Genomic DNA, 57,111 nt, shown 5'->3' on the forward strand with positions numbered 1-57,111 from the left:
GTCTCCCGCGTGCCGCTGGCCGGCCCGGTCAGGCCGTTGCCGCCGATGGCCTCCGCCGGGGCGTCGCCCTCGCTTGCCGTGGCCACCTCCACCCGCAGCTCGCGACCGGCGATCTCGGAAGCCATGGCCTCGATGGTGCCGAGGTAGTTCTTGCGTAACCAGCCGCTGGCAAAGCTGTTGGGGGCCTCCAGCAGCAGCTGGTCGCCGCGCATGCCGCTGCAGCGGGCCGGCCGGATCCAGGTCTCGAAGGTGGGCTTGCTGAGGTTGGCCTGGAGCGCCTCCTGAACCTGGTGCCACAGCTCCTGACCCTGCTGCACCGTTGCGTCACCTCGCGGGTGCTGAATATACGCAGCTCCTGGGGGGCGGTCGGTCTTAAATGAATCGTTCAGGCCGCGCGTGATGCTCCCTCGCCGTACCCCCTTCGCCTTGCGGCACCTGCCGCTCCTGGCCCTGCCCGCCAGCCTTTTGGTGGTCCTGGGGGGCTGCCAGGGCAATTTCCTGCCCAACATCCGGATGCCCGGCGCCAAACCCGCGCCGCCGGAGCCAAGGATCAGTGATGCCGCACCGGCGACCTCGCTGCAGCCCGGCCGCAACGTCATTGTCGACGCGGTGGACAAGGTGGGTCCATCGGTGGTGCGGATCGACACCACCAAGCAGGTGATCAATCCCCTGGGCGGGCTGTTCGGACGGGGTCCCTCGATCCAGCAGCAGCAGGGGCAGGGCTCGGGGTTCATCACCCGCTCCGATGGGGTGCTGCTCACCAATGCCCATGTGGTCGAGGGGGCCGCCGAGGTGAGCGTCACCCTGCCGGATGGCCGCAGCTTCAATGGCAAGGTGCTGGGCAGTGATCCGCTCACCGACGTGGCGGTGGTGAAGGTGGTGGCCTCCAAGCTGCCGGTGGCCCCCCTGGGGGATTCCGCCAAGGTGCGGCCAGGGGAGTGGGCCATCGCCATCGGCAACCCCCTCGGCCTCGACAACACCGTGACCGCCGGGATCATCAGCGCCATCCAGCGCACCAACGCCGTGGGGGAGGGTCAGCGGGTGCCCTACATCCAGACCGATGCGGCGGTGAATCCGGGCAACAGCGGTGGACCGCTGATCAACGACCGCGGTCAGGTGATCGGGATCAACACCGCCATCCGGCAGGCGCCGGGGGCGGGCCTGAGTTTCGCGATCCCGATCAATGTGGCGCGCCAGATCGCCGCCCAGATCCTGGAACGGGGCTACGCCAGCCATCCCTACATCGGGGTACGTCTGCAGGCGCTCACGCCCCAGCTGGCGCGGGAGATCAATGCCACCACGAACCAGTGCCGCCTGCCTGAAGTGAACGCCGTGGTGGTGGTGGACGTGATTGACGGCAGTCCCGCCGCCGCCGCTGGCCTCAAGCCCTGCGATCTGATCGAACGGGTGGGTGAGAAGGCCATGAAGAACCCCTCGGATGTGCAGCTGGCGGTGGATCAGGGCCGTGTCGGCCAGCCCCTGGCTCTGCGGGTGCGGCGAGGGGATCGCTCCCTCGATCTCACCATCCGGCCGGCCGAACTGCCCCGCAAGAGCTGATCCGGGGCAACGTCTGGAGTCGCCTGGAGTCGCCTCAGCCCCGGATCAGGGGGAGTACCAGAAGGCACAGCGGCGGCTCAGGGGCTCCAGCTCCCAGCCCTGGCTCTGATAAAAGCCCACCACGCCGGGGTCAGCGAACAGGCTGACCCGCTCCACCCCCATGGCCTGGAGCTGATCGATCACGTAGACCATCAGCTGTTTGCCCAGGCCTGCTCCCTGGTAGAGCGGATGCACGGCCACGTCCCAGACCGTGGCCTCGATCACGCCGTCGCCGGTGCAGCGTGCGAAACCGACCAGGCGCGGAACGCGGGGATCATGGCGCCAGAGACTGACCCGCAGCAGGCTGTGCTGCAGGGCCTTGCGCACCCGCCGCAGGGGCCGACGGTTCCAGCCCACCGCATCACAGAGCTGCTCCAGTTCGATCAGATCGATCGGCCGCTCCTGACTCAGCACCAGGTGCACCTGTGGATTGGGGGTGGGGCAGAGACGATGGGTCGCGCCGTAGAGCTCTTCCAGCAGCACCCTGAGCTAAGCAATCGGACGATCCTGCCCCATCCCCGCGCCTGATGGGGGCTCCTGCGCGAGGGTGGGGCGAGTTGCGGCCGTTGGCACCCTGAGCCTCCCTCCTGTCGCCCGTACGGCCCCACCGCTGCTGGTGGCGGTTCATGGCTGGCTGCTCTCGGGCCGGCTCTGGCAGCCCCTGGTTGAGGAACTGGGACGGTCCTGGGAACTCTGGTGCCCCGATCTGCCGGGTTTCGGGCACGCCGTGCGGCCCCGCGGTCTACAGCCCAGCCTGGCCAGCTATGGCCGCTGGCTCGCGGATGCCGCCACGGAACGGGCCGCCGGCCGGCAGGTGGTGCTGATCGGCCACTCCCTGGGGGGCAGCGTCGCCCTCCATGCCGCCCCGTGGCTCGGGGCCAGGCTGGCTGGTCTGGTGCAGATTGCCGCAGGGGGTGGGGTCTATCAGCCGCGCCCCTTTGCCCTCGTGCGCCGCGCCGGCTGCGCGTTTGTGACCCTCCGCCCCCGTTGGCTGGGGCGGCTGCCCGGCACCGCCTCGATTGCGGCGCCACTGCTGGCGGATGCGCGGGCGGCCCGTGGCCTGCTGGCCTGCAGCACCAGCCGCGCGGCGGTGCGGCAACTGCCGGCGCTGACCGCCGAGCTGGTGGTTCCCAGCCTCTGGATCAGCGGCAGCAACGACGGCGTGATGGCACCGCGCTATGTGCGCCATTTAGCTGGATACACCCGCCATCACCGGTTTGAGGAGATGACGGGGGCGGGCCACCTGCCGATGCGGCAGCGGCCGGTTGAGCTGGCGGCTCTGATCCGCAGCTGGTTGGAGGAGGAAGGAATCGGCTTCGTAACCCCTGAGCTGGCCAGCGATCCGATCGCCCCAAGCCCCGAGCCTGTGGGGCGCCACTGAAGGCCGAAGCTCAGAGCCTGGCCAGCCCTTTCTCCTGGAGGTCGGCCAGCTGGGCGTAGAGGCCACCGGCTTCCCGAAGGTCGCGGTGGTTGCCCTGCTCGATCAGCCGGCCCTTGCGCAGCACCAGGATGCGATCGGCTGCCTCGACCGTGGCCAGGCGGTGGGCGATCACAATGGCCGTGCGCTCCTGCAACAGCGATTCCAGGTCCCGCTGCAGGGTGGCCTCGGTGGAGGGGTCGAGGAAGGCGGTGGCTTCATCCATCACCAGCACGGACGGATCGCGAATCGCCACCCGAGCCACCGCCAGCAGCTGGCGCTCGCCCGAGGAGAGATTGGCGCCCCGCTCGCGCAGCTCGGTCTGGAGACCATCCGGCAGGCGACGCAGCAACGGATCGAGACCCAGGTCGTGGCAGAGCTGTTTGAGTCGGGCGTTGTCGATGGCAGCATCGAGCCGGAGATTGTCGGCCACGTTGCCGCTGAACAGGAAGGTGTCCTGCAGCACGACCCCAAGCCGCTGGCGCAAGGTGGGGATGGGCAGCTGACGGATGTCGATGCCGTCGAGCAGGATGCGGCCTCTCTGGGGCTCATAGAGGCGGCAGAGCAGGCGAATCACGGTTGACTTGCCGGAGCCGGTGGGTCCCACAAGGGCCACATGCTCGCCGGGGGCGATCCGGAAGCTGAGATCCTCGAGGATCGGGTCGTCGCTGCGGTAGGCGAAGGAGACGTTCTCGAATACGACCTCGCCGGCACTGGCCCGCAGGGCGCCGCTCCGGATGGCGGCGGCACTGCGTTGCTCCTCCGGGAGGTCCCCGATCTCGATCGGTTGCTCCAGCAACTCACCGATCCGCTCAACGGCCGTGAGGCCACCCTGAATCTGGGTGAAGCGCTCGGCCAGCTGGCGCAGGGGATCGAACAGCCGCTGAGAGAACAGGATGAAGGTGGTGAGCACCCCCAGGCCCATGCTGCCGCTGGTCACCATCCAGCCCCCAAGCGCCAGCACCACCGCCACGGCGGAGAGGGCCACCCATTCGATGAAGGCGGAGATCGAGCTGTCGAACAGGATCGTGCCGGTCACGGCCTTGCGGTAGGCGTCGGTGGTGCGGGCGAAGCGGGCGCTGTTGTAGGCCTCGCGGCGGAACATCTGCACCACCTCCAGCCCCTGCATGTTTTCCTGCAGATCGGCGTTGAGCTGGCCCAGCTCCTCCCGCACCCGGTAGTTGGCCGTGCGGTAGCGGCCCTGCAGCCAGAGGATGCCCAGGGTTACGGGCACCTGGCTGAGCAGCAGCAGCAGGCCGAGGCGCCATTCGATCGAGATCATCGTGATCGCGATCACCAGAAGCGTCACCAGATCGGCCAGCACCCCGAAGGCACCGCTGCCGAACACCTCCGCCAGGGCATCGACGTCGCTGGTCAGCCGGGTCAGCAGCTTGCCCACCGGCGTTCTGTCGTGGAACCGCAGCGACAGGGCCAGGGCGTGACGGAAGAGATCGTCACGGATGCGGGCCGTGAGCCGCTGGCCGATCGCCTGCACGTTGTAGCTCTGGGCGCTCTGCAGGGAGAGCCGCACCGCCACCGCCGCCAGCAGCAGCAGCACGAGCCACCGCAGGGCAGCGGGGACCGGCTGGCCCTGCAGCCAGGCCATGGTGGGTTCGCCCCGCAGAACGGCGATCGCCTGGCCCACCAGCAGAGGTTGCACGGCGGCCGACAGGGCCAGGGGGATCAGCAGCAGCAGGGTGAGCAGCAGTCGGCGCCGATCCCGGCCCAGGTAGGGAATCAGACGAAGCAGACGCTGGCGATCGAGGCTGGCCATCAGCCGGCCTGCGCCAGGGCCGGCTGCGGCGACCGGCTGGCGGGTTGTCCCACGCTGGCGATCCGGTCGATCAGGGTCTGGAGCTCGCCGCCATCGAGCCGCAGGGCGAGGGGATGGCCGATCAGACGGGCGGTGCTATGGAACAGATCTTCGATCGCCACCAGACCGTTGTCCTGCAGGGTGCGGCCGGTGGCCACCAGATCGACGATCGCCTCGGAGATGCCGGTGATCGGCCCCAGCTCCACCGATCCGGTGAGGTGGATCACCTCCACCGGCAGATCCAGGGCTGCGAAGAAGTCTTCCGCGCACCGGGTGAACTTGCTGGCGATGCGGCAGTGGGCCGGCAGATCCGCCGCCCGGGTGTAGCCGCTCGCGGCTTTGACCGCCACTGCCATGCGGCAGCCGCCGAAGCCGAGATCCACCAGCTGGGCCACCGGCAGTTGGTGCTCGCGCAGCACGTCGTACCCCACCACACCCAGCTGGGCCTGGCCGTAGGCCACATACACCGGCACATCGCCATTGCGCACCAACAGGGCGCGGGCGCGGCCACAGCTGCTCGCCACCATCAGCTGGCGGTTGTCGGGATCGAGCAACGACGAAAAATCGAGACCGGCCGCTGCGAAGCGCCGCACCGAATGCTTGAGCAGAGCTCCTTTGGCCAGGGCGACGGTGATCATGGCGGGCTCGGCGGGGGGCGCGCAGCCAGCGCTGCGGCGTAGATCATGCAGCGGTGATCATGGGACCGAGCCGCAGCCGGACTTTAACGATGGGACTGACCACGCCGGGACTGGAGACCCCACCGCACCTTCCAGCGCCTGCTCTCGAGGTCTCGCTGCTGCCGGTGCTGCAGGACAACTACGTGTTTCTGCTGCGCCGTGGCAACGAGGCGGCGGTGGTGGATCCGGCCGTGGCCGAGCCGGTGATTGCCGCCCTGGAGGGCCAGGGGCTGGAGCTGGTGGCGGTGCTCCAGACCCACCATCACAGTGATCACATCGGTGGCACACCGGCGTTGCTGCGGCGCTGGCCGCAGGCGGCCGTGATTGCTTCCGCCGCCGATCGCTCCCGCATTCCCTTCCAGACCCGCGGCGTGCGCGGTGGCGACCGCTTCGAGCTGCTGGGAACAACGGTTCAGGTGCTGGAGGTTCCCGGTCATACCCGCTGCCATCTCGCCTTTCACCTGCCGAAGGAAGAGCAGGGCGATCCGGTCGGCGGCCACCTGTTCTGCGGTGACACCCTGTTTGCCGGCGGCTGCGGGCGACTGTTCGAGGGCACACCAGCCCAGATGTATGCCTCCCTCCAGAGCCTGGCGGCCCTGCCTGCCGCCACCCGGGTCTGGTGCGCCCACGAATACACCGAAGCCAACCTGCGCTGGGCCGCGGCCGAGCAGCCCGGCGATGCGGCGATCGCCGCCCGGCTCGCCCAGGTGCAGAACGACCGCCGCCACGGGATCCCCACCATTCCCAGCACGATCGCGCTGGAGCGGGCCACCAACCTGATGCTGCGGGCCACCACGGCCGAGCAGCTGGGCGAGCGCCGCGGCCGCAAGGATCACTGGCCCGGCTGAGGGGGCTGGCGGGCGCTGCTCAGAGCGCCACCAGTGCCTGCCGCTCCGGGAACAACAGGGCCGCTTCACCGCGGCGCAGGCGCAGGCGGCAGCGTTGCCCGCGGGGATGTTCCTGCTCCAGGGGCAGCCGCAGCCGCAGCTGCACCGCCGCCGCACCCGAGCCCTGCTGCACCTGATACAGCCAGTCGCGGCCCAGGAACTCGCGGCCCATCACCCAGGCGTCACCCTCCCCGTCGGCTTCGAGGCTGATCGCCTCCGGGCTGATCAGGGCTTCGAGCATCTCGTCCTGGGAGGGCTGGAGATGCTGGCCGTCGAGGGGAGCCAGCCGGCCCAGGGCCGTGTCGAGATGGTCGCCCTGCCGCCGGGCCGGCACCAGGTTGCCCTGCAGCACAAAGCGGCCCACGAAGGGTGTGGCAGGCCGCTGCACCAGATCCCGCGGGCTGGCGCACTGATCGAGGTTGCCGTTGCGCAGCACCGCCACCCGATCACAGATCGCCAGGGCCTCTTCCGGGTCGTGGGTCACGATCAGGCCACTGGCGCCGCAGCGGCTGAGCACCGCCGGCAGTTCGCTGCGCAGCCGCAGGCGCACCTCCACGTCCAGGTTGGAGAAGGGTTCGTCCAGCAGCACCACTGAGGGCCCTGGCGCCAGGGCACGGGCCAGGGCCAGGCGCTGGCGCTGGCCTCCCGAGAGCTCGTGGGGATACCGCTCCTCCAGCCCCTTGAGCCCGAGCAGTTCCAGCAGCCAGGCCGCTCGGCTGCTGTCCTGGCCGCGCCGCAAGCCGAAGCAGGCATTGCGCCAGGCATCGAGATGGGGGAACAGGGCATAGTCCTGGAACACCATGCCGACGCCACGGCGCTCCGGTTCCAGCCAGCGGTTCGGCCCCGCCACCACCCGGCCGTCGATCGCCACGCTGCCGCGGCTGGGGTGCTCGAAACCGGCGATCAGCCGCAGCAGGGTGGTCTTGCCGCAGCCGGAGGGGCCCAGCAGGCCCACCAGCTCACCCTGGGCCAGGCTGAGATCGATGCCCCGCAGCGTCCAGGCTTCAGGGTCGGTGCCGGGATAGCGGTGCCACAGCCCCTCGATCCGCACGTGCTGGCGCCGCGGCAGATCGGGAGGCATCAGGGAGTCGAGGTCGCTGGCCATGGGGCCGGGGCCGGGAAGGGCCATAGTCTCAGCCGTCATCTTCTCCCAACGGTCCCCGGGCCATGAGCGCGTCCTCCCCCAGTGGTGCCCCGCAGCTGGAAGCCGTGATCACCAGCGACGCACCGGCCCCGGTGGGTCCCTACAACCAGGCTGTGAAGGCGGGCGGTGTGCTCTATTGCTCCGGCCAGATCGCCCTCGATCCGGCCACCGGCGCCATGGTGGGCGACGGCGACGTGGAAGCCGAGACCCGCCAGGTGCTGACCAACCTGCAGGCGGTGCTGGCCGCCGCCGGCTGCACGTCCCAGCAGGTGGTGCGCACCACGGTCTTCCTGGTGGATCTGGGGGATTTCGCCCGCGTCAACGCCCTCTACGCCGAGGTGTTCGGCGCCGGCATCTCCCCGGCGCGGGCCTGCGTGCAAGTTGCGGCCCTGCCCAAGGACGCGCGGGTGGAGATCGATTGCATCGCGGTTCTGGCCTGAACTGGGCTGGCCTGAGGCGTGATGCCCGCCGGCGTGATGTCCGGAGGCGCTGCCGGTCGCTTCAGACCCTGAGGCGTTGCCTCAAGGCGGCGGTGGTGCATTCCGGGTCGGCCGTTGCGTCGACCTGCACAGCCTGGGCCCGCTCGTCGGAATCCAGCGATTCGAGCGTGTGCCACTGCTGCCGTACCACCGCCGCGTCGGCGTCGGAGGGATCGTCCCCCCGGCGGCCTCGCTCGGCGATCCGTTGCAGCACCAGCGCGGCAGGGGCGCTGAACTCCAGGATCACCAGGGGCACGCCCCAGCGCCGCGCCCGCTCCGCCCAGGCCTGCCGCTGACGTCGCCGCAGGAAGGTGGCATCCACGATCGGTGTGAACCCACCAGCCAGCACCGCTTCGGCCAGCTGTGGCAGGCGCTGCTCGAACAGCAGGTCAGACATTGCGGCTCCGTACAGGGGGCCGCTGGCCTGGGGGTGCCGCTGGCGGGGCTCTCCCCACAGGCCCGCCAGCCGTTTGCGTTCCACGTCGGAACGGATGCGGATCGCCCCCAGCCGTTCGCAGACCTGCAGGCTGTGGTGGGATTTGCCGGATCCCGACACCCCGTGGGTGAGCACCAGTGCCTGCGGAGTCGGCCGCATCAATCCCTCCGCCACCGCCAGATAACGCTCCACGCTGGCCGCTGTGGACGGGTCTCCAAGGGGGGACAGGCCCTGCTGCGTGGCGCGCAGCACCGCCACCTTGGCCCGCACCAGGGCGCGGTAGGCCTCATACCAGCGCCAGAGCCGCAGGCCTTCGTAGTCGCCGCTGCTCTCCAGCCAGCGGTTGAGCAGCCGCCAGCCCAGGCCCGCATGGCCGCTCTGGTGCAGATCCATCACCAGAAAGGCCAGATCGCTGATCACGTCGATCCAACGCAGGGCCGGGTTGAACTCGAGGGCGTCGAACACGGTGATCCGCCCGCCCAGCAGAGCCATGTTGCCGAGGTGCAGATCGCCGTGGCCTTCACGGATCCGCTCCGCCTGGCGGCGGGCGGGCAGCAGCGGCGCCAGGGCGGCCAGGGTGGTGCGGCTCCAGTCCTGCAGGGGCCGCAATCGGGGGATCAGGACCTCCACCGCCATCAGCGCCGCGATGTTGGCGTCCGCCGGCGCCACCACCGCCTCGAAGCTGCCGTAGGGGCCTGACGGAGCGGCGATGGCGGCCCGGGCCTGAAAGCAGGCCAGATCGTGGGCCAGCCGATCGATCATCCCGCCATTGATGGCACCCCGTTTCAGGGCGGCCGGCAGCAGGTCGTCCTGATCGAACTGGCGCATCCGCACGGCCACATCGATCATCGCGTCGAGCTCGTCTTCGAGGGGAGCGTCGCTTGGCCCCATCAGGGCCTCGGGCGGGCCGAAGCGGGCCTGCCCCACCGGGCCGAGAATCGGCACCACGTCCAGGTAGAGATCGGGCGCGAGCCGTTGGTTGAGCCGAAGCTCCTCGGCGCAGAACTGGCGGCGGAGCTCCAGGGTGGAGAAATCGACGAAGCCGAAGCTCACCGGTTTCTTGATCTTGTAGGCGTAGGGCCCGCTGAGCAGCACCCAGGAGATGTGGGTCTCCAGCAGGACGATCCGGCCCACGGGATGGTCGTAGGCCGCTGGGCGCCGCAGGGCCGTGATCAGGGCGTTCGCCTCCCGGTAGGTCACCTTGCCGGTGCCGCTGGCTCCAATGTGGCGGCCCGGGGGTGTTTCAGCCGCCTGGATCAGGCCGGGCGGTGGCCGCTGCCTAGGGTCAATCCTGGCTTGTCCCTGTTCTGCCGTTGCCCATGGCTGTCGAGCGCCTCACGATCCGTCAGCCCGACGACTGGCATGTGCATCTGCGCGACGGCGCCATGTTGCAGGCGGTGGTGTCCGACACGGCGCGGCAGTTCGCCCGGGCGATCGTGATGCCCAACCTGCGGCCGCCGATCACCACGGTGGCGGCGGCCCGGGCCTACCGCGAACGCATCCAGGCGGCCCTTCCGGATGGATGCACGTTCACGCCGCTGCTCACCGCCTACCTCACCGACACGATCGATCCGGCAGAGATTGCGGCCGGCTTCGCCGACGGTGTGTTCACGGCCTGCAAGCTCTATCCGGCCCACGCCACCACGAATTCGGCGGCGGGAGTCACCGATCCCGCGGCGATCGCGCCGGTGCTGGAGACCATGGAGCGGATCGGCATGCCCCTGCTGATCCATGGCGAAGTCACCGAGGCCTCGATCGACATCTTTGATCGCGAGGCGGTCTTCATCGAGCGCCATCTGCAGCCGCTGTTGCAGCGCCATCCCGCTCTGAAGGTGGTGCTGGAACACATCACCACCGCGGATGCGGTGGATTTCGTGCGCGGGACGCCCGCCAATCTGGCAGCCACGATCACACCGCACCATCTGCACATCAACCGCAACGCCATGTTCAGCGGTGGCCTGCGGCCGGATTTCTACTGCCTGCCGGTGGCCAAACGGGAGCTCCATCGCCTCGCCCTGCGGGCCGCGGCCGTCTCCGGTGACCCCCGCTTTTTCCTGGGAACCGATTCGGCGCCCCATGGCCGTGCCGCCAAGGAGGCGTCCTGCGGCTGCGCCGGCATCTTCAACGCACCCTGGGCCCTGGAGAGCTACGCCCAGGTGTTTGATCAGGAGAAGGCGCTCGATCGGTTCGAGGCCTTTGCCTCGGTGTTCGGTCCCCGCTTCTACGGCCTACCCCTCAACGAGGGCACGATCACTCTGGAGCGGGTGCCCCAGCCGATTCCGGCGCAGCTGCACCGCAATGACGCGGCGGGCCGGGCGATCGAGCTGGTGCCCTTCCATGCCGGCGAGACCCTGCCGTGGCGTCTGGCGACCCCTCTGGCCCACGCGATTGCCGCTGGATGATCCACACCTGGATGGCCCGGATCATCCAGGTGCGGATCAATAAGTCCTGTGTCACGCAGGTGTCTGCTGCAGAGCGGCCGGCTTAGCACCCATCCATGCCGCCCCCCGCGCGTGGGCTTTTTCGTTTCCCTCACCGAAGCCATCGCCGAGAACCAGTCGCTGCTGGTGACCGGGCTGGACCCCAACCCGGAGATGTTGCAGAACTGGGTGCAGCGCCGTGGCATGGCGGGCCGCTCCTTCCTCAGTCAGGCCCGCTACTGGATCAAGGAGGTGGTCGAGGCCACCTCCCCCCATGTCTGCGCCTACAAGCCCAGCCTCGGCTTCTACCAGGCGCTCGGTCCGATCGGTCTGGAGCTGCTGCGCGAGGTGCGTGAGCTCGTGCCGCTCAGCATCCCCTTGATCATCGACGCCAAGCACGGCGATCTCAACACCTCCTCGGCCCTGGCGCATTACCTGTTCCGCGATCTGGGGGCCGACGCCGTGACCCTCTCCCCCCTGGCCGGTCAGGACATCGCCGCCCCGTTTCTGCTGCATCCCTCCCGGGCGGTGGTGGTGACCTGCCACAGCTCCAACGCCGCCGCGCGGGTGCTGCAGCACTATCCCGACGAGACCAATCCGCTCTATCTGCGCATCGTGCGCGAGTGCCAACTCTGGGCGGCGCCGGAGCAGTTGCTGCTGGAGGTGGGCACCAGTGATCCGGAGATCCTGGCGCGGGTGCGCCAGGAGGCGCCGGAGCGGTTTCTGATCCTGCGCAGCCTCTGGGGGGAGGAGGAGCGCCTGGAGGCACTGCTGCAGGCCGGCCTCACCGCCGCGGCCGATGGCCTGCTGCTGCCGCTGCCCCAGAACCTGCTGGTGGAAGACGACATCGGCCCGCGGGCCGAGCAGCTCAAGCTCCGCATCGAGGAACAGCGGTTGCGTTGCCTTGAAGCCCGACCGATCGGCGGTGATGGCTCCTGCCAGCTGTGGTTACCGCAGCCCGAGGCGGCCGTGGATCCGATGGAGGAGTTGATCGTGGATCTCTTTGATATCGGTTGCCTGCTGTTCGGTGAGTACGTGCAGGCTTCGGGGGCCGTGTTCAATTACTACATCGACCTGCGTCAGATCATCTCTGATCCCAATCTCTTTCACCGGGTTCTGCATGCCTATGCCGAGGTCATCGAGGGGCTGCCGTTTGATCGCATCGCCGGCATTCCCTATGGATCTCTGCCCACGGCCACTGGGTTGTCGCTGCAGCTGCACAAACCACTGATTTATCCCCGCAAGGAAGTGAAGGCCCACGGAGCTCGCCGCTTGATCGAGGGGGATTTCGATCCCGGTGATCGTGTGCTGGTGGTCGACGACATTCTGATCACCGGCCGTAGTGTGCTGGAAGGCATCGGCAAGCTTGAAAGTTCGGGTCTGATCGTTGACGACGTTGTCGTGTTCATCGACCACGGCGGTGTCGCCGATTCCAGCGCCCGCGAGCGGCTTGATGCGGCTGGAGTCCGTTGCCATGCCGTGCTGGACATCGATCGCATCACTGCGGCCCTGCGGGCTGTGGGCCGCATCGGTGAGACCGAGCTGGCGGTGCTCGAGCACAGGACGCCAGTCACGGCCTCGGTGCCCTGATGGGAGGGCGCCCTCGTGTGTTGCGATTGTCCCGTGGCCTCGGTAGCGACTGTTGCCGAAGCGCCCCGGTGCCACGATCAACCCGTAGGGTGGTCGATGACCGCACTCAACCCTCTGGGTTGCACGGAGGCCTATGACCAGCGTCAAGCCCCTCACAGGAGTGTCTCAGACTCTCACCATCGGGGAGCTGGAAGCCAATTATTCCCTCTATTGCAAGGCCATGCGCCTGCTGCTCAAGGAGGGCAAGGCGATTGAAATGATCAAACGCACCGTCTGCTGGAGTCGCCTCGAGCAATTGCATACCTGTCTGCCCAGCCGCTACAAGTCGCCCGATTACCTCTATGTCGTTCTGAAGCGCGACATCGGCTGAGTTTCCGCATCCCAACCCCCACGCCCTCGCGCTGAACGGCCCTTTCCGGCAGGATCTCAGCGTCAACAGCCACTCCTCCCTTAGGCGGTCGCTGCTGACTCTTCCTTGAGTTTCCCTCCTGAGCTGCTGCCGTCTTGAAGTCGGTCTCCGATCCCTTCCTGCGCCGCCCGGTGCTCACCCTGGTCTGCAGCCTGTTGGTGCTGCTGATCGGCTTCGTCAGCCTGGCGGGCCTGCCGGTTGAAAATCTGCCTCCGATCGCGCCGGGTCGGGTGTCCGTGAGGGCCAGTTATCCAGGTGCGGGCCCCGAGGTGGTGGAACAGGGGGTCACCAGCCTGCTGGAGAAGCAGCTCAACGGCCTGGAGCGACTCGATTCGATCCGCTCGGTGAGTTCCTCCAACGGCAGCCTGATCACTCTCTCGTTCGAGGGTGGTGATCCGGAGATCAACCAGATCAACACTCAGAATGAAGCCACGGTGGTGGCGCGGCAGTTGCCGGCCCAGGTGGTGCGTCTTGGCGTTCAGGTGCGCCGCAGCTCCGATGATCTGCTGATGGTGCTGAGCTTCAGTGCCGACCGCAGCCAGTACGACGATGCGTTTCTGAGCGGCTGGGTGGAGCAGACGGTGCGCGACCGCCTGCAGCGGGTGAACGGCGTGGGGGAGGTGGCCCTGTTCGGTGGCAGCTCCCTGGCCTTCCGGCTCTGGCTCGACCCTGCGGCCCTGGAGGAGCGCAACCTCACGATCAAGGACATCAGCGACGCTCTCGAAGACCAGAACGTGCTCGCCACGCTGGGTCAGGTCGGAGAAGCACCATCGCCCGCCGATCAGCTTGTCACCCTGCCTCTGCGCATGGAGGGCCGGCTGCGCAGTGTCGCCGAGTTGGAGCAACTGGTGGTGGCCCGCAGTGGCAACGGCGGCATCACCCAGTTGCGCGAGGTGGGGCGGGTGGAGCTTGGCAGTGAGTCGTACGACACGATCGCCACCAACCTGGCCGGCGATGCCGTGGTGGCGATCGGGGTGTTTCAGCGCGACGGCAGCAATGCCATGGAGGTGAGTCGAGCGGTGAATGCCGCTCTCGATGAATTGCGGCCGCGCTTTCCTCCCGGGGTGGAGCTGCAGCTGATCGTGGATGAAGCCGACAACGTGCGGGCCAGCATCGACCAGACGGTGGTCAGCCTGCGGGATGCCGTGCTGCTGGTCTTCCTGGTGCTGATGCTCGGCCTGGGCAACAGCCGCCTGGCTCTGATCACTGCCGCAGCGGTGCCGGTGGCCCTGGTGGGATCCCTCAGCGTGCTGCTGGCAACCGGCACCTCGATCAATACCCTCAGCCTGTTCGGCATGGTGCTGGCCACCGGCCTGGTGGTGGACGACGCCATTGTGGTGAGTGAGGACATCGGCCGACGGCTCGAGAACGGCACCCCGCCGATGCAGGCGGCCCGCGAAGCCATGCACGAACTGGGTGGGGCCGTAATCGCCACCTCGCTCGTGCTGGTGGTGGTCTTCCTGCCGATCCTCACCCTGTCGGGAAGCCTGGGTCGCCTCTATGCCCCGATCGCCATTGCGATCAGCGCGGCGATCGTGTTCTCCACCTTCAACGCCCTCACCTTCACCCCAGTGGCCGCCAGCCGGCTGCTTCACGCCGAGCGGCGTGAGCCCGCCTGGCTGGCCCGCTGGATCACCCCTCCCCAGCGGTGGCTCGAGGCGCTGGAAGCTCCCTACGGCCGCTGGCTGGATCGGGTCATGGCCCGTCCCCGGGCGGTGCTGGCCGTTCTGCTGGTTGGTCTGCTCTGCACCGGGTGGGCCCTGCAGCAGCGGCCTACGGCCTTCATCCCCCAGGAAGATGGCGGCCAGTTGCGTGCTGCGGTGGTGCTGCCCGATGGCGCCGCCCTGCCCCAGACCCAGCAGGTGATGGAGCAGGTGCGTCAGGTGATCGCCGCGGAACCGCTGGTGGCCAGCGGGAATTTCTATGCCGGTCGCTCCTTCGGAGACAGCAGTCCGAACAAGGGCAGTGTGTTCCTGCGGCTGCGACCGATCGAGGAGCGGCGCTCCGCGGATCAGAGCAGCGCCGCCGTGGTGAAACGTCTTAATGCAGCTCTGCGCGGACAGGTGCGCAACGGTCTGGTGCAACTCAGCGAGGCCCCCACGGTGCGGGGGTTCAGCAGCGAGGGCGGCCTGGAGCTGGAACTGCTCGATACCAGTGGCGGGCAGCTGAGCCTGAGCGATTTCCAGTGGCAGGCTGAGGCCTTCATTGCCGAAGCTCAGGCCAGTGGGCTGTTCGAGAGGGTGTCGACCCGGTTCACCGCCGATTCGCCCCGCTTGCTGCTGGTGCCCGACCGGCTGCAGATGGCGTCGTTGGGGGTGAAGTTGTCCGATGTGGTGGACACGCTCGGTGCCAGCTTCGGCAGTGAATACGTCAACGACAGCTTCGAGAGCGACGAGGTGCGCCGGGTGATTGTGCAGCTCGATGGTCGTCATCGCCGCGATCAGACCGATGTGCTCTCCCTGCGCGTGCGCAACCGCGACGGACGGCTCATCCCCCTGGCCCAGCTGGTGAGGGTCGAACAGGACACCGGACCCACCACGATCAACCACAGCCGTCTGGCGCGTGCCATCTCGATTCGCGCCCTGCCCAAGGCGGGGGTGAGCACGGGCCAGGCGATGGCAGAACTGGAGAGGCTGGGCAAGAGCCAGGGCAACAGCACCGATCTCGAATGGGCTGGACTGGCACGGGAGGAGCGCAAGGCAGGCGGAGGAAATCTGCGGGTGTTCGCCCTGGGGGTGGTGGTGATGGTGCTGGTGTTAGCCGGCCTGTACGAGAACTTCGCCGACCCGTTCATCATCCTGATCACCGTGCCTCTGGCTTTGCTGGGGGCGGTGCTGGGCCTGGCCCTGCGAGGCCTGCCGCTGGATGTCTATGGCCAGATGGGCCTGCTGGTGCTGGTCAGCCTGGCCGCGAAGAACGGCATTCTGATCGTGGAGTTCGCCAACCAACGGCTGGCTGAAGGAATGGACCTGCAGGCGGCGATCCACGGCGCCGCCCTGGCAAGGGTGCGACCGATCCTGCTCACGGCGATCTCCTCGCTGGCTGGATTTCTGCCGTTGCTGTTTGCCAGTGGTGCCGGCTCAGCCAGTCGCATCAGCATTGGCACCGTGGTGTTCTTTGGCCTGCTGGTGGCCACAGTGCTGACCCTGTTCGTGGTGCCGGTGATCTACCGACTGGTGAAGGGCTGGGAGCGCCGCCGTCTGCAGCCCCACAGTTCAGCTCTCTAGCTGGCAGCTCACCGCGTAATCGAACGGCACTGCAGCCGGGGGCAGATCCAGCAGGTGGGCGACTGTGGCGGCAAGACTCTCCGGCTGGGTCATCGCGTCGGGCGTGAGCGTCTTGACGCCTACCGCCATCTCGGTGTTCACCCAGCTTGGGCAGAGGGCAGTGACCCGGATTCCGGCGTCCCAGCCTTCGTTGCGCATTGCCTGACAGAGGCCCAGCAGGGCGAACTTGCTGGCGCCGTAGGCAGCGAGGTTGCCCTTGATCCGCTTGCCGCTCATCGACACCAGCACGATCAGCCTGCCATCGCCACCGGCGACCAGATGGGGCCAGGCCGCTCGACTCAGCCACCAGGGTCCCATCAGGTTCACCTCAAGGGTGTGGGCGATCTCGCGCTCCTCGCCGCTGGCGAAGCCCACCCCCACCCGCGAGAAGATACCAGCGCAGTGGACTACCGCATCAAGGCCGCCGAAGTGTTCCACACTCGATGTGACCCAGGCCTGGGCGGCGCCGGGGTCGGTGGCCTCGTAGGGGTGGATCATCAGGGTCTCGTTGCTGCCTCGGGTGCCAAAGACGGTCTTCATCGCGTCGGGGCTGCGCACACCCAGGCTGAGCCGATGACCGCCGGCATGCAGCCGCTTGGCCACAGCCAGGCCGATGCCCCGGCTGGCTCCACTGATCAGAATTGTGCGGGTGCGATTCACGCTGGTGTCTCGCCGGGCTTCACCCATTCCAGTTCCAGAGTGGAGTGATCGATGCCCAGCTCGGCCAGTCGCTCACGGGCCTGTGCCAGCAGCGCGGTATCGCTGACGCCGTTGTTGCGGCACCGCAGATGGGCGGTAAGGGCGGTGCGCGAGGTGCTCATTGCCCAGATGTGCACATGGTGAGCTTTCTCCACGCCTGGCAGCTGCTGCAGGGTCTGGCGCACCAGGTCCAGCTCAATCGTTCGCGGTACGCCATCGAGGTTCACCAGCACCGCCTCCCGCATCAGCCCCCAGCCGCTCCAGGCCACGGCCAGGCCAACACCGACCGCGGTGAGTGGATCGATCCAATCCCAGCCGGTGCAGCTCACCAGCACAGCGCTGACCAGCACCGCCGCCGATACCGCCGCATCCGTGAGCAGATGCACCACCGCGGCCTTGCGGTTGAGATTCCGGCCGTGGTCGTGGCCGAACAGGCGTGCCGAGAACAGGTTCACCAGGATTCCCGCTGTTGCAGCCCAGATGACCGGCGTGCTGCTGATCGGCTGGGGATCCCGGAGCCGTTGCAGCCCCTCGACGATCACCACGGCGGCGGCCATCAGGATCAGCGTCGCATTGACCAAGGCAGCCAGCTGGGTGCTGCGTCCGAAGCCGTAGGTGAAGCGGCCGCTGGCCGGGCGGTCGCTGAGGTGCTCCGCTCCCCAGGCCAGCAGCAGGCCAGCCACATCGCCGAGATTGTGGATCGCATCGGAGATCAGGGCGAGCGATCCGAAGCCGACACCGATCGCGATCTGCAGGCCGGAAAGGACGCTGTTCAGCAGCACGCTCCAGCGGAATGCCGATCCCCTGGCGCCGGATATCCCTGGATCGTGGCTGTGGCTGTGGCTGTGGCTGTGGTTGGACATCACGGCCATTCGCTCAGGACTTGCGGTCGGGGGTGTCGCTTGGCCGCAGGACCAGCACTACCGACCCCGCCACGATCAGCAGGATGAGCCCCAAGCCGGCCAGCACCGGCAGCAGAACGTCGTTGTCCATGTCATGCAGGGGTGCCGCGTGCCCCATCCTGGCGGCGCGGCAGGGCATCGGCCAGTCAACCCACCGTGACCTGGTTGCGACCGTTCTCCTTGGAGGCATAGAGGGCCGCATCGGCGCGAGCCATCAGGGCCTCGGCATCATCCTGGCCGGGACTGTAGGTGCTGAGGCCCAGACTGATGGTCACCTGCACTGCCGTGCCATCGAGGATGGTGACGGCTTCCGCGACACCGAGGCGTTGCAGTTCGGCGTAGTTGCGACCGGTTTCGCTGGAGCAATTCGGTAGCAGGATCGTGAATTCCTCACCACCGCTGCGACAGAAGCAATCGGTGGCCCGCAGGCGGCTGCGGATCGTATCGGCGACGTTCAGGAGCACGGCGTCGCCCATGGCATGGCCGTAGGTGTCATTAACGCGTTTGAAATAATCGATATCAAAGCAGAGATAGCTCAGCTCGCTTTCTTGACGATTAGCGCGAGCGATCTCATCTTCCAGTCGTCGAACAAGTTCTCGACGGTTATAGCATCCGGTCAGTGGATCAGTAGTGCTGAGATGATGCAGCTCCTGACGTGATTTCTCGAGCTTGGCATTCATATCTTCCAGCTCCAGGCTGAGCCGGTTGACGCGCAGGAGCCGACTGTTGATCAGTTTCACCATGGCATTGAGCTCCAGGATGACGGAGGTTGCCAGACTGGGTACCGCGTAGAGGCTGGCTTTGCCACTGCCCTGCCTGGCCTGGTGGCGGAAGATCGGGGCCAGCACCTTCACGAACTGTTGATCGAGGCTGCGGCCCAGCCAGTGGCTCAGCAGCGCCCCGATCAGGATCACCCAGGCCATCAGTCCCACGGTCTGAGTGGTTTGACGTTGCAGCGCCTGGATCGTTTCGGCGGCGGAGTAGGCCACGGTGGTCTGGGTGGAGGTTTGGCCTGTGAGGTGACGATCAATCGTGGTGTCGTAGATCCAGTAGCCCTGTTCGAGCCTTCGCTTCCAGGGTTGACGATCACGAGGGATCTTCAAGGTCAGACTCTGTACTGAAAGGATCGGCTGATCAATGGGTTCGTAGTCGCGGGTCAGGGTCTCGAACAGTTTGGTGTCTGTGCTGTGGATTTCACCATTTCCCTGGTGGATGCGTACCTCCATGCGCTCCGTTCCATTAGGCAACGCCCGTTTCATGACGGCAAATTCAGCGTCTGTCATCGTGATCGCCGCATTGGCGACCAGTCTGAGCATGTGCTGCTCTCTCTGTTGCAGGGATAGCTGAAGATTGCGGGACAGAAGTGAGCTGACCGCGAAGGTGGGGATGGCGATGGCCAGCAAGACGATGCTGATGCTCAATCCCCGAATGGAGATTCCCTTGACGACAATTTTCCCTGGAAAGCGATATTTGATCACCAGGTAGAGCGTGAAGCCGATCGTGGTATTCACAACACTGTTCACGCCTTGCACCAGCGCCTGTGTCAGCCCGTCGACGCTGCCCAGGTTTGGCAGCAGTGCGGTGAACAGCAGAATGATCGGAGTGCCGGCTACAAGCCAGAAGCCGACATCCGCCAGGATGATGCGGCCGTTATCGGCATTGCGGCGGCCTTCGTTGAGGCGATCCAGAAACAGCTTCAGCCATACCGCTTCCAGCAAGACAACAGCAAGGCACCAGGGACCCCGTTGCCAGGTTTCCGCCAGTGCCTCAACGGCACCCACCAGAACGCCCCACCAACCGAACCGCAGCACGGCGAAGACGGTGGCGATCGATCCCAGTTGCCAGCGGGCTCCAAAGAACGGCTGAAGGGGAAGCAGACTTCCCGCCGCTGCCCCAACGGCCAGTGCCGCGACGGCCCAGTGTTCACCGAACCATTGCCTTGGGTTGGAGCCGGCAGCCCAACGCATCGGTTCTAGTCGTCAGGGTTGATCAGTCTTGCGCCCGATCGGCCTGGTCGATTGTTCAGGACAGCGTGGCTGGTGGAGTCCCCGAGTTGGTTGTCCGAGTGGATGGTCGTGATATCAGCGGTAGGGCGCCAGGCCAAACCCCTCGCGTTCGCTGAGCCCGGCCCCTGGTGATGGCACCCTTGCCGGAGGCGTCGCATAGGGCCTGACGGCGATGCCGTTGCCGCGGCCCCGGACACCAGAGGGGCTGCTGCCTCGACGCAGCTGAGCCAGCAACGGATCACAGCCTCCGGCACTTCTGATCACCTGCTCGACTTGTCGGGGGGAGATCCCTGACTCCCATCCCCTTGGCCAGCCCCGTCGCTGGGCCTGGTGGTTGACCAGAGTCCGGGCCTGGACGCGGTCGAGTTGGCCATCTGAGTACAGGCACTGCACGACGGCCAGGCTGGCCAGCTGGTCGGACGGTCGGCGAGGAACGGTCGTCGGAAATTGCGGCCGATTGCCGTTGTCGTTGAGTCCGGGAATACCGAATCCACCACCAAAACCACCACCAAATCCGCCTGGAGCAAGGCTGGAGAACTGACTCAGGGCTGCCATGGCCAGGGAGAGAAGCAGGTCGTTCATGGTCGAATCCGGGCTTGATGAGTCAATGAAGAGAGGCGTCAACCGCAATAGCGTTCGAACAGTTGGATCACCTGCGATGGGGGCAGCTGGGCTGTGTATCGGGCCTCCAGCTCTCCAGCCCGTTGGCGGGCTGGATAGAGCCGCAGGGAAGCCAGATCCTGTGGTGATCGTTTGGCCAGGGCCTCGGCCATGGAGCGGTGGTAATTCGGATCGGTGATGGCACCGCCGCGGCAGGCCTGCATCCGGTGGGTGGCCTCATGGGCCAGGGTGTTCCAGACCTCCCTGGGGTTGCTGTGCACTCTGCAGATCACGATCGTGTCGCTGCCGTGGCTGTAGAGGCCCTGCAGCCCCCGCTGGGTGCAGTCGCGTTGCACCACCCGAACCCCGGAACGCTTCAACAGCAGCCGCAGGCGATCGATCGCTTCCCAGTTGGTCGCCCCTGCTGCCGTGGGGACAAGGGCCAGGCCGATGGTCGCCAGCCCCAGAAAGGCAAGCCCCAGGATGTCGCTCAGGCTCCGTTCAAGACGAATCGGGGCCTCAGGGGGCCTGGGCTCCTGGGGGGTATGGGTATGGGGCACGGCCAGTGGCTGGCCATCAGCCCGTGGGACGTGATGGGGGAGATTCATGGCGGCAGGTGAGCCACGTCTTCACTGTCCGTCCGAACGGGCCCGTCAGGTGTGACTTGCCGTGGCCAAGGTGTGACCGGATGTGATCACAGACTCGGTTGGGGGGCTTCCTTCATCGTTCTGGGTGACGACAACCATGCGCGAAGAGCGGCGGTGAACCCAAATCTCCGGGGATTCCGCTGGCACCTGCTCCCATGGTGAACGGTTGCCAGGTGCGCTCACCGGACGTGGCAACACCGAGTCGGCGAGCGATCGGGTCGGCGCTCCTCTGGGGCAGGTCGCTGTTGCGGTTCGTGAGTATCCAGTGATTCCGGGGCGTTGGTGAGCACCCGTGGCGGGCATGTCCAGCGGCCAGGTGCCGAATCCCCGGGAGACAAGCTGCGACTGGTCCGAGCTTGAGCCACAGGGTTGGATTGGACATCGCCCGTGACATGGAAGAGCCCCACGTTGAACTCCGCAACTGGCTCATGAAGTTCCGACAAGCACCCTGGCGGCAGGTGATGGTTGCGCGCAGGCGCGGACTGTGCGGCCGGGGTCGATCGCCTGGCCAGAAGCACCTGCAGGCGAAGTGGAAAAGCAGGGCCCGGCGCAGCTTCCGCAAAACAACGTTACAATTCTCACAATCTTTGGATTGAGCAGTCGTGGGTGAGCTGGTCGATGTGGGTGGAGGACTCCAGGGTGGCTTCGGGATCGTGTCTGGGATGGTCAGCCTTTTCGCCCTCGGCCTCTACGCCCTTCTCCAGGGTGATCGGGAGAACAACGATGACGACGACAATCACGGCGGTGGCTTGATGCAACCAGTGGCTTGATGCAACCAGTGGCCTGATACCTCCTGGAGTCTTTCAGGCCTGCTCAGGGGTTTCTGGCTTTTCAGGGTCCAGCTGTGCCCGATAAGCCGCTGGAACCAGCACCAGGAACAGCAGCCACCACAGCAGCACCCCCGAGGCCACAAAGCCGCTCAGCCACCAGCGGTGCAGCAGCCACCAGCTCGCCGCCACCGCCACCACTCCCGTCAGCAGAATCGACCAGGGCTGGCACCACCAGGGCTTGGTGGACCAGATGCCCGGGCAGGCTGTCGCCTGGGTCGATTGAATCTGCGGCAAGCCTGAGCGCGCATTGGACACGGTGGGTTCGGACACAACCGTCCTGGAGGCTCACAACCCTCCCATGGTCCCTTCACGGCAGCCCTTCGGCTCCACTCCATGCCCATGACCACCAACGCGCCGCCTCTGACCGTTCGCCCCGACCCGGGACTTGCATTGCCGCGTGGCAGTCAGCGGCGCACCACCCTGCTCCAGCACAACGCCGGCCTCTGGCAGGGCACCTTCATCCGACTCGACGGCCAGGGCCACGAGCTCGACCGCTTTGCCAGCCATCTGGAGGTGCAGGAACTGATCACCGGAACCGAGGATCAGGACATCCCTGAGATCGAGGCGGCCCTCACGAATGGCAGCACCGGTGCGGTCCGCACGATGCGCTTCCGAGAGCCGCCCTCGGAGATGCAGATCGCTGCCGATGGCCACTGGAGCCTGGGCCCGAGCCGGATCGGCCCCTGGACCTGGGTGAGTGAACTGTGTGTGGTGCTGGGCGAGCGTCGCCGCAGGGTTGTGATCGAGCTCGCCGCCGAGGGCCTCTCCAGCCTGGTCTACGTGAACGAAGGGCGCCCGGGCCGCCAGGATCCGGTTCCACCAGCTCCACTTCGTCTGCCGCCTCCCACCACCGTGTGGCAGGCCAACGGTGTTTCGCTGCTCCGCTGGCAGCCGGAAGCGGATGTGCTGATCGATATCCCGCTGCAACGTCAGCCGGATCAGCCCCAGCTGGTGGCCCTGCAGTGGCAGCCGGCCTGGGCCAGCCATGGCGCTCGCATCGAGCGGCGTCACGATCGTTATGGCCTGCTTGAGTCGATCAATTGCAGGGCTCCAGAACCGCAACCTTGATCCCGTGGCGATCGCGGTGGTTCAACCGGGCCTTCAACCCAGCTTGGCCACCACGCCCACGAAGGCCATCACCAGCAGGGCCACGCTGACCAGAAAGGCGATGCCGAAGCCGGGGCCACGCTTGTCCGGCGCCTGCATGTAGCCCACCGCATAGGCGATCCGCGCGCCGATCCACACGAAGCCAAGGGCGCAGGCCACGCCGGCCTGGTTGAGGGTCACCGCCATCCAGAAGGTGGGCAGGAAGAACACCAGCTGCTCCAGGGTGTTCTGCTGGACCCGCAGGGCGCGCTCGAATTGTTCGGGTCCTGTGGTGGCGGGGGGCTTGACCTGATGCTGGACCCGCGCCCGGCCCACCAGCAGGGCCGTGGCCTGGTACAGCACCAGGGCCAGGATCGTGACCAGAGCAGGCAGGGGCGGCAGGCTCATCGGAATGGGGCGGCAGGGGCCTGGGTCAAAGCGGATCGTCTCATGGCCAGCCGGATCCAGCCACTACCACCACCCATCCTTAGGGCTTGAACGATGGGTCTGGAATGATTCAGATCCATGCCTGCTCGAAGGCTGCCTGGATGCGGGCGGTGATGGCCTGGGTCTGCTGCCGAGGTCGTCCGGCCGTGTCTGGCCCATCCGGTGCGGTGGCCTGAGCCGGCGGCGGGCCCTCCGGCCGCAGCTGGATCGGTTCGGCCACCTTGAGCCGCACCTGCCGAGGCCCGAGCCCAGGCCGGCGCGGCAGCCGCGCCCCCTGCAGCCTCTCCAGAGCGTCGTGGAGCAAGAGGGATGTTTCGGCGAAGCGCTCGAAGCTGGGGCGGCGTGCCACGTAATCGCCGGACACCGCCACCAGGCCCTCCGCCAGTCGCATGTGCACCAGGGCCATGGCCGCATCACGGGCGAGCCAATCGGCCAGGGCGCGATCCAGGGGGGCCAGAGCGCAGCGGGGCGGCAGGTCTTCGCGGAACTGGCGCCGCCAGCCCTCTTCCTCCAGCCGGCGGCACCGTTCTTCGGGGGTGCCGCCGCCGCTGAGACCGAGGCGGTTCTCCGCCACCGCCAGGGCCCGATCGAGCAGTGCCCGGATCCGCTCACCCCGGCCGGGCGCATCCGACCCCCTCCCCTGGGCGGCAGTCTGCCGGGGGGCAGGTGCTGGGGACCCCAGCTTGAGTTGCGGGGCGAGGCGTTCGTAAAACCGCTCCAGCTGCTCGATCAGCACATCCCCGATCGCCAGCAGCCGCGGGTAGAGCCGCAACGCCGTTTCTGTGATGGCCCCGTTGTCCTGGATGGCGGCGCTCTCCGGCGCTTCAGCCTCTGGCATCGTGCCGGCCCGATCGCTTGTCAGACCCACCAGCCCTTCCAGCCGCTCCAGCAGCTGCTCCAGTGCTCCCCAGTTCCGGCGGCGGTAGCGGTACTGCGGGCTGATCGGCACGATCCACACGGCTTCGCTGCGGCCGGCACGGTCCAGGTCCTGCACACACCACAACCCCAGCTGGGCCACACCGTTCTCCAGGGGGCCCAGCTGCTCGCCGTGGCCGTTGGTGGCCCCCTCCGGAGCCACCGCAAAGGGACAGGCTCCCTCCAGCACCAGGCGGCGACTGGTGCGCAGGGCCGTCCAGTCGGGGCGCCGGCCGCGCCGCAGCGACACTCCCCCCAGGCGGGAGAGCACCCAGGCGAGGCCGCGTCCGCCCCAGAGCGGCATGCCGCGGTCGTAGAGGAACTGGGCATGCAACGGCAGATGCAGGCGCACCCCGTGTCGGCGGGCCAGGGCCGGCACCCCGCGGGAGAACAGCCACAGGGCGGCGAGGGGATCATCCACTTCCCCATGGCGGAACGCCAGGATCAAGCGCAGGTTTCCGGCCTGAAAGCGCTGGAAGGCCTCCACCAGATGCTCCCCCTCCACCAGCTCCAGCCCTTCGATCCGCGCCGGCAGCCACACGAACCAGCGGAAGCGCAACAGCAGCGGCAGCAGGCCATGCAGCAGTCGCACCATCGCCATGCTCAGGCGGGGCGGGATCGGTTCCAGGCCCTGGCCGTTTTGTCCGTGCATGGGGGTCACGGCGATCCGGCCGGCACCGCCAGCAGGGCCTCGATCCAGCTCCGCAGGTCAGCCAGCACCTCCTGGCGGTCCAGATCGTCAAAGAGTTCGTGGAAGCTGGCTGGGTAGAACCGCCAGGTGCTGGTCGCTTCCGGCAGCCCGGCGAAGAACCGTTCCGCTGCCGCCGGCGGGGTGACGCCATCGGCGCCGCTCTGCAGCAGGAGCAGCGGCAGGGTGATCCGGGGCGCCTCCGTCTGCAATCGCCCAGCCACCGCCAGAAATTCGGTGGCCAGCCGCGCTGAGCAGAGGGTGTGCCGGTAGGGGTCGCGGCGGTAGGCCTCGAGGCGGATCGGATCGCGGCAGGCCAGCTTGAGGGGGAAGCCCGTGGACAGGGTGAAGGAGGGCCAGATCCGTGAGAGGAGGCGGGCGCACAGCAGGCGCCAGGAAGCTGCTCCTGTTTCTCCGACGGCAGGATTCGAGACCACCGCCCCGATGAGCCGGGTGCTGGCCTCATCCGGATCCAGCACCGCATCCAGCACGAGGGTCCCTCCGAGGCTGTGACCCAGCAGCAGACAGGCCAGGTCCGGGCGGGCTGCGGTCACCTCGCTGGCGAGGAACTGATCCAGACAGTCGCGGTAATCGCTCCAGGACCGCACCATCCCCCTGGGACCGTCCGAACGGCCATGGCCCGGCAGATCAAAGGCGAACACCTCCAGACCCCAGCCCACCAGCTCCTCGGCCAGGTCTGTGAACAGACCGCTGTGACCTCCGATGCCGTGCACCAGCACCATCGCCGCCCGGGGCGGCTCCGCACCGCTCCAGCGCTGCCGGTAGAGCCGCAGACCCGCAGGTGCCAGGCTGGTGGTGGCGGTCCACCAGCCTTCCTGCCGACACACCGCGCCGCTCCACTCAGCGGGCTGTCCTGAGGTGGGGTGCCCGGACGCGGGGCGGGATGGCTGGGGCATCCGTCTGGCGGGAGAAGGGGGCGTCCCCAGGGTGCAGCCGATGGGCTGACGCTGCATGGGTACGACGTGCTAAGAAAATCTTCGTCAGCGGTGACATCCGCCAACAATGCGGGGGTCCTCCGCCCCTCAGGCCATGCCCGTCGGAGCACCCGGGCAACCCCAGCCGCTGGACAGCGTTGGCAGCGGGGGACGGGATGGGGATCCTGCTCCCGGCCTGGATCTGGTGGCGCTGCTCAGCCTGGTGGGCTGCCTGGCGGCGGCGCTGCTGATGGCCCACGGCATCGTTCGGGTCCATCAGGCGGGTCTGGTTCTGCTGGGCGATCCCGAGGCCCGCGCTCAGCAGGTCAGCCGGCTTCCCTCCAGCGGGCGCGACTGAACGCAGGCCAGCCCGCCGCCCTCAAGGCCGGAGTGCATCCATCGCCACCACGCCCCGTGGCGTCCCGTCGTTTCCCCTTCGACCACCTTGCCCCAGACCAAGACTGAGACCCAGGCCCAGGGTCAGCCTCAGACCAAGTCGAAGACTCGGACCCTGCCCAGCTCCGCGCTGCCGGCCGGCCCGCGTTCCCCCTGGGTGTTGCAGACGTTCGGCTGGATCCGCTCACCCTTCCGTTTCATGCGGCGAGCCGCCAGCCGTTACGGCGATGCCTTCACGGCACGGCTGGGAGGGGGCGGAAGGCCGCTGGTGATGCTCAGCGCGCCGGAGGATCTGCGCACGCTGCTCAATCAGGATGACGGCGATCCGTTCGATGCCCCCGGGGACCTCAACGCCCTGTTCGAACCCTTCCTCGGCACCGAGTCGGTGATCGGCATCAGCGGCGACCGACATCGCCGCATGCGCAGATTGCTGATGCCTCCCTTCCACGGGGAGCGGATGCGTTCCTATGGGCAGACGATCGCGCAGATCAGCGATGCGGTGATCGATGGCTGGCCTGTCGGAACGACCTTCTCCGCCCAGAAGGCGATGCAGGTGATCTCCATGCGCGTGATCCTCTCCACCGTCTTCGGGCTGGCGGAGGGGGAGCGCTACCGGGAGCTGGAGCGGCTGCTGGTCGCCCTGCTGGATCAGATGAGCAGTCCGGCGAGTGTGAGCCTCCTCTACTTCCCGCTGCTGCGGCTTGATCTGGGGCCGCTCAGCCCCTGGGGCGGCTTTGTGCGCCGGCGTGCCGCGATCGATGCCCTGATCAATGACGAGATCGAGCGGCGCCGCCGGCAACCCGAGGCGTTTGAGGTTTCGAGCGACATCCTGTCGCTGCTGCTGGCGGCACGGGATGAGCAGGGGCAGCCGATGACGGACCAGGAGCTGCGGGATGAGCTGATGACCCTGTTGGTGGCTGGCCACGAAACCACCGCCACCGCCCTCACCTGGGCGCTCTACTGGCTGCATCGCAGGCCGGAGCTGCGTCTGCGCCTGCAGCAGGAGCTGGCTGGAGTTGATGCTGCCGCCGACCCCACGGCCGTGTTGTCTCTTCCCTATCTGGCGGCGGTCTGCAACGAGACCCTACGCATCTACCCGGTGGGCATGCTCACGTTTCCGCGGGTTGTGCGCCGTCCCGTCACCCTGGCAGGCCAGCGCCTGGAACCGGACACGCTCGTGATCGGCTCGATCTATCTGGCTCACCGTCGCCCGGCCGTCTATCCCGATCCCGAGACCTTCAGGCCCGAGCGCTTCCTCGAGACCAGCTACAGCCCCTACGAATTCCTCCCGTTCGGTGGCGGCAGCCGGCGCTGCATCGGCATGGCGTTCGCCCAGTACGAGATGAAGGTGGTGCTCAGCCGCATTCTCAGCCGCGCCAGCCTCGAACTGGACGCCACCCATGCCGCCCACCCGGTGCGGCGGGGCCTCACGTCGGGGGCGTCGCCGGTGCGTCTGCGTCGGACGGGATCGCCCCACTCCCAGGGTTGAGGGCCGCGGCCAGCCCGGCGAACCAGGCGGTGTACTGGCGATGGCCGCCGGCGAAGAGGTACTGGAGTCGCAGCGGATCGGCGGGATCGCTGATCCCCTCCACCGCTTCCCAGGGGGGCTCAGCCCCAGGGGTGCCCTCCTGCAGGCCATCCCCCAGACCGGGCCGGCGCACCTCGCCGCGGCTGCTGTCGACGAAGAGCACCAGGTTGTCGGTGCTGAACTGGCGGCCGAGATCCTGAACCAGCCGCAGGAAGCCCCGGTCACTGCCGCCCCGCAGCCGTTCGTTTGAACCGGGCTTGATCGGCTGGGAGGTCACCGTGTCGCCGACGCCCACCAGCTGCGGCAGCGTGGCCGGATCGAAGCGCTCCTGCGCCAGCCGCAGCAGATCTTCATGGCGGCGTGGTGCCGTGCGCACGGTGAAGTCGGCCCCGAGGGGATGGCGACCGGTGCTGCGGTGCACGTGCTGATTGAGCAGCACCAGCACGCCCGCCTCCTTGACGGCACCGCTCAGCATGAACTGGAAATCAGTTGTGCCGGCATCGCCCGCATGGCCGGGCCTGAGCAGCTCGCGGTCGCCGCTTCTGCCGAGGTTGGGGGCGAGGTGCACAAAGAACGACCCCTCCAGCCCGGCTGCCGCCGCCTGATCGAGCAGCCCCTCCATCAGGCCGGCCATGGCCTGTTGCAGCCGGCCCCACAGCTCCGGTTCTGCCCCGAAATAGGGGAAGAGGGTATTGATGTTCAGGGTGGGGGAGACCTGGTTGTCGAGCACGGCGGTCTGCACCAGTGCCTCCAGTTCGTCGCCCCGCAGACCGAAGGACGGCCCTGCCAGCACGGTGGTCAGGTCCTCGCGCAGCCGGATCGGCACATGTTCGAGAAAGCTGAGTTCGGCATCGCTCACGCCGGGATGCTCGATCCGGCCGTGGCAATCCTGGATCTGCACACCACCGCCGGCCAGACCCGGCAGGTAGAGGCCCTCGCGGCGCACCGCCTCGGCATCGCCCACGGCCGCTTCGACGATGGGATTCATGCCGCGGCGGCCGCCGTGCTCGCCGTTGGTCAGCACGGCGAAGCTCCCCTGCATCGCCTTGCAGGCCCGCAGGTAGGCCGGATCAACCCGGCGCTGCAGGGGATCACGCACCAGGGGCATGCAGACCCCATCGAGATCCTGGATCAGCAACAGCGGCCGTGACAATCGGGACCGGACTGCTCCGGCCCCTGTGGAGCCAATCCTTCTCCCCTGGCTCAGCCCCTCCAGCAGACGGTCATGGTCACCACTGAAATGGGCGCTGCTGAGCTGGGAGATCGCCAAGGGCCATGGGTGAAATGTCTTGGGGCATCATCAGACTGCCCCTGCTCAGATCCATCGCCTGCCATGCAGCTGCGCCATGGCTGATTCCGCAGCCCGGAGCTCGCGCTCGGTCTCGATCCAGCTCTCATTGCCGATCGGCAGGAGTTCCACCTGCTCGGCCAGCTGAGCATGCAGCACCTCCAGCCGTTCCCGCAGGGCGGTCAGCCTGGAGCGGGTGCGCAGGGTGGACATCTGCAGCTTGGATGCGCTCGCAGGGGCCACAGGACATGCAACCGACATGCTCGGTTGGAGGGAGGGCGGCGGGATGTCCATGGGGACCTGTTGCGGAGAACAAGTGACGCGGTCCGGCTGAAGGCCCGACTGGCCCGGCTTCACCGATCCAGCAGGCTGCGGACTGTGACACGTCCAAGGTTGTCCCATCCAACCCAGTTCTGGCCTGGGCTCTTAATATTTAGTTTCGATTTGGCGGGGTCTGCGGGGGTGGGAAGTTGGCACGAGATTCGTGGCCTCGCGTCAGCCTCAGGCACCGGCCTTCTGGAGAGAGCGGCATGACCCCAAACCGTCTCCCCCCTCAAGGACGCCACCGCCATAGACGGTCCCCGAGAGGCCGTCAGCGACTGCCTCGGTTGCTGTTCCCCATCGTCCTTGCGGCGTGGTTGGCGATCACGGTCGGGGCGGGACTGCTTCAGGGGGCAGGCGCGACACCGCTCGGGCCCGTGATTCCCCAGGCCGCAGTACCGGCAGAGAAGGGATCCGCGGGATCGCTCACCAAGGCCGCCTCGCAAGCTGCGGGGCCCGAGCAGGTGGAGCTGGACGGCCGTCCCCTGTTCGGCGTCTGGTCATCGAATGAGTTCAGTGCCGAACAACGGGTGGAGCCGGTCAACCGCATCCTCCAGCAGGCCGTGCTCTCCCGTCGCCCCGTGCAGATCACGGTGCGGGAGCACAACAACCTTCCCGTGCTCGCCCTCGACGGGCAGGTGCTGATCACCGTGACCCGGCGCGATGCCCCCGATGGGCTCGACCCCTTTGCCCAGGCCCAGCGCTGGAAGGCGGAGCTGGAGAAGGCGATCGAGCAGGGCCGCCGGGAGCGCCATCCGGATCACGTTCGCCGCAGTCTCCTGCTGGCCGCAGCTCTGCTGCTGCTTGCCTGGCTGGGTCAGCGCGCTCTGGGGTGGCTGGGCCGGAACCTGGCGCAAAGGTATTTCGAGCCGGCTGCGATCGATCCGGCGCGCCCCATGCGCGTTCAAGGTCTGCGCTTTCTGCTGCGCAGCGGGATGCTGGCGCTGAAGATCGGTCTGTGGATCTCTGCGATCGCCCTGGCGGCTCAGCCGTTTCCCAGCGCCCGGATCGGCTTCTATCGGGTCGCCACCGCCCTGAGCGACAGCCTCGCCTCACCGTTTCTTCCCTTGGGAGAAAACAGCTACTCCGTCCTGGATGTCGTGGTGTTGCTGGGTCTGTTTGTGCTGCTCACCCGCCTGGTTGGGGTCCTGCAGGGGCTGTTACGCAGTCGGGTCCTGCGATACACGGGCATCAACGTGGGAGCCCAGGAGGCGGTGGCCTTTGTGGTGCGCTATGGCCTGCTGTTCATCGGCACCCTGGTGCTGCTGCAGCTCTGGGGCCTGGATCTGTCCTCTCTCACTCTGTTCGCGGGTGTCCTGGGCGTGGGCGTGGGCCTCGGTCTGCAGGGCATCACCAAGAATTTCGTGAGCGGTCTGGTGATCATCTTCGAGCAGCCGATCCGGGTGGGGGATTTCGTGGAGATCGGTGATCTGCAGGGCACCGTGCAGCGGGTGAATCTGCGCAGCACGGAGGTGCTCACCCTGGATCGGATTGCCATCATTGTGCCCAATTCCGAGTTCCTCGAATCCCGGGTGGTGAACTGGAGTCACGGCTCCACCACCTCCCGCCTGCAGGTGCCTCTGGGGGTGGCCTACGGCAGTGATCCGCAACAGGTGACCCAGGCCCTGTGCGAAGCCTGCGCAGATGTGGACGGCATCCTCAAGGAACCGGAACCGCAGGTGTTCTTCCAGGGCTTCGGCGACAACGCTCTCAACTTCCATCTGCTGATCTGGATCAACCAGCCACTCCGTCAGTATGAAATCATCAGTGCCCTGAACTACCGCATCGAAGCCGTTATGCGGCAATACGGCATCACGATCCCCTTCCCCCAGCGCACCCTCCATCTCAGCGAGGGTGCGCTGCAGCTGCAGCTGCCGACGGAACTCAGTCGTGCTCTGTTGGGAGGGCTTCCAGGCCCACAGGTTGGAGCCGATGTCTCCACCAAGGGGATGCCGCCCGGCTGATTCCCTGCACGTCTACCTGGGGGCCGCCTCGCTGGATCTGTGTGCTGCAGCATGGCTCAGGGTTCAGCCACGCAGGCGTCGATCTCTGCATAGGGTGCACCGAATGTGCCGCAGGATCAACGGATGCCGATGGGAGGAATCAACAACACCGCCGCCTTGGCCATTCTCAGCACCCTGGGCGGCATGGCCCTTGGCGCTTTCGTGGTCTGGCTGGCGTCGCGTCTGCTCAAGCGCTGGGTGATGCGGCTGGTCGGGCGAACCAGCAGCCGCACCGACGATCTGCTGGCCAGCCTGGTGTTGAGCACGATCACGCCGCTGGCCTATCTGGGGGTGGCGGTCTGGGGGTGGCAGAGCCTGGTGTCTGAGCTGCAGGCCCTGGCCGCCGGTGCCTGGCTCGACCGGGTCGTGGAGGGGGCCTTCCAGTTGGTTGCCATCGTGCTGGTGGTGCGCTTGGTGAACAGCAGTCTGTTGCTGCTGTTGGATCGCTCGCTGCGCCGGTTCGGCAAGGACAGGCAGATCGCCACTCTGCAGAGTCTGGCCCCGATGATCCGCACCTTGTTCTGGTTGCTCGGGGGACTGGTATTCCTCCAGAACCAGGGCGTGGAAATGGGCGCGATCTATGCCTCCCTGGCGGGTGCCGGCATCGGTATCGGCCTGGCCCTGAAGGGGCCAGTGTCGAACTTCATTAACTATCTCACGATCCTGCTGGATCAACCCTTCGAAATCGGGCAGGTGATTCAGTTCGGCGGGCACTGGGCCTCGGTGGAGAGAGTGGGAATCCGTTCATCGAGTCTGCGCAGCCTCGATGGCGAGCGCATCGTGATCAGCAACGAAGATCTGCTCAGCCAGACGATCCGCAACTTCGGCGATCTGCCCCGCCGCCGGCTGGTGCATCACATCGGTGTTGAATACCAGACCTCACTGGAGAAAGTGCGCCGCATTCCTGCGCTGTTGCAGCAGGTGGTCGAGCAGGTGCCGCCGGCTGAGTTCGATCGCTGTCATTTCGTGCGGTTTGCAGACAGCGCTCTCGAATTTGAATTTGTGTATTTTGTCCCAGGTGGTGATTACGTCCTGGCTCTGAATGTTCAGCAAGAAGTGAATTATCAGATTATGGAGAAATTCCTCGATGAAGCCATCGCCTTTGCTTACCCAACGCAGACCCTCTTCCTCGAAGGGGGCTCAACACCCCCTGCAATGCCTTCAACAGGGTCCTCCGCAAACTCTCCTCAAGTCATTTCAGCCAAGACTTGATTATTGGAGCTTCGCTATGTCCATGGCTGCCTTTCAGTCAAGTAAAGCAAATCCAAGATCTTAGCCATGGGCAAGAGCTCGCTAATGATTCGCCGGTCGAATGTGATCCGAACACCGTGGCTTTCATGGTCTCAATGACCGGCGACTAAGGCCTGGAACCACCACGTCCCTCCGTGTAGGGACGACATCGTCATGGCGCGCCGGAATGTCTTTCCCTACTGTGGGCTCACCCGCTGTTTCACAGGGACTCGCCTCCATGTTCGAGAGTTCTCCGCCTGCTCCGGCTCAACTTGATGTTTTCGAAGCGGTCAGGCAAGGCTGGGCGGCCTTCAGCCGGGCCCCCTGGGTCTTCGTGGGGTTCTCCCTGCTGCTCACGGTGGTGAATGCGATTTTCAGTGGCATTCAGCGGCTGGGTACCAATGCAGAGGGACTGCCAATCAGCGGGCCGATGGCGTTGGTGGCGCTGCTGGGGGCTGTGGCCGGTGTGATCGTTAGTCTCTGGGGGAGCGTTGCCCTGGTGCGGGGATCCTGGAGCGCTCTTGAAGGTGGTCAACCCAGCTTCGCGACCTTCGTGCGCTGGGATGGGGCGGCCATGATCCGGCTGTTTCGCAACGGGTTGGTGCTCGGCGTCCTGGTGGGGTTGATGCTCCTCGTGGCCGCCGGCCTGGCCTTCGGAGTGGCGCAGCTGAGCCAGTTGCTGGCAGTCCTGCCCTTGCTCGTGGCCCTGCTGGTGCTGATCTATGTGGTGATCAATCAGAAGTTCCTGGCCCAGGTGAGCCTGCTGGAGGGACTTGGCCCGATCAGCGCGATCCAGCGGGGCCGCGCTGTGGTTGACCCGCAATGGGGCCAGGTGCTGCTGCTGGGCCTGGCGGAATTTGCCGTGATGCTGCTCGGCTTGATGGCCTGTGTTGTGGGCCTTTTCGTGGCCATTCCCGTGGTGGCCTGCATCAGCACTGCCGCCTACCGGCAGGTGTTCGGGACCACCGATCTCACCGGCCTGATGACGGGCAGCGACGCTGGACAGGATGCGGCCTCCCTGGTCTGAGACCCCCACGGATCTGCACCGCTCAGCTCTCGCCTGGTCTGCTCAGCTCAGCTCAGCGGCTGGACACCGGTTCCGTCGTCTTGGCGATGCCAGGCGGATGAGCCTGGGTGGTGGCGAGAGTCTGGATCTGTTGCAGAAAGCCTGTGTAAGTGGGCGAGTTGGTGGGTGCATAGTTGAGGTTCTTGAACAGACCGGTCAGGCGGGTGAAGAAATCACGAACGGCCTTCTTGTCGTTGAAGTGATAAGTCTGGTCCACCAGCCCGCAGACCAGATCGAAGCAGGTTTTCTGGCGCTCGATCGAGCAGCTGGCATCCACCTCGTCGAAGGAATCCTGCTGGAGGTACACCATGTCGAGAAACAGGGACTTCTGATACAGAATGAAGTCTTCGATTGTGACGCCCTCCTCGCCGGTCACCTGAATCATCTGGTTCACCGCATCACCGCGGCGCAACAGGTCAGTCATCGCCTGCACCCGCTTCACCCAGTCGGGGGCGACATGCTTGGCGAACCACCCTTCGAGCTGGCCGAAGTAACGCGACCAGGACATCTGGATGTCGACCGCGGGATAGAAACGCTTGTAGGCCCGATCCGCACTCAGTCCCAGGAAGGCCTTCACGGTGCTGAGGGTGGATTGGGTGACCGGCTCCTCGAAGTTGCCGCCGGCTGGTGACACGGTGCCGATCATGGTGAGGCTGCCGACGCTGCCGTCGTTGGTGCGGATGATGCCGGCCCTTTCGTAGACACTCTTGATCGAGGAGTCGAGATAGGCCGGAAAGGCCTCCTCTCCGGGGATCTCCTCAAGCCGGCCGGAGGTTTCGCGCATCGCCTGGGCCCAGCGGGAGGTGGAATCGGCGATCAGCAGCACGTTGAAACCCATCTGGCGGTAGTACTCACCCAGGGTGAGCCCGGTGTAGATCGAAGCCTCCCGGGCCGCCACGGGCATCGAGGAGGTGTTGCAGATGATGATCGTGCGATCCATCAGTGATCCCCCCGTTTTCGGGTCGATCAGTTTGGGAAATTCGGTGATCGTTTCCACCACCTCGCCGGCCCGTTCGCCGCAGGCCACCACGATCACCACGTCCACGTCGGAGTGGCGCGAGATCATGTTCTGCAGCACGGTCTTGCCTGCGCCGAAGGGCCCCGGGATGCAACCGGTTCCCCCGCGCGCGATCGGCAGAAACGTGTCGACGATCCGCTGGGTGGTGATCATCGGCTCCTCCGGATAGAGCCGCTCACACAGCCGCCTCTCCAGCAGGTTCTGGGGCAGGGGTTGCCGCACCGGCCATTCCTGGGTGAGGGTGAGGGAGCGGCTGTTGCCCTGGGCATCGCGGATGCGGGCCACCGCGGTGTCGATGGTGAAGCTGCCCTGCTGAATCCAGTCGAGCGTGACCTCTCCAGGCTCGGCGAAGGGCACCATGATCTTGTGGGTGAAGCGGCCTTCCTGCACCGTGCCGATCACATCACCGGCCCTGAGCCGCTGGCCCATCCTGGCGGTGGGCTGAAACGACCATTTCCGCTCGGTATCCAGGGGCGGCACCACGGCTCCCCGGGGCAGGAACGTGCCATACCCGGCAGCCAGCCCGGCGAGGGGATTCTGCAGGCCGTCGTACACCTGGCTCAGCAGACCCGGCCCGAGGGTGACCGACAGCAGTTCGCCCGACTGTTCGACGGGATCTCCCACGCCCACTCCCTTGGTGCTTTCGTACACCTGGGCATCGGCGGTGGTGCCGTGCACCCTCAGAACCTCGGCCTTGAGGCGTTCCTGCCGGTTGCCGTCCTTGCGGCCCGGGAGGATGTAGATCACCTCATTTTTGAGGATCGGTCGCGGATTGGTATCGGCCATGGCGATCGTCACCAGGTCGTCCTGCACGGCGACCACGCGGGCGATGTTGAAGCTGGCTTCGGTCATCGGCTGGCAGCGGCGGGTTGGGTGGCGGGAGCGGATCGAGGGGGGGGCGGAGCCTGGGAGCCGTTGGTGATGCCCGCCAGCGAGGTACTGACGAGATCGCCGAAGCGCGTCACGGCCAACCGGGCGTCGTAATGGGACCAGCGATCGACCAGCGCCCAGCGGGCGACGTACACAACCACGGCCTCGAGGTCGAAGTGGTGACCGAAACCAAGACGGTCAAGATCCTTCCAGATCACTCCGAACAACGAGCGTTCCAGCGTCACCAGATCTCCCGATTCGAGCAGGTGGCTCACGTTGGGGATCCAGGGGAAGACCGCCTCAAGACCGAAGGCCGGCTCCTTCCAGCGCCGCTCGATCGTGTTCACCCAGGGACCAAAGCCCCAGGCGGGACCCGTGGGGGGCTCGCTTTCGCCGCGGTGGCGCCGGCGCAGGGCCGCGATGATCGTGCGCAGGTCGAGACGCTGGGCCACCAGCTGGCGCAGGGTGGGGTTCGACACCTCCTTGAAGAACTGATTCGCCGACTCCAGCAGACGGGCGTCCACCGGAGCAGCCAGGCTGTCGTCATCCTGCACCGACTGGGAGAGAAAACCCACCATCAGGTCCAGGGTGCGTTTGTCCTCGGGGTGCAGCAAGGTGAGGCGGCTCTCGAGTTTCAGCATCGAAATCGCCGGTGCCCGCGCCTCCAACAGACCTCCCAGGGGTGGCAGGCTGGCCATCAGCGCCGTGTAGCGGGGGCTCATTTCACGACACCCTCCAGCAGCGCCCGGAAGCGAGGTTGCAGATGCTGAAGGATGGCCTCGGCCACGGCCGCATCACTGATGTCGAGCATCACATCGCGATCCACCAGCCGCAGTCGCAGCCCCTGCTGGTGGTCGGAGGCGACGCCGAAGCTGACCCCCTCGCGCAGGATCCCCCGGGACACGAGCTGCACGAACCGGGTGAGCACGCCGTTTTCGAGCTCCTGGGGATTCTGGCTGAGTTCCTCGAGGCCGGCGATGTGGCGGGGCAGGATCACTTCAGGCTGCTCGGAGCGGTCGGCCTCGCCCCGTACACGACCCACCACCTCCAGGATCATCTTTTCGAGGATTTCCTGCTTCTGCTGCTCCTCTCCCACCAGCTGGCGCACTTCGCCCCGGAACCGCTCCATCAATTGCGACTTCAGCTCCAGCACCGCATCCCGCAGGGCCAGCGTCAGGGCCTGCTTGCCGGAGTTTTCCAGGGTTTCCGCCTGATGACGGGCCTGCTGCACGATCTGGTCGGCCTGCTGGCGGGCCTGATCCAGCAGATGCTGGGCATCGGTTCGGGCATCGGCCACCAGTTGATCGGCCTGGCTCCTGCCGGCGGCCACACCCTGATCCCGCAGACGGGAGATCAGCTCCTCAACCCCCGCAGCGACCTGGGCCGGGGTGTCTTCACGTTTGGTTCGGAACTTGGGCATCGCACTCCAGAACAGAGGAGGGGGAACAGCGGATCACAGAGTTGGACGTGATAGGGGTGACTTACTTGGGAATCCCACCGGCAGCCACCAGGGCGAACACAAAGGCAAAGACGGCGAAGCCCTCCACGATTGCGGCCGGTGCCAAGGCCAGGCCGAAAATCTCCGGCTTCGACTTCGATCCGGCGATCGCCGAAGCGCAGCAGAGACCCTGATAGATCGCGGCAATCAGAAAGGCGAGTCCCGACAGAGTGCCCAGGCCGAACAGGGCCCCGGCATTGGCCGGGATCACCGGCCTGTTGAGGATGAACATCACCACAATGCCGTAGATCGACATCGACGATGGCAGCGCCGAAAGGCCGACAAAACGACCGTAGCCGCTGTTGACTTCCATCATCGCGCCGATCGCTGCCTGACCGGCAATGGTGCAGCCGATCGCGGCACCGATCGCCCCCAGAGCGACCGGGGCATAAATCCCGATCCAGCCGAGAGCGAGTAGAGAGAAATGGTCGTTCAAGAGGCAAGCTCCTTTTTGATGAAAGGCCTGAAGGGAACACCTTCCCCGGACAGCCCCCAGTTGAAGAATTCAATGAAGTTCAACCGTAGGCCGTGCACAAATCCACTGATGATCGCCAGCAACAGATTGATGCCATGGCCCAGCACCAGAATCAACAGGGCAATCGGCACACCCAAGGCCAGGCCCGAGTGTGAGACCTGCCCAGCCAGCTGGTTGAAGGTGATCGCCAGGGAAGCGCTCGCCAGGCCCAGGGCAAACAGACGGAGGTAACTCATCACATCGCCGAATAACTTCGAGATGGCGGTGAGCGATCCCAGCCCGTCCAGCAGGCGCAGCAGCAGATCGGCCGGATGGCTGATACGGCGTTCACTGCTGAGCAGCAGAACGGTGAGCAGTCCACCCGCTATCAGGCCGATGCCCATGTGAAGGAAGGGAGCCTCGGCCTGGCTGAGATAGAGCGTCATCCCGCCCAGAATCACCGCCATCCAGCCGATCGGTGGTGCCGTCTGGGCCAGCGACTGGCCCCGCAGGGCCACCACGCCATTGGCCAGGAGCAGGTGGGCACAGCCCACCACCAGCGACAGCTTCATCATCGCGGCGAAATCATTGAGATCCAGCAGCTTGCAGTGCGCCAACAGGGAACCAGCTGGAGGTGCTACGCCGAAATAGCTGCCGGCCAGAATTCCATAGATCAGCGCCATCACCAGGCCCACAACCGCCAGAATGCGGAAGTGGCGTCCACCGGACGAGCGCCCCATCGCTGTCCACTTCAGGCCTACCACCAGCCCCAGCACCAGGGCATAGCCGGCGTCCGCCATGATCATGGCGAAGAAGAACGCGAACGAGAAAAAAACCACGATCGAGGGATCCCAGTCGCGGTAGCCCGGGGTCTCGTAAAAGGTGACCAGATCCTGGCCGCCGCTCAGGGTGGTGGGGTTGCGCAACAGGGTGGGTGGGGAGTCCTTCGGCTCCGGCACCTCGGCGAGATAGGCCAGCCCGTGCTGTTGCGCAAACGCGTCGAGACGGGGCAGGGCGGGGCGAGGAATCCAGCCCTGCAGTTGCACCAGCGTGTCGTCATCGAGGGCCATGCCGCTGGCCTGCTCCCGCGCCTGGGCGTCCTCGGCCCGGGTGAGGTGTTTGGAGAGCAGAAACACCCAGCGGCTGAGCGATTCGTGCGCGGCCTCCACATCCTCCAGGGCGGTGCGGGCGTCATCGAACTGGCGCTGCACATCCCGATGGGATTGGGACCCCACATGGGAACGGGCCACGGGCAGGAGTGCCTGATCGGGTTCCTGCTCGGCGATCAGGGCGTAATACCCATGGGCGGGGGATTCGTGCAGCAATTGCCAGGGCAGACCAAGACTGCCAAGGGCACCACGAAATGCGGCGGCCTTGGGGTGGGGCACCCGGTAGAACCACAGGAGATTGCCCGCCAGTCCATCCTGATCGGGAAGGCTGAAGTCTCCCCAGGGCTCCAGTTCATCCAGTCGCTTGCCCAGGGCCAGCACCCGATCCTCGGCCTGCTGCTTGCGTTGCCTGTTGGCCAGGGCTTCGGCCACGATGCGGTCGAAATCAAACGTGGCATCGACCCTCGTCTGATGGCGCCGTCGCCGCACATCCATCAGATAGCGCAGGGCCTTGCGGGCGTCTTCGCTGGGCCGTGCGACCACGAAATTCTCGTCTTCCGTGGTGCTGGTCAGGGGGATCAGATGCACGCAGCCGAGGCTCTGGAGGCCATCGAGCAGGGGTTTCCGGTCGGCCGAGAGCCCGAACAGCGTGAGCTTGGCCAGAGGAATGATCGTCATGGCGCCACGGCGATGTCCCGTTGTTTCTTGCGTTTGGCGATCTTGGAATTCACCACCCCGGCGCGCTCCGCATCGGCCAGGTAGATGGTGATCTGTCTGATGTTGCTGCGGGTCCGGGGGATCAGCACCCGATCGAACAGATTGAACCGTTGGGTCACCTTGCGCTCGGCCTGTCGCAGCAGCTCCAGCCGCTTCTCGGCCACCTGCAGTTGCAGCTGATTGCGCAGGGCCTCCTGCAGCCAGCCCACCACGGCATCCACCCAGAAGGGCCGGCTCAGCAAGCCATAGTCGGCCACCCGGAAGTCCACCCCTTGCAGTTTCGGCAGGCGGGTGCCCATCAGGTTTTCCTCCTGTTGATGAACGGCGGTGATGGTCACCAGATCCGAGAGGTCGATCCGCTCGTGGGCCAGCATCGGACAGGATTTCCCAACCTCCGCCTCGATGGCGGCCGCCCGGGTTCGGGCCTCCTCCAGCTGCTGGCGGGCGGCTTCTCGCTCCGCACTGAGTTGACGACGTTTGAGGTCCAGGGACGGCAAGACGTCGTGATAGGTCTTGAGCAGACCCTTCTGCCGGCTGAGGGAGGCTTTGGTGAGGGAGAGTCTGCTCATGCGACGGTGGTTGTCTGCGGGCCTGATGGCGGAGAGCCTGGCTGCGAAGAATCTGGTTGCGTTGAAGCTGGCTGGGTTGAAGCTGGCTGCGTTGAAGTTGGCTGGGCAGGAGTTGGCTTCGAAGGAACTGGATGGGGAAAGTACTTGTCGATCAGTTCCTGCTTCATCAGCAACTCCTGAGGCTCGAAGCACTCGGCCAGGGTCTGCCAGGCCAGATCCAGGGCTGCCTCCAGCGGTAGATCCACATTGATGTCCATGAAGCGATCACGGAAGAGGTCGCCGAAGTGGATCAGTTTGCGGTCGTAGTCCGAGAGCTCGAATGCCATGGCCTGCTTCTGCTGCGCATCCCTGGCGCCGGCATACAGCCGGATCGTGGTGTTCATGATCTGGCTGTGGTCTTCCCGGGTCACCTTGCCGATCACGTTCTGCTTGAGCCGCGACAGCGAGCCGAAGGGATCGATCATGCCGTCGTGCAGATAGAACTGCCCTTCGGTGATATAGCCGGTGTTGTCCGGCACCGGGTGGGTCACATCGCCGCCAGGCATGGTGGTGACGGTGAGCAGCGTCACCGAGCCCCCCTTGGCGTAATCGGCAGCCTTTTCGTACCGGCGCGCCAGCTGGGAGTAAAGGTCTCCCGGGTAGCCGCGGTTGGCCGGTACCTGATCCATGGCGATGCTGATCTCCTTGAGACCATCGGCAAAGGAGGTCATGTCGCTGAGCAGCACCAGCACCCGTTTTCCTTCTTCCACGGCAAATTTCTCGGCCACCGCCAGGGCCATGTCGGGGATCAGGATCCGTTCCACGATCGGGTCGGAGGCCAGATTGACGAACATCACCGTGCGGGGGAAGACACCCGCTTCTTCGAAGGTCTTGCGGAAGGCGTAGTAGTCGTCGAAGATCAGACCCAGACCGCCGAAGACCACCACATCGGCATCCGCCTGAATGCCGATCCGTGCCAGGAAGGGATTGAACGGTTCGCCGGAGATGGAGAAGATCGGAATCTTCTGGCTTTCCACCAGACAGTTGTAAATATCAATCATCGGCACGTTTGTGCGGATCAGCTTGGAGGCCAGGATGCGGCACATCGGATTCACCGATGGACCGCCGATTGGCACCCGGGGATCCTGCGAAAGTTCGGGTCCACCATCCATCGGCTCGCCGGTGCCGCGAAACACCCTGCCGAGGATGTTGTCGGAATAGGTGGCCGTCATCGGATGGCCGAGAAAGCGTACCTGCGAGTTGGTCGAGACCCCCTTGGTTCCACGAAACACCTGCAGGGCCACCGAGCCCTGCTTCAGATCAATCACCTGGGCCAGAGAACCACTGCCGTTGGCGTTCTGCAGGACCGCAAGATCGTTGAAGCGGGGTGTATTCTCACCCACTTCTTCTCCGGCAGGAACCTCCACCCGGATGATGTCGCCCACGATCTCGAGGATCTTCGAGTAACTGGCGAAAAGGCTCATGTCGTGGCAGTCGCAGCCCCTGGGCTTCTGGGTTGAAGTTTCACTCCGGAGAACCGGAAGGTTCTTCTTGCACCCTAGGCATTCAGCTTCAGATCGTCAGCTCCCTGCGGCATCTTTGTCGTCAAAACCTGCCAGCGGCCGAAGGGTACTGAGCTGTCATCCACCTGCAGCTCTATCACCAGTCAGGGGTTGCGATCGGACAGGGGTCACAAACAATGTGGCTTTCCAAGGGCAGAAGCTGCTGGACATCAAGGCCTGGGATGGCAGTGGATCAGCGGCAGTGGATCAACGGCAGTGGATCAACGGCAGTGGCTCCAAAGGGAATGGCTGAAAAGAATGGGGTCTCTCAAGGCACGTGCAGGCCAAAGCCAGGATCACGGGCTGGCAGTGGGCCCCGCTGGCCTGAGGCTTGACTGTTGCCCCAGAATCCCGATTCAGCGGCTACCCAGGGCCGCCGGCAGGTTTGCGCTGCCGGGCTTGTAGGTGCTACCGGACGTGGCGGTGATGCGCAGCTGCTTCATCAGGGTGGATTCGGCGGCCCGGTACTGGGTGTCCTTGGCGGTACCCAGATCCTCAAGCTTGAGCTTCTGAGCCTCCGCCTCAGTCATCTTGGCCGGCACGTCGGGATCGATGCCGTGCTTGTGGATGTCGCGGCCACTGGGTGTGAGGTACTTGGCAATCGTCACGGTCATGCCGGAGCCGTCCGACAGGCCACGCACGGATTGCACCAAACCTTTGCCGAAGGTCTTCTGCCCGACCAGCACGGCCCGCTTGTTGTCCTGCAGAGCACCGGAGAGAATTTCGCTGGCGCTGGCAGATCCTTCGTTGACCAGGATCACCAGGGGCTTTTCTGTGAGTGCCCGGCCGGTGGCCCGCTTCACATCCTGGATGCCGTCCCGGGTCTTGGTCGATACGATCGTGCCCTCGTTCAGCCATTGCCGGGCAATCTCGACGCTGGCCATCAGCAGGCCGCCGGGATTGCTGCGCAGGTCTAGTACATAGCCCTGCACACCCTTCTCCTCAAGATCCTTCACCGCCAGCCGCATATCCTTTGTGGCATTGGCGTTGAATTGCTTGAGGCGGATGTAACCGACCTTGAGGCCTTCCCGGGTTGTGTTGATCTGATGATCCACCGCGTGCAGTTCAATCCTCGCCCGCATCAGTGGCACCTCAATCAATTGACCTTTGCGGCGCAGCGTGAGATTCACCTTGCTTCCGGCCTGGCCGCGGATCAGCTTGACCGCATCCTCGGTGGTCATGCCCTTGGTCGTCTTGCCGTCGATCGCCGTGATCACATCCTTCGGCTGCACCCCCGCTCTGGAGGCCGGTGACCCGTCGATCGGGCTCACCACGATCAATTCCTTGGTCTCCTTGTCAATGCTCAACTGGATTCCCACCCCGGAGAGCTCTCCGGAGGTGTCGATCTGCATCTCCTTGAATTCCCGTGGATCCAGGAAACGGGTGTAAGGGTCGTCAAGGCTGCCCAGCATGCCGCGGATGGCCTCATAGGCCTCCTTGGGATTGCCGTAACTCTTGGCCAGGATGTCGCGACGCAGCTGCCGCCAGCGATCGGGGGTGTACTTGCCGGTGGTGTCCAGATAATCCCGGAAGACGATCTGCCAGGCCTGGTCCATCACCTCCTTGGGGCTGTCGCTCACCAGGGGACTGCCTCCGGGGGCCATCACCAGCTCGCGGGCCATGACGGCAGTGGCCGCACAGGCGCTCAAGCCAACCAGCACCAGGATGCCGGCGCGACCTCTGGCCATCAGCTTGCGCTCCCGTCGTCAGTGAATGTCCCTTTAACGTAACCCCCGTGGCCGATTCCGTCGTAACGGATCTCCGCACCATCACCGGCGAAGGTTCAGGGATCCACCCAGCGGCCGTCCTCGCGGATCAGGGCGATCAGCGCCTCCACCCCCTCGGCCTCCGGCACCCGGCGGATCTCCTCGCGGCCGCGGTACAGGGAGATGGTGCCGGGGGTCTTGCCCACGTAGCCGTAGTCGGCATCGGCCATCTCGCCGGGGCCGTTCACGATGCAGCCCATCACGGCGATGTCCAGACCCGTGAGGTGGGCGGTGGCGGAGCGCACCTTGTGCAGCACCTCCTCCAGGTTGAAGAGGGTGCGGCCGCAGCTGGGGCAGGCCACGTACTCCACCATCGTCTTGCGCAGCCCCAGGGCCTGCAGGATCGAGTAGCAGACAGGGATCTCCTTCTCCGGCGCCTCGGTGAGCGACACGCGGATCGTGTCACCAAGCCCCTCGGCCAGCAGGGTGGCGATGCCGGCGGTGCTCTTGATGCGGCCGTAGTCGCCGTCACCCGCCTCGGTCACTCCAAGGTGAAGCGGGTAGTGGAAGCCCTCGGCATCCATGCGGTCGGCCATCATCCGGTAGGCGGCCAGCATCACCGGCGCCCGCGAGGCCTTCATCGACACGACGATGTTGTGGAAATCGAGGCGGTCGCAGATGTGGATGAACTCCATGGCGCTCTCCACCATTCCCAGAGGGGTGTCGCCGTAGGTGAACAGCATCCGCTCCGCCAGGGAGCCGTGGTTCACACCGATGCGCAGGCCCTTGTCCTGCTCCTTGAGCAGGCTCACGAGCGGTTCGAGGGTGGTCTGGATGCGCTCGCCGATGGCGGCCACCTCCTCGGGGGTGAATTCGGTGCGGTTCGGGTCGGGCTTGTCGAACACGTAGAGCCCTGGGTTGATCCGCACCTTGTCGACGTGCTGGGCCACCTCCAGGGCGATCTTCATGCCGTTGTGGTGCACGTCAGCCACCAGCGGTACCGGGCGGTAGCTGTCTTCCAGGCGTTTGCGGATCTCGCCCACCGCCTTGGCATGGGCGAGGCTCGGCACTGTGAGGCGCACGATCTCACAGCCGGCTTCATGCAGGCGGCGGATGCCGGCGGTTGCGCCAGGGATGTCGAGGGTGTCCTCGTTGATCATCGACTGCACCACCACCGGGTGGTCGCTGCCCACCAACACGTCGCCCACCCGCACGCTGCGGGTCTTGCGACGGCGGATCACCGTGTCGTAGCGAGGGTTGTTGGCCCAGTCGGGAATGGCCGCATCGGCACTGTGGGCGGCGCTGTTCACTGCGCTGTCGGCGGCGCTTGGGTTGCGGGCCGGGGCGGCGGTCATCGCTGTGGGGCCGGAAGACGCGCCAAGCCTGTCACACAGAACCGTCAGCTGGCGGCTGGACGCTGCAGCAATCGCAGCAGCTGGGTGAGCAGGATCGCCACCACCGTGGACAGGGTGAGTGAGGAGCTGAACAGGGGGCGCAGCCAGGCCGGCAGGTGGAGGTAAAGCTGGGGCAGGATATCCAGACTCAGGCCCACCACCAGGGCCGTTCCCAGCACGTAGCCGGATGCGGGGCTGAGCGGCTTGCTGACCATCATCCGCAGGCCCGAGCTGATCACCAGGGCGATGATGTACACCAAGATCGCCCCCACAACGGGGTCGGGGATCAGGGCCAGCACGGCGGTGAGGCGCGGCGAGAATGCCAGCAGGGCGAACAGGCCGCCAGCCCAGTAGGCGAGCACCCGGCTGGTTGCCCCGGAGGCCTGGCTGAGGGCCACGTTGCTGGCGGACGTGTCGGAGGCCATGCCGCCCAGCAGGCCCGAAAGGGTCACCGTCAGGCCGTCGGCGAGCAGCCCCCCCTGTACCGAGGCCATCTCCGGCTCCTGCCAGTCGGCGTCGTTGACCCGCTGGCCCTGGGCCCCGGCCTGCGGGCCATAGCCACGATCCGATCCACCACCGGCTGGCCTGTCACATCGCGCAGCTGACCCATGTTGCGGCCTTGAAATTCAGGGAAAATGGGATGAAAGAGGTTGGTGCCATCGGCGTCGTAGACAAACAGATAGTCGTTGCCATGGAGCCAGCGTGACCCTGGCCTGGAGAAGTCCTTGAGGGCCTGCAGACCCTTCTGCTCCAGGTGGGCCGCACCGTCCTCCACCAGGCTCACCAGGTCGCGGGTGTCGCGGAAGCGATAGAGCGGCGCAGCCTTCTCGGCCTGCGGTGGCCTGCCGCAGGCGGCGAGCAGTGGCGCGAGCACAGCCCCCACCAGCAGGCGCCTGCATTGACCTGCTGCCATGCGAGCGGTCTTCACGCCGGATCGCCCTGGGAACTGCCGGCCGCGGCGGCCTCCAGTTCACCCAGGCGCCGCCGCACCTCCTGCAGGTCCTGCCAGGTGAACCACTTGGGGCTGCCCTGCTGCCGGGAGGGATTGCGCAGCAGGTAGGAGGGGTGGAACAGCGGCATCAGCCAGCGGGCACCCAGCACCGTGCCGCTGCCCTGGCGCCATTGGCCTCGCAGCTTGGTGATCCCCCCCTTCACCCCCAGCACCCCTTCCAGGGCGGTGGCGCCGGCCAGCACGATCACCGCTGGATCCACCAGCTGGATCTGCCGTTCCAGCCAGGGGAGGCATGCCGCCATCTCCTCGGCTGTGGGCTTGCGGTTGTCGGGTGGGCGGCACTTCACCACGTTGCAGATGTAGGCATCCCGGTTGCTGTCCAACCCCACACTCGCCAGCATCTGGTCGAGCAGCTGGCCGGCGCGCCCCACGAAAGGCAGCCCCGTGGCGTCTTCCTGGGCCCCGGGCCCCTCACCGATCACCATCAGGCGCGCGGTTGGATTGCCGCGGCTCACCACCACCTGCTGGCGCCCCAGCACTAGACCACAGCGGCGGCAACCGGCACAGGCGGCTGCGAATTCAGCGAGTGAAGCGTCTCTGGTGGGCTGCAGGGCCGGGCTGTAGCGCTCGGCCTGGAAGACATCCGGCTGCTGGCCCTCCTGGGAGGGGATCAAAGGGTTCATAGGCAGCGAAATGTTCCGCGGAATCCTGTCTCGGGGCATCGGAGATCCGCCGACCATGACCCTACGGCTCACATGAGTGGTTCAGCTGAGCAGAAGTAGATCCACAAATTCACCCCAGGTCAGGGGGCGCTGCTGTGGACCGAAGATTCTGACCTCCTCTTCGGGCTGTAGGGGACGGGCACCGACACTGCGCAACAGCCGCTGGAGTTCAGCCCGATCGAGGTGACCATCGGCATTGGCATCGACGGGCAGCAGGTAGGTCAGCAGGCGTTCATGGCCCTGGGAAAGGCGCTGCAGCCGCAGGACCATTTCCACGAATTCCGCTGCATCCAGGCGGCCGTCCCTGTTCAGGTCCATGTGCCGCAGCACCCGATCCAGCAACGCTCTGACCTCCGCAGGACTCTGTTGAGCACAATCGCCCGCCAGGGCGCGCCGTAACTCCTTCAAGGAAAGACAGCCGCTGGAATCGAGGTCGAGCTGGCGAAAGAGCTCCAGCCATTTCGCCACCAGAGCGGGTTGCATGAAGGAGGCCAGAGATGGACCTGGACCCGTACCCGGGGAGGCGGCATGGTGCAGGCGGTGGCGGAAGTCGGCCAGCAGGCGGCGGGCCACTCGAAAACGACGGCGATGCTCCTCGGGGGTGAGGATCGCGTGAAGGGCCACCGGAACCAGGGCCGGCAGTCTTCGCCGCACCATCACAAGCATCAGCCAGGTGGCGAGGACGAAGGGGAGTGAGGAGAGGGGCAAGCCAACCCTGGTCAAGGGTGCCAGAAGGATCCGCTCCAGCGGAATGGTGAGAGCGGCACCGGCGATGGCGATCGGCACACTCCGGCGGGTGGGTGCAAAAAAGATGCCGCCCAAGGCGATGGCAGCCAGGACAGCGTTGAAACCGTACGCTCCTGAGATCACCTCTTCCCACGAGTTTAGCCCCAGCAGAAGGCCTGTCAGAGCTGCTGTCAGTGCCCCCAGGGCCCCGAGGAGTGCCGCCACTGGACTGGCCAAAAGGACCGACAGGAGCACCAGCATTCCGCTGGGTAATCCTGTACAGAGAAAAACCTGACCGAAACCCCGTACAACACCTTGCACCAGCCATGGCAAGGGGGAACCCTCCCCGGCAAAGGGCAAGGAAGCGGACAATGACAGTGATGGTTCCACCGGATCGGTCTGGATGCCGATTGCGCCGAGACCAGCCAGCAGCAGCGGCAGCAGCCAGCCGATCAGGCAAGCCGGCAGGGAAAGGGGAGGCAACCCGGTCCTCCCAAACCACCAGCTCCTCAGCCCCTCCAGGCAGGCCGCACTCAATGCACCCGCGAGCGGTACCAACACCAACCAGAGCACCAGGGCGGGGCCAGCAGGGGGCGCAACCAAGGCAAGGGCGCATCCCACCAAGGCCCCGTTGAAGCCCACGATCCCCTGCCTCCTGGAGGAGGGATCCCATGCCATGGCGATTTCCATGGCATGGGCACCGGCAATGCCGAGCACCGCGAATGCGGCCATCCAGCCGGACTGCAGCAACAGTGCGAGCAGCAGCACAGCCCCACTGAGGGGATTGTTGATCAGGATGACCTGGCCCACCGATCGCAAGCCGCAGAAAAGCTCGGCCAGATGGGAACGTCCGGCGATCCAGGGATCCGTGCGGGCGTGCAGGGTTCCGCTGGTCGGAAGGAGGCGCTCAAGAAGACTGCTGGGCCGGGGTGCCTCGGGCAGCAGAGCCTGCAGCAGTCCGTAGGCAGTGACCTGGGGGGCGTTCTCCATTCCGGGTCCGGTTGCAGGCGATGTCATGGAGAGCGACGCCGCGTCCTACTCCGCGAACCCCGTAGCAGAACGCTTTGAATCTCCATCGACGCGACCGGAACTGCCGTCACCCTGGCTACCAGGACCTCACGGGCATGCTCCTGATGGGCGGCGTGGCGATTGGTGAAGGGCCCAGGCCAAAGGCTGCAGGGCATAGGGCAGGATGACCCCTTCGCCGAAGCTGCGCCCCGTTGGCGCGCCTGTCCCATGCCGGCCCCGTTGACGCTGTCTGCCCGGGCGCAGGCGTTGCAGCCCTCTCTCACCCTGGCGATCGCCGCCAAAGCCAAGCAGCTGCGCTCTGAGGGGCGGGATATCTGCAGCCTCAGTGCCGGCGAACCTGATTTCGATACGCCAGCCTTCATCCGCACGGCCGCAGCGGAGGCCCTCGAGAGCGGTCATACCCGCTATGGCCCAGCCGCTGGTGAGCCGGAGCTGCGCCAGGCGATCGCCACCAAGCTCTCGGCGGAGAACGGGGTGTCCACCAGCAGTGACCAGGTGCTGGTGACCAACGGTGGCAAGCAGGCGCTCTACAACCTCTTCCAGGTGCTGCTGGGCCCTGGCGATGAGGTGTTGCTTCCCTCCCCCTACTGGCTCAGCTACCCGGAACTCGCCCAGCTGGCCGGTGCTTCGGTGAAGCTGCTGCCCAGTGATGCCAGCGCAGGCTTCCGCCTGCGGGCCGAGCAGCTGGACGCCGCCATCACGCCAGCCAGCAAGTTGCTGGTGCTGAACAGCCCCTCCAACCCCACCGGCATGGTGCTCAGCCGGGCTGATCTCGAGGCGATCGCCGCGGTGCTGCGCCGCCATCCCCATGTGGCTGTGGTCTGCGATGAAATTTATGAATTCCTGCTGGCCCCGGGCCACAGCCACCACAGCTTCGCGGCGGTGGCCCCCGATCTGGCCGACAGGATTTTCATTGTCAACGGCTTCGCCAAGGGCTGGGCGATGACCGGCTGGCGCATCGGCTGGCTGGCGGGGCCCCGGGCCGTGGTGGCCGCCGCCAGCGCCCTGCAGAGCCAGAGCACCAGCAATGTCTGCAGCTTTGCCCAGTACGGAGCCCTGGCCGCGGTGAGCGGCCCGCGCGACTGCGTGATCGCGATGGCAGAGCAGTTCAATCAGCGCCGCACTCTGCTCACCGAAGGCCTGCAGGCGATTGCGGGTGTGACCCTGCGCGCGCCGCAGGGGGCTTTCTACGCCTTCCCGGACGTCAGTGCCTATGGCCTCGATTCGATGGCGCTCTGCAGGCTGCTGCTGGAGGAGGTGGGCCTGGCGGTAGTGCCGGGTGTGGCTTTCGGAGATGATCGTTGCATCCGTCTGTCGTGCGCCGCTTCGCCTACCACGATCAACGACGGCCTCGGGCGTCTCCAGCGTTGCCTGGCCACCCTCTGATCTTGCGGCGCTGCCGCTGCAGCGGGGTTTTTTCCACCCTTGCAACCAACCATGACGCCCCGCGCCCGCTGGACCGCCGTGCTGGCAGGTCTCTCCCTGGCCCTGCTGCCGGCGGTCCTGCCTCCGCTCAACCCCCAGGCCGCTCCGCTGCTGAGCCGGGCTGAGGCCCAGCAGACCGTGCTGCGTATCAGCGCCATCCCCGACCAGAACCCCGAGAAGCTGAATCGGCTCTACGGCCTGGTGGCCGATGAGCTGAGTCAGCAATTGGGCGTGCCGGTGAAGTACGTGCCCATGACCGACTACACCGCTGCCGTGAGTGCATTCCGCACCGGCAATCTCGATCTGGTCTGGTTCGGTGGCCTCACCGGCGTGCAGGCCCGTCTGCAGAAGCCGGGGGCGACGGTGATTGCCCAGCGCGACATCGATGCCGCGTTCCACAGCGTGTTCATCGCCAACACCGCCAGTGGCCTCAAGCCCCTCAGCAACCAGAAGGGCCTGACGGCTCTCAAGGGCAAGCGCTTCACCTTCGGGTCCGAGAGTTCCACCTCCGGCCGGCTGATGCCCCAGTATTTCCTCAATCAGGCCGGTGTGAGCCTCAAATCCTTCGCCGGGGGTGCACCGGGGTTCAGTGGCAGCCACGACGCCACGATCGCCCTGGTGCAGAGCGGTGCGTATCAGGCCGGCGTGGTGAATGAGCAGGTCTGGAAGAGCAGCCTGCGGGAGGGCAAGGTGAACCGAAGCAAGGTGATCGCGATCTGGCGTACACCGCCCTATCCCGACTACCACTGGATCGCCCAGCCAGGCCTGGACAAGCGCTTTGGCAAGGGCTTCACGGGCCGTATCCAGGCGGCGATCGTGAGCTGGAGGCAGAAGGATCCCGAGCAGAAGCAGATTCTTGAGCTGTTCGGCGCCCAGCAGTTCACCCAGGCCCAGGCGTCGGACTACCAGAAGATCGAGCAGGTGGGACGGCAGATCGGCAAGATTCGCTGATCTGCTCAGGCGAGGGCAGAACTGAGCCTTGGAGGCTGGGGGTTGGCCTGGCCTCCTGTGGAAAGCGGCCGAAATTGTGCTTAGCGTTCCCTCAGCTTCATGAAGGTCCGTCCATGCAGTTTTCCGGAACCCTGGAGGAGTTGCGCAGCCTCGTGGAGCGCCTCGGCCATCCCGGCCACTGGGAGCACAAGGGGGCCTACGAACTGTTTGTGTTTGACGAGCAGCAGACCAATCTGCGGCTGAACTGGTGGCCTGAAAGCGGCGCGCTCACCCTGGTGGGGGACCCCGCCGAACGGGTGCAGTGGGAAGCCGATCTGCAGGGCTTGCTGGACCAGCACCAGGCCGAATGATGCGTGGGGGCCTCTGCTGTCGGTTCAGGTGGAGCTGCGCTTCAGCCTTGACCGATCCGGTGGGATGGTCAATCGATTCTGGAGCTTGGATTGCAAGGCTTGGCAACGATGTTCAACCGTGCTGAAGATGCATGAGAATATTGAGGCTTAGACTGTGGCGATCGCGGGAATCATGCCCCTGAGCGATGGGCCTTCAGGCGTCAATTCTGGACTCTTTCTTCAAGCGATTTCTTCAATCGATAGTGATTCTGGCTTGGTCCTCTGGGTGACCTTGTCATGGTCTTGCCTGCGACTGAGCGTGAGGTCTTTGGCGGCGTATTCCGGAGCGGTCTCGGGCCAGGTAGCGAGTGTTCTCCATCCGCAGCGGAGTGCTGCTGACGGTCTCTGGCTACCGCGATAGGTGTTTAGGAGACTGCTGAAAAACCCCTTCAAGGGCCATTCAGCCCGGGAACGCCTGACTCCGAGCCCAGTGTTCACGGGCGCTGCGCCCAGAGGTCAGACTCAAGTCATGGCGACCTCGGGACTTTTTCAGCAGGCTCTTAGGCTTTCAGGTTGGCGCTTCCCTTCATGGATGGCATTGCAGCAGGGGCGGGGCGGCCTGAGGCTGTGTTGGGGTGGTTGTGGCTCTGCAGCAGTCGTGTAGGCGTTTTGAATGGTTTTCGGGCTTCTTCTCTGGCGCTAAAGCTGCTTCAAGTAGATTTAATCTGCTGAACAGTGTGTCCTGGTGGATTTGATTCTTCTGCGCAGAGGTTTCCTCGCAACTGGCTGGCCGCTGGCTGCCCTTGATCCAGCTGTTTTCGCTTTCTGAATCAACAGCTCTCCTTGGAATTCCTCCCTGGAACTCCTCTCTGGACTTCTACGCCGATGCGTCAGGCGTTAACGCGTGGTTAGGATATGCCTATCAAGGCTTCAGCGGCATGCGAAGATAGTGAGAATCGCTTGCTGCTCCTATGGACCTCGATCGTGACCAGGAGCTGAATCTTGTCGACGCCTGGTGGCGTGCCGCCAACTACCTTGCCGTGGGGATGATCTATCTCCAGGACAACCCCCTGCTGGCGGAACCCCTGCGCTTTGAGCACATCAAGAAGCGTCTGCTGGGTCACTGGGGTTCCAGTCCGGGCCAGGCGTTCATCTGGGCCCATGCCAACAGGGTGATCCGTCATCACGACCTGGAGATGATCTACCTCTCCGGTCCGGGCCACGGCGCTCCGGGGGTGCTGGGGCCCACCTACCTCGATGGAAGCTACAGCGAGGTTTATCCCGACAAATCACAGGATGCCGAGGGGATGCGGCGCTTCTTCAAGCAGTTTTCCTTTCCGGGCCATATCGGTTCCCACTGCACCCCCGAAACCCCAGGCTCGATCCACGAAGGTGGTGAGCTGGGCTATGTGCTGTCGCACGCCTGCGGGGCGGTGTTCGACAATCCGAACCTGATCGCCCTCGCCTGCGTCGGGGACGGTGAGGCTGAAACCGGACCCCTGGCCACCTCCTGGCACATCAACAAGTTCCTCAACCCGATCAGTGATGGCGCCGTACTGCCGGTGTTGCACCTGAACGGTTACAAGATCGCCAATCCCACCTTGCTGGCCCGCATTCCCCACCAGGAGCTCGAGAGCCTGATGCGGGGCTATGGCTGGGAGCCGATCTTCGTGGAGGGCAGTGAGCCCATGGCGATGCATCGCGCCATGGCCGATGCCATGGATCAGGCCATTGGGACAATCCAGCGGGTGCGGGAGGACTGCCGCACATCTGCTGAGGCCCTGCGACCAGCCTGGCCCATGATCGTGCTTCGCTCCCCCAAGGGCTGGACCGGTCCGCAGGAATTCCACGGCAAGAAACTGGAAGGATTCTGGCGTTCCCACCAGGTGCCGCTGGCGGCGCCCAACAAGGATCCGGAACAGCTGGCCATGCTCGAGAGCTGGCTGCGGAGTTACCGGCCCGACGAGTTGTTCGATGCCAACGGAACCCTCCGCTCCGACCTGCAGACGCTTTCCCCCCGGGGTGATCGCCGCATGGGCTCAAGCCCCCATGCCAATGGCGGCCAACTGCGCCGCAGCCTGCGGCTGGCGCCGATCGAGGCTTATGCCGTGCCGGTGGAGCAGCCGGGTCAGACGGAGTACGAGAACACGGCCGCTCTCGGAGCCCTGCTGCGTGACACGATCGCCCGCAACCCCGATTCCCTGCGGGTGTTCGGCCCTGATGAAACCTCCTCCAACCGCCTTCAGGCCATCTACGAGGTGAGCAAGAAAGTCTGGATGGAGGAACTCCTGCCGGAGGATGCCGGCGGCAGTGAACTCGCCCGCGACGGACGGGTGGTGGAGATGCTCTCCGAGCACACCCTGGTGGGAATGATGGAGGGCTATCTGCTGACGGGACGCTATGGCTTCTTCCACACCTACGAAGCTTTCGCGCATGTGATCGCCTCGATGTTCAATCAACACGCCAAGTGGCTGGAGTCGTGCATTCATCACGCTCCCTGGCGCGCCCCGATCGGTGCCTGGAACTGTCTGATTTCTTCCACCGTCTGGCGGCAGGATCACAACGGTTTCACCCATCAGGACCCGGGTTTCATCGACCTGGCCGGTAACAAGAGCGGTGAAGTGGTTCGGGTCTATCTGCCGCCCGATGCCAACTGCCTGCTGGCGGTGGCTGAAGAGGCGCTGCTGGAGCCGAACGTGTGCAACATCATCGTCTCCGATAAGCAGAAGCACCTCCAGTATCTCACCCTGGAGCAAGCCCGTGTCCATGTGGCCAAGGGCATCGGCATCGTGCGCTGGGCCAGCAACGACGATTGCGGAACTGAGCCTGATGATCCGGATGTGGTGATGGCCTGCGCCGGCGACATTCCCTCCAAGGAGACCCTGGCAGCCGTGGAGATCCTCCGCCTTGAGATTCCGCAACTCAAGATCCGGGTTGTCAATGTGGTCAAGCTGTTTGCCCTCACCCAGCCCACGGAGCATCCCCATGGCTTGTCGGATCGCGATTTCGATACGATCTTCACCACCGACAAGCCGGTGATCTTCAACTTCCACGGCTATCCGTGGCTGATTCACCGCCTCACTTATCGCCGCACGAACCATTCCAATTTCCACGTGCGCGGCTACAAGGAAAAGGGCAACATCAACACCCCGCTGGAGCTGGCGATGAACAACCAGATCGATCGTTTCAACCTGGTGATGGATGTGATCGATCGTGTTCCGTCGCTTGGCTCCCGGGCCGCCCACCTCAAGGAACGCATGAAGGAGGCGATTCTTCGGCACCGTGAGTACGCCCATACCCACGGAATGGATGCACCGGAAGTCACCGACTGGCGTTGGACCCTGCCGGTCGCGACCTAGGTATGGCTGGCCAGATTCCTGCGCCAGATGTAGCGCTCCTGGTTCTCAATGCGGGTAGCTCCAGCCTCAAGGCTGCCCTGTTCACTCCAGATGGAGCCTGCCTCTGGCGTGATCAGCGCCCCTGGCACCCCGGCGACCAGGACGGCGACGCTGCCGCAGCGGCAATCGGGGAGGACAGTCGCGCCGTCGGTGCTTTGGAGCAGGTGCTCGCAGGCTGGTTGCCCGCAGCGCTGGAGGCTCTGCAGGTCGATCTGCTTCTGGTGGCCCACCGCGTGGTTCATGGCGGCGAGCGGTTCATCGGTCCCACCCTGCTCGACCCGGAGGCTCTCAAGGCTCTCGAGCAGCTGGTGCCCCTGGCACCGCTGCACAACGGTCCGGCCCTGAGGGTGATGGGCTGGGTGGGCAACTGGCGGCCTCAGCTTCCCCAGTGGGCCTGCTTTGACACCGCCTTCCACTGCACCCTGCCACCCGAGGCCAGCACCTATGCCCTGCCCCAGGCCTGGCGGACTCAGGGCCTGCGCCGCTTTGGCTTCCATGGATTGAGCCATCAGCATGTCAGTGAAACGGTCAGTCGGCTCTATGCCGATCGTCCGAGGACGGCTGCTCAGCCCCTTCGTCTGATCAGCTGCCATCTGGGGGCCGGCTGCTCGCTCTGCGCCATCCGAGCTGGCCGCAGCCTCGACACCACCATGGGTTACACGCCGATGGAGGGCCTGGTGATGGCCACCCGCAGTGGCTCTGTGGATCCGGGAGTGCTGCTGCACCTGCTGGAGCAGGGCCTGTCGCCGGCGCTCCTCGAGCGCGGCCTTCAGACCGAGAGCGGTCTGCTCGGCCTCTCCGGTCTGAGTGCCGACATGCGGGAGTTGAGGGTTGCTGCCACTGCTGGCCACGAGGGGGCCTTGTTGGCTCTGGCGGTGTTCCGGCACAGACTTCTGGCCGGTATCGGTGCGATGGCGGCGTGCCTCGGGGGTGTGGATGTGATCGCCCTCACCGGAGGCATCGGCGAGCACGACGATGCCCTGCTGGCCGAACTGGAGGAGGCCGTGGCCTGGCTCAGGCCCGTGGATCTGCTGAGGATTGCGGCCGACGAAGAGGGCCTGATCGCGCGCAGTTGCATGCCTCATCCAGTCGTATAAAGAACGACGACGGATCGTTCTGCGGCTGCGTATGCATTCCCGCTGTGTGATGGGGCCATCTCCCAAGGCACGATATCGTTGGGAGAAGCGAGCGATGTGTCTAACCAGCGCCGCCATGATGTGACAGTGTTTGTGCCGATCAAGGGAAGCTCGAAGTCAAGGGGCTTCCAGTAGCCATTCAGGATCAGATGAAGCCAGCTGTTTTCACGCTTCAGCTGAATTGTGAGGCCAATGCTGTGTGAGTCCTCCCCCCAGTCGGGGTTGTTGAGACGACTGCCATGCCAGGCCTTGGTGGCATCACGGATCAGAACATTCAGGGGGGTTCGTTCCTGTTCCGAGTGAAGGTCGCGTAGCAATCGTCGGCTGATCATCAGTTTCACAAAACGATGCAGATCGGCATGCTGTTGCAGCAGGGTCCAGTCGAACCAGTTCACGGGATCATCCATCCCATAGCTGTTGTTGTTGCCGTGCTGGGAGCGTCTGACCTCATCGCCCATCAGCAGCATGGGGATGCCCAGAGACAGCAGGGTGACAGCGATGAAGTTCCGGATCTGCCGAGCCCGCAACTGTTCCACTGCGGGGTCGTTGCTTGGTCCTTCCACGCCACAGTTCCAGCTACGGTTGTCGTCGCAGCCGTCGCGATTCTGTTCCCCATTGGCCTCATTATGCTTGTGGTTGTAGGAAACCAGATCGTTGAGCGTGAATCCATCGTGACAGGTCACGAAATTGATACTTTGCTCCGCTTCACGCTCTTTATGCCCGTAGATTTGGGGGCTGCCAATCAGTCGGTCGGCGAATCGTCCTAAGGAACCCGGTGTGCTGCGAAAGAAATCACGGGCATCGTCGCGGAAACGGCCGTTCCATTCACGCCAGCTGTCGCCAACGAAACTGCCAACCTGATAGAGCCCCGCCGCATCCCAGGCTTCAGCAATCAGCTTGGTGCCCGCCAGCTGCGGGTCCGACTCAATGTCCCAGAGAACCGGGGGATTGGGAAGCACATTCCCGGCCGAATCGCGGGCGAGGATGGAGGCAAGGTCAAAACGAAAGCCATCGACGTGCATCTCGCCAACCCAGTAACGAAGGCTGTCGATAATCATCCGTCGCACAACAGGGTGGTTGGCATTCAGGCTGTTCCCACAGCCTGAGTAGTCGGCGTATTGACTCCCGCCGTCCTTGAGCAGGTAGTAATTGGGATTGTCGATTCCCCGGAAGCAGAAGGTGGGCCCGTTCAATCCTCCCTCGGCCGTGTGGTTGAACACCACATCGAGAATCACCTCAATCCCTGCACGATGCAGGGCCTTCACCATGTCGCGGAATTGGTTGACAGCCGCCAGCGGGTCGTCCCCACAGCTGTAGCCGGGATGGGGGGCGAAGAATCCCAGGGGCTGGTAGCCCCAGTAGTTCGTCTGACCAGCGGGTGCAGCCTGGCGATCAAAGGCGAACACCGGTAACAGCTCCACAGCAGTGATGCCGAGATCCTGGAGATAGGGAATCTTGGCGATCAGGCCGGCATAGGTTCCTCGCTTCTCCTCGGAAACTCCGGAACTCGGATGGGCCGTGAAGCCACGGATATGCATTTCATAGATGATCGTGCGGGCACAGGGATGGCGCAAAGGTTGATCACCCTGCCAATCGTAGGCTCCTGGATCAACAACCACACTTTTCATCAATCCCGTACCTTCTGTGATGGCCACAGCGCGTCCATAGGGATCGAGCAACACCTTCGCAGCATCGAAGCACAACCCGCGCGAAGGGTCCCACGGCCCGTGGACGCGGTAGCCATACAGCTGACCGGCTTCCACCCCTGCCACAAAAGCGTGCCAATAGTGGTAGGTGCGATGCTCCAACGGATCCAGCGTCACCACCTGTGATGGGTGAGAATCGT

51 protein-coding genes (1 of these 51 only partly in view) are annotated in these 57,111 nt (G+C 65.5%); 19 read left to right on the forward strand and 32 right to left on the reverse strand.

Translation table 11 applies throughout. From position 1 onward, the window contains the following. A partial coding sequence (locus tag VB777_RS10305) for a DnaA N-terminal domain-containing protein (RefSeq protein ID WP_323248741.1) occupies positions 1-317 on the reverse strand: 317 nt, incomplete at its 3' end. A gap of 82 nt (positions 318-399) precedes the next feature. Between VB777_RS10305 and VB777_RS10310 the strand changes: the two genes are divergently transcribed. After that, positions 400-1,557, forward strand: a complete 1,158-nt coding sequence (locus VB777_RS10310; protein ID WP_197156577.1) for a trypsin-like peptidase domain-containing protein — start codon at positions 400-402, stop codon at positions 1,555-1,557. A gap of 45 nt (positions 1,558-1,602) precedes the next feature. Here the strand turns inward: VB777_RS10310 and VB777_RS10315 are convergent, their stop codons facing one another. Then, positions 1,603-2,079: a GNAT family N-acetyltransferase gene (locus VB777_RS10315; protein ID WP_197156575.1), complete on the reverse strand. Its 477-nt coding sequence runs from the start codon at positions 2,077-2,079 to the stop codon at positions 1,603-1,605. Between the two features lie 64 nt (positions 2,080-2,143). On the opposite strand from VB777_RS10315, the gene VB777_RS10320 reads away from it, so the two are divergent. Beyond that, positions 2,144-2,977, forward strand: a complete 834-nt coding sequence (locus VB777_RS10320) for an alpha/beta fold hydrolase (protein ID WP_231605363.1) — start codon at positions 2,144-2,146, stop codon at positions 2,975-2,977. A 10-nt stretch (positions 2,978-2,987) separates the two neighbouring features. Here the strand turns inward: VB777_RS10320 and VB777_RS10325 are convergent, their stop codons facing one another. Then, complete coding sequence (locus tag VB777_RS10325; RefSeq protein WP_197156574.1) at positions 2,988-4,787, reverse strand: ABC transporter ATP-binding protein; 1,800 nt, start codon at positions 4,785-4,787, stop codon at positions 2,988-2,990. Further along, positions 4,787-5,464: an ATP phosphoribosyltransferase gene (gene hisG / locus VB777_RS10330; RefSeq protein ID WP_322758504.1), complete on the reverse strand. Its 678-nt coding sequence runs from the start codon at positions 5,462-5,464 to the stop codon at positions 4,787-4,789. The genes VB777_RS10325 and hisG overlap by 1 nt, the downstream gene beginning before the upstream one ends. A gap of 89 nt (positions 5,465-5,553) precedes the next feature. On the opposite strand from hisG, the gene gloB reads away from it, so the two are divergent. Further along, complete coding sequence (gene gloB, locus VB777_RS10335; protein ID WP_323248743.1) at positions 5,554-6,351, forward strand: hydroxyacylglutathione hydrolase; 798 nt, start codon at positions 5,554-5,556, stop codon at positions 6,349-6,351. 19 nt (positions 6,352-6,370) lie between these two features. On the opposite strand, the gene VB777_RS10340 is transcribed toward gloB, so the two are convergent. Beyond that, positions 6,371-7,495: an ABC transporter ATP-binding protein gene (locus tag VB777_RS10340; protein ID WP_323248745.1), complete on the reverse strand. Its 1,125-nt coding sequence runs from the start codon at positions 7,493-7,495 to the stop codon at positions 6,371-6,373. Positions 7,496-7,557: 62 nt separating this feature from the next. Here VB777_RS10340 and VB777_RS10345 point away from each other — a divergent pair, with 62 nt between their 5' ends. Beyond that, positions 7,558-7,974 carry a Rid family detoxifying hydrolase gene (locus VB777_RS10345; RefSeq protein WP_323248747.1) on the forward strand — a complete coding sequence of 139 codons (417 nt, stop codon included), beginning with the start codon at positions 7,558-7,560 and terminating at the stop codon, positions 7,972-7,974. Between the two features lie 61 nt (positions 7,975-8,035). Here the strand turns inward: VB777_RS10345 and VB777_RS10350 are convergent, their stop codons facing one another. Continuing rightward, complete coding sequence (locus VB777_RS10350; RefSeq protein WP_323248750.1) at positions 8,036-9,649, reverse strand: AAA family ATPase; 1,614 nt, start codon at positions 9,647-9,649, stop codon at positions 8,036-8,038. A 119-nt stretch (positions 9,650-9,768) separates the two neighbouring features. Between VB777_RS10350 and pyrC the strand changes: the two genes are divergently transcribed. The 4 genes from pyrC to VB777_RS10370 all read left to right on the forward strand — a co-directional run bounded on the left by pyrC (position 9,769) and on the right by VB777_RS10370 (position 16,095). Further along, positions 9,769-10,851, forward strand: a complete 1,083-nt coding sequence (gene pyrC, locus VB777_RS10355; RefSeq protein WP_322758507.1) for a dihydroorotase — start codon at positions 9,769-9,771, stop codon at positions 10,849-10,851. 111 nt (positions 10,852-10,962) lie between these two features. After that, positions 10,963-12,459 carry a bifunctional orotidine-5'-phosphate decarboxylase/orotate phosphoribosyltransferase gene (locus VB777_RS10360; protein WP_323248752.1) on the forward strand — a complete coding sequence of 499 codons (1,497 nt, stop codon included), beginning with the start codon at positions 10,963-10,965 and terminating at the stop codon, positions 12,457-12,459. 133 nt (positions 12,460-12,592) lie between these two features. Then, positions 12,593-12,829, forward strand: a complete 237-nt coding sequence (locus VB777_RS10365) for a DUF3136 domain-containing protein (protein ID WP_197156567.1) — start codon at positions 12,593-12,595, stop codon at positions 12,827-12,829. A gap of 134 nt (positions 12,830-12,963) precedes the next feature. After that, positions 12,964-16,095: an efflux RND transporter permease subunit gene (locus VB777_RS10370; RefSeq protein WP_323248754.1), complete on the forward strand. Its 3,132-nt coding sequence runs from the start codon at positions 12,964-12,966 to the stop codon at positions 16,093-16,095. Here VB777_RS10370 and VB777_RS10375 read toward each other — a convergent pair. The 7 genes from VB777_RS10375 to VB777_RS10405 all read right to left on the reverse strand — a co-directional run bounded on the left by VB777_RS10375 (position 16,084) and on the right by VB777_RS10405 (position 22,073). Next, positions 16,084-16,794: an SDR family NAD(P)-dependent oxidoreductase gene (locus tag VB777_RS10375; protein WP_323248756.1), complete on the reverse strand. Its 711-nt coding sequence runs from the start codon at positions 16,792-16,794 to the stop codon at positions 16,084-16,086. The two genes, VB777_RS10370 and VB777_RS10375, sit on opposite strands and share 12 nt — an antisense overlap. Beyond that, the gene (locus VB777_RS10380) at positions 16,791-17,705 is read right to left on the reverse strand and encodes a cation diffusion facilitator family transporter (protein ID WP_323248758.1); all 915 of its coding nucleotides are present in this window, start codon (positions 17,703-17,705) and stop codon (positions 16,791-16,793) included. The genes VB777_RS10375 and VB777_RS10380 overlap by 4 nt, the downstream gene beginning before the upstream one ends. A 176-nt stretch (positions 17,706-17,881) precedes the next feature. Beyond that, a complete protein-coding gene (locus tag VB777_RS10385; protein WP_323248759.1) occupies positions 17,882-19,702 on the reverse strand; it encodes a GGDEF domain-containing protein in 1,821 nt (606 codons plus the stop codon). Positions 19,703-19,816: 114 nt separating this feature from the next. After that, positions 19,817-20,323, reverse strand: coding sequence for a hypothetical protein (locus tag VB777_RS10390; RefSeq protein WP_323248761.1), 507 nt, complete (start codon positions 20,321-20,323; stop codon positions 19,817-19,819). A gap of 38 nt (positions 20,324-20,361) precedes the next feature. Further along, on the reverse strand, positions 20,362-20,949 hold the full coding sequence (locus VB777_RS10395) for a hypothetical protein (protein WP_323248763.1): 588 nt from the start codon (positions 20,947-20,949) through the stop codon (positions 20,362-20,364). Positions 20,950-21,566: 617 nt separating this feature from the next. After that, complete coding sequence (locus VB777_RS10400; protein WP_323248765.1) at positions 21,567-21,746, reverse strand: hypothetical protein; 180 nt, start codon at positions 21,744-21,746, stop codon at positions 21,567-21,569. 45 nt (positions 21,747-21,791) lie between these two features. Next, positions 21,792-22,073, reverse strand: coding sequence for a DUF6737 family protein (locus VB777_RS10405; RefSeq protein ID WP_323248767.1), 282 nt, complete (start codon positions 22,071-22,073; stop codon positions 21,792-21,794). An 84-nt stretch (positions 22,074-22,157) separates the two neighbouring features. On the opposite strand from VB777_RS10405, the gene VB777_RS10410 reads away from it, so the two are divergent. Further along, positions 22,158-22,886: a DUF3598 family protein gene (locus tag VB777_RS10410; protein ID WP_197156557.1), complete on the forward strand. Its 729-nt coding sequence runs from the start codon at positions 22,158-22,160 to the stop codon at positions 22,884-22,886. A gap of 33 nt (positions 22,887-22,919) precedes the next feature. Here the strand turns inward: VB777_RS10410 and VB777_RS10415 are convergent, their stop codons facing one another. The 3 genes from VB777_RS10415 to VB777_RS10425 all read right to left on the reverse strand — a co-directional run bounded on the left by VB777_RS10415 (position 22,920) and on the right by VB777_RS10425 (position 25,928). Continuing rightward, positions 22,920-23,312: an MAPEG family protein gene (locus VB777_RS10415; protein WP_197156556.1), complete on the reverse strand. Its 393-nt coding sequence runs from the start codon at positions 23,310-23,312 to the stop codon at positions 22,920-22,922. A 109-nt stretch (positions 23,313-23,421) separates the two neighbouring features. Continuing rightward, the gene (locus VB777_RS10420; RefSeq protein ID WP_323248769.1) at positions 23,422-24,927 is read right to left on the reverse strand and encodes a 1-acyl-sn-glycerol-3-phosphate acyltransferase; all 1,506 of its coding nucleotides are present in this window, start codon (positions 24,925-24,927) and stop codon (positions 23,422-23,424) included. Then, positions 24,924-25,928: an alpha/beta hydrolase gene (locus VB777_RS10425; protein WP_323248771.1), complete on the reverse strand. Its 1,005-nt coding sequence runs from the start codon at positions 25,926-25,928 to the stop codon at positions 24,924-24,926. The genes VB777_RS10420 and VB777_RS10425 overlap by 4 nt, the downstream gene beginning before the upstream one ends. Before the next feature lie 76 nt (positions 25,929-26,004). Between VB777_RS10425 and VB777_RS10430 the strand changes: the two genes are divergently transcribed. Together VB777_RS10430 and VB777_RS10435 are read left to right on the forward strand one after the other, a co-directional pair. Next, positions 26,005-26,247 (forward strand): hypothetical protein, encoded by a 243-nt coding sequence (locus VB777_RS10430; protein WP_197170495.1) that lies wholly within the window; start codon positions 26,005-26,007, stop codon positions 26,245-26,247. 87 nt (positions 26,248-26,334) lie between these two features. Beyond that, positions 26,335-27,774, forward strand: a complete 1,440-nt coding sequence (locus VB777_RS10435) for a cytochrome P450 (protein ID WP_323248773.1) — start codon at positions 26,335-26,337, stop codon at positions 27,772-27,774. On the opposite strand, the gene stpA is transcribed toward VB777_RS10435, so the two are convergent. Further along, positions 27,713-29,083 (reverse strand): glucosylglycerol 3-phosphatase, encoded by a 1,371-nt coding sequence (stpA, locus tag VB777_RS10440; RefSeq protein ID WP_323248775.1) that lies wholly within the window; start codon positions 29,081-29,083, stop codon positions 27,713-27,715. The two genes, VB777_RS10435 and stpA, sit on opposite strands and share 62 nt — an antisense overlap. Positions 29,084-29,128: 45 nt before the next feature. Beyond that, on the reverse strand, positions 29,129-29,314 hold the full coding sequence (locus VB777_RS10445) for a hypothetical protein (protein ID WP_197156544.1): 186 nt from the start codon (positions 29,312-29,314) through the stop codon (positions 29,129-29,131). Positions 29,315-29,739: 425 nt separating this feature from the next. Here VB777_RS10445 and VB777_RS10450 point away from each other — a divergent pair, with 425 nt between their 5' ends. From VB777_RS10450 to VB777_RS10460, 3 genes are all read left to right on the forward strand, one after another. After that, positions 29,740-31,386 (forward strand): mechanosensitive ion channel family protein, encoded by a 1,647-nt coding sequence (locus VB777_RS10450; protein ID WP_231597973.1) that lies wholly within the window; start codon positions 29,740-29,742, stop codon positions 31,384-31,386. A 129-nt stretch (positions 31,387-31,515) separates the two neighbouring features. Continuing rightward, positions 31,516-32,637, forward strand: a complete 1,122-nt coding sequence (locus VB777_RS10455) for a mechanosensitive ion channel family protein (RefSeq protein ID WP_323248777.1) — start codon at positions 31,516-31,518, stop codon at positions 32,635-32,637. Between the two features lie 352 nt (positions 32,638-32,989). After that, positions 32,990-33,682, forward strand: coding sequence for a hypothetical protein (locus VB777_RS10460; protein WP_323248779.1), 693 nt, complete (start codon positions 32,990-32,992; stop codon positions 33,680-33,682). Between the two features lie 52 nt (positions 33,683-33,734). Here the strand turns inward: VB777_RS10460 and VB777_RS10465 are convergent, their stop codons facing one another. The 13 genes from VB777_RS10465 to VB777_RS10525 form a co-directional block, all read right to left on the reverse strand. Continuing rightward, the gene (locus tag VB777_RS10465) at positions 33,735-35,591 is read right to left on the reverse strand and encodes a V-type ATP synthase subunit A (RefSeq protein WP_323248781.1); all 1,857 of its coding nucleotides are present in this window, start codon (positions 35,589-35,591) and stop codon (positions 33,735-33,737) included. After that, complete coding sequence (locus tag VB777_RS10470) at positions 35,588-36,331, reverse strand: DUF2764 family protein (RefSeq protein ID WP_323248783.1); 744 nt, start codon at positions 36,329-36,331, stop codon at positions 35,588-35,590. The genes VB777_RS10465 and VB777_RS10470 overlap by 4 nt, the downstream gene beginning before the upstream one ends. Then, a complete protein-coding gene (locus tag VB777_RS10475) occupies positions 36,328-37,029 on the reverse strand; it encodes a hypothetical protein (protein WP_197170491.1) in 702 nt (233 codons plus the stop codon). Before VB777_RS10475 ends, VB777_RS10470 begins: the two co-directional genes overlap by 4 nt. A gap of 61 nt (positions 37,030-37,090) precedes the next feature. Continuing rightward, positions 37,091-37,543 carry an ATP synthase subunit C gene (locus tag VB777_RS10480; RefSeq protein ID WP_197156532.1) on the reverse strand — a complete coding sequence of 151 codons (453 nt, stop codon included), beginning with the start codon at positions 37,541-37,543 and terminating at the stop codon, positions 37,091-37,093. Then, a complete protein-coding gene (locus VB777_RS10485; protein ID WP_323248786.1) occupies positions 37,540-39,348 on the reverse strand; it encodes a V-type ATP synthase subunit I in 1,809 nt (602 codons plus the stop codon). The genes VB777_RS10480 and VB777_RS10485 overlap by 4 nt, the downstream gene beginning before the upstream one ends. Beyond that, the gene (locus tag VB777_RS10490) at positions 39,345-39,956 is read right to left on the reverse strand and encodes a V-type ATP synthase subunit D (RefSeq protein ID WP_323248788.1); all 612 of its coding nucleotides are present in this window, start codon (positions 39,954-39,956) and stop codon (positions 39,345-39,347) included. The genes VB777_RS10485 and VB777_RS10490 overlap by 4 nt, the downstream gene beginning before the upstream one ends. Continuing rightward, positions 39,953-41,419: a V-type ATP synthase subunit B gene (locus tag VB777_RS10495; RefSeq protein WP_323248790.1), complete on the reverse strand. Its 1,467-nt coding sequence runs from the start codon at positions 41,417-41,419 to the stop codon at positions 39,953-39,955. The genes VB777_RS10490 and VB777_RS10495 overlap by 4 nt, the downstream gene beginning before the upstream one ends. A gap of 434 nt (positions 41,420-41,853) precedes the next feature. Beyond that, complete coding sequence (locus VB777_RS10500) at positions 41,854-43,185, reverse strand: S41 family peptidase (protein ID WP_197156526.1); 1,332 nt, start codon at positions 43,183-43,185, stop codon at positions 41,854-41,856. A gap of 95 nt (positions 43,186-43,280) precedes the next feature. Then, the gene (gene ispG / locus VB777_RS10505) at positions 43,281-44,558 is read right to left on the reverse strand and encodes a (E)-4-hydroxy-3-methylbut-2-enyl-diphosphate synthase (protein ID WP_231597970.1); all 1,278 of its coding nucleotides are present in this window, start codon (positions 44,556-44,558) and stop codon (positions 43,281-43,283) included. A 44-nt stretch (positions 44,559-44,602) separates the two neighbouring features. Continuing rightward, on the reverse strand, positions 44,603-45,091 hold the full coding sequence (locus tag VB777_RS10510) for a solute carrier family 23 protein (protein ID WP_323248792.1): 489 nt from the start codon (positions 45,089-45,091) through the stop codon (positions 44,603-44,605). Then, entirely contained in the window at positions 45,052-45,510 is a 459-nt protein-coding gene (locus tag VB777_RS10515; protein ID WP_197170487.1) for a cache domain-containing protein, read from the reverse strand. Before VB777_RS10515 ends, VB777_RS10510 begins: the two co-directional genes overlap by 40 nt. 11 nt (positions 45,511-45,521) lie before the next feature. Beyond that, positions 45,522-46,232 carry a uracil-DNA glycosylase gene (locus tag VB777_RS10520; RefSeq protein WP_323248794.1) on the reverse strand — a complete coding sequence of 237 codons (711 nt, stop codon included), beginning with the start codon at positions 46,230-46,232 and terminating at the stop codon, positions 45,522-45,524. Positions 46,233-46,313: 81 nt separating this feature from the next. After that, the gene (locus tag VB777_RS10525) at positions 46,314-47,987 is read right to left on the reverse strand and encodes an urea transporter (RefSeq protein ID WP_323248796.1); all 1,674 of its coding nucleotides are present in this window, start codon (positions 47,985-47,987) and stop codon (positions 46,314-46,316) included. Between the two features lie 246 nt (positions 47,988-48,233). Here VB777_RS10525 and VB777_RS10530 point away from each other — a divergent pair, with 246 nt between their 5' ends. The 5 genes from VB777_RS10530 (at position 48,234) to VB777_RS10550 (ending at position 55,226) form a co-directional block, all read left to right on the forward strand. Then, on the forward strand, positions 48,234-49,412 hold the full coding sequence (locus tag VB777_RS10530) for a pyridoxal phosphate-dependent aminotransferase (RefSeq protein WP_323248798.1): 1,179 nt from the start codon (positions 48,234-48,236) through the stop codon (positions 49,410-49,412). Positions 49,413-49,463: 51 nt separating this feature from the next. Continuing rightward, the gene (locus tag VB777_RS10535) at positions 49,464-50,402 is read left to right on the forward strand and encodes a putative selenate ABC transporter substrate-binding protein (protein ID WP_323248800.1); all 939 of its coding nucleotides are present in this window, start codon (positions 49,464-49,466) and stop codon (positions 50,400-50,402) included. Between the two features lie 113 nt (positions 50,403-50,515). Continuing rightward, positions 50,516-50,752, forward strand: coding sequence for a hypothetical protein (locus VB777_RS10540; protein WP_197156510.1), 237 nt, complete (start codon positions 50,516-50,518; stop codon positions 50,750-50,752). A 950-nt stretch (positions 50,753-51,702) separates the two neighbouring features. Further along, on the forward strand, positions 51,703-54,090 hold the full coding sequence (locus VB777_RS10545) for a phosphoketolase (protein ID WP_197156508.1): 2,388 nt from the start codon (positions 51,703-51,705) through the stop codon (positions 54,088-54,090). Positions 54,091-54,092: 2 nt separating this feature from the next. Then, entirely contained in the window at positions 54,093-55,226 is a 1,134-nt protein-coding gene (locus tag VB777_RS10550; RefSeq protein WP_197159352.1) for an acetate/propionate family kinase, read from the forward strand. Here VB777_RS10550 and VB777_RS10555 read toward each other — a convergent pair. Next, on the reverse strand, positions 55,211-57,111 hold the 3' portion of the coding sequence (locus VB777_RS10555; protein WP_323248803.1) for an isoamylase. It continues 148 nt past the right edge of the window; only the last 1,901 of its 2,049 coding nucleotides appear in the window; its start codon lies beyond the right edge, outside the window; the stop codon is at positions 55,211-55,213. The two genes, VB777_RS10550 and VB777_RS10555, sit on opposite strands and share 16 nt — an antisense overlap.

Source organism: Synechococcus sp. CCY9202, assembly GCF_034931685.1.
Taxonomy (GTDB): Bacteria; Cyanobacteriota; Cyanobacteriia; order PCC-6307; family Cyanobiaceae; genus CBW1002.

What these genes read in the sequence shown, in the direction of transcription:
- VB777_RS10545 (WP_197156508.1), top strand. Translation starts at nt 51,703, where the DNA reads ATGGACCTCGATCGTGACCAGGAGCTGAATCTTGTCGACGCCTGGTGG.
- VB777_RS10385 (WP_323248759.1), bottom strand. Translation starts at nt 19,702, where the DNA reads ATGCGTTGGGCTGCCGGCTCCAACCCAAGGCAATGGTTCGGTGAACAC.
- VB777_RS10395 (WP_323248763.1), bottom strand. Translation starts at nt 20,949, where the DNA reads ATGAATCTCCCCCATCACGTCCCACGGGCTGATGGCCAGCCACTGGCC.
- VB777_RS10530 (WP_323248798.1), top strand. Translation starts at nt 48,234, where the DNA reads ATGCCGGCCCCGTTGACGCTGTCTGCCCGGGCGCAGGCGTTGCAGCCC.
- VB777_RS10390 (WP_323248761.1), bottom strand. Translation starts at nt 20,323, where the DNA reads ATGAACGACCTGCTTCTCTCCCTGGCCATGGCAGCCCTGAGTCAGTTC.
- hisG (WP_322758504.1), bottom strand. Translation starts at nt 5,464, where the DNA reads ATGATCACCGTCGCCCTGGCCAAAGGAGCTCTGCTCAAGCATTCGGTG.
- VB777_RS10415 (WP_197156556.1), bottom strand. Translation starts at nt 23,312, where the DNA reads ATGAGCCTGCCGCCCCTGCCTGCTCTGGTCACGATCCTGGCCCTGGTG.
- VB777_RS10445 (WP_197156544.1), bottom strand. Translation starts at nt 29,314, where the DNA reads ATGTCCACCCTGCGCACCCGCTCCAGGCTGACCGCCCTGCGGGAACGG.
- VB777_RS10495 (WP_323248790.1), bottom strand. Translation starts at nt 41,419, where the DNA reads ATGAGCCTTTTCGCCAGTTACTCGAAGATCCTCGAGATCGTGGGCGAC.
- VB777_RS10430 (WP_197170495.1), top strand. Translation starts at nt 26,005, where the DNA reads ATGCCCGTCGGAGCACCCGGGCAACCCCAGCCGCTGGACAGCGTTGGC.
- VB777_RS10485 (WP_323248786.1), bottom strand. Translation starts at nt 39,348, where the DNA reads ATGACGATCATTCCTCTGGCCAAGCTCACGCTGTTCGGGCTCTCGGCC.
- VB777_RS10310 (WP_197156577.1), top strand. Translation starts at nt 400, where the DNA reads ATGCTCCCTCGCCGTACCCCCTTCGCCTTGCGGCACCTGCCGCTCCTG.
- VB777_RS10425 (WP_323248771.1), bottom strand. Translation starts at nt 25,928, where the DNA reads ATGCAGCGTCAGCCCATCGGCTGCACCCTGGGGACGCCCCCTTCTCCC.
- VB777_RS10515 (WP_197170487.1), bottom strand. Translation starts at nt 45,510, where the DNA reads ATGGCAGCAGGTCAATGCAGGCGCCTGCTGGTGGGGGCTGTGCTCGCG.
- VB777_RS10540 (WP_197156510.1), top strand. Translation starts at nt 50,516, where the DNA reads ATGCAGTTTTCCGGAACCCTGGAGGAGTTGCGCAGCCTCGTGGAGCGC.
- VB777_RS10520 (WP_323248794.1), bottom strand. Translation starts at nt 46,232, where the DNA reads ATGAACCCTTTGATCCCCTCCCAGGAGGGCCAGCAGCCGGATGTCTTC.
- VB777_RS10345 (WP_323248747.1), top strand. Translation starts at nt 7,558, where the DNA reads ATGAGCGCGTCCTCCCCCAGTGGTGCCCCGCAGCTGGAAGCCGTGATC.
- ispG (WP_231597970.1), bottom strand. Translation starts at nt 44,558, where the DNA reads ATGACCGCCGCCCCGGCCCGCAACCCAAGCGCCGCCGACAGCGCAGTG.
- VB777_RS10380 (WP_323248758.1), bottom strand. Translation starts at nt 17,705, where the DNA reads ATGGCCGTGATGTCCAACCACAGCCACAGCCACAGCCACAGCCACGAT.
- pyrC (WP_322758507.1), top strand. Translation starts at nt 9,769, where the DNA reads ATGGCTGTCGAGCGCCTCACGATCCGTCAGCCCGACGACTGGCATGTG.
- VB777_RS10470 (WP_323248783.1), bottom strand. Translation starts at nt 36,331, where the DNA reads ATGAGCCCCCGCTACACGGCGCTGATGGCCAGCCTGCCACCCCTGGGA.
- VB777_RS10365 (WP_197156567.1), top strand. Translation starts at nt 12,593, where the DNA reads ATGACCAGCGTCAAGCCCCTCACAGGAGTGTCTCAGACTCTCACCATC.
- gloB (WP_323248743.1), top strand. Translation starts at nt 5,554, where the DNA reads ATGGGACTGACCACGCCGGGACTGGAGACCCCACCGCACCTTCCAGCG.
- VB777_RS10550 (WP_197159352.1), top strand. Translation starts at nt 54,093, where the DNA reads ATGGCTGGCCAGATTCCTGCGCCAGATGTAGCGCTCCTGGTTCTCAAT.
- VB777_RS10410 (WP_197156557.1), top strand. Translation starts at nt 22,158, where the DNA reads ATGACCACCAACGCGCCGCCTCTGACCGTTCGCCCCGACCCGGGACTT.
- VB777_RS10510 (WP_323248792.1), bottom strand. Translation starts at nt 45,091, where the DNA reads ATGGCCTCGGTACAGGGGGGGCTGCTCGCCGACGGCCTGACGGTGACC.
- VB777_RS10490 (WP_323248788.1), bottom strand. Translation starts at nt 39,956, where the DNA reads ATGAGCAGACTCTCCCTCACCAAAGCCTCCCTCAGCCGGCAGAAGGGT.
- VB777_RS10500 (WP_197156526.1), bottom strand. Translation starts at nt 43,185, where the DNA reads ATGGCCAGAGGTCGCGCCGGCATCCTGGTGCTGGTTGGCTTGAGCGCC.
- VB777_RS10525 (WP_323248796.1), bottom strand. Translation starts at nt 47,987, where the DNA reads ATGGAGAACGCCCCCCAGGTCACTGCCTACGGACTGCTGCAGGCTCTG.
- VB777_RS10455 (WP_323248777.1), top strand. Translation starts at nt 31,516, where the DNA reads ATGGGAGGAATCAACAACACCGCCGCCTTGGCCATTCTCAGCACCCTG.
- VB777_RS10325 (WP_197156574.1), bottom strand. Translation starts at nt 4,787, where the DNA reads ATGGCCAGCCTCGATCGCCAGCGTCTGCTTCGTCTGATTCCCTACCTG.
- VB777_RS10465 (WP_323248781.1), bottom strand. Translation starts at nt 35,591, where the DNA reads ATGACCGAAGCCAGCTTCAACATCGCCCGCGTGGTCGCCGTGCAGGAC.
- VB777_RS10535 (WP_323248800.1), top strand. Translation starts at nt 49,464, where the DNA reads ATGACGCCCCGCGCCCGCTGGACCGCCGTGCTGGCAGGTCTCTCCCTG.
- VB777_RS10340 (WP_323248745.1), bottom strand. Translation starts at nt 7,495, where the DNA reads ATGGCCAGCGACCTCGACTCCCTGATGCCTCCCGATCTGCCGCGGCGC.
- VB777_RS10475 (WP_197170491.1), bottom strand. Translation starts at nt 37,029, where the DNA reads ATGCCCAAGTTCCGAACCAAACGTGAAGACACCCCGGCCCAGGTCGCT.